The organism is Magnetospirillum sp. SS-4, assembly GCF_902729425.1.
In the GTDB taxonomy this organism is placed as follows: Bacteria; Pseudomonadota; Alphaproteobacteria; order Rhodospirillales; family Magnetospirillaceae; genus Phaeospirillum.
The window spans coordinates 1-56,860 of sequence record NZ_CACVCH010000042.1 but is presented as its reverse complement, the minus strand read 5'-3'; the positions used below and the strand labels follow the sequence as shown (position 1 = coordinate 56,860).

Genomic DNA, 56,860 nt, shown 5'->3' with positions numbered 1-56,860 from the left:
GCGGCAGCACCAGCCCGCGCGTCAGTTCGCGCAGGCGGGCACGGCCGGCGTCGTCGTTGTCGTCACCGGCATCCACGACGATCAGGCCACCCCGCGCCATGTAGGCGTTGAGCCGCTCGACGGCGGCGGCCGGAAGGGGCGGCTGAAGCGGCCCGACCCGCCAGTACAGCAGAGGAAAGAACACGACCGGATCGCGCTCGGCATCCACCGTCACCGGCTCGGCCAGTTGGGCGGTGGAGCGGCGGCCGACGGCGGCCGACAGCCCCCTCAGCCCGGCGAGGCAATCGCGGTCCAGCGCCGGCTGGCCGGTGCGGATGCAGGCCAGCCGGGTGGACAACCCGGCGTCCAGGGCGAAGCTGTCCGCCGCGCCGGCCCCGGCGGGGGAGACCGGCAGCGCCAGCAGCAACGCCGCCACCGTTCCCGCCCGCCGGAACAGCGCGCCACGCAGCCACAGGCTGGCCAGGGCGTCGGCCACGGCCAGCAGCAGCGCCGCCGCCAGCAGTCCCGGTCCGAGGTCGAGCCCGGCCCGCCGCCCCTCCAGTCCGGAGAGGATGGCGCCGGGCGGCGGGTCCAGCGGCCGGGGCGGCGCCAGCGCCGGCCCCAGGTTGAAGGCAAGCCTCGCCTCGCCGGTTCCGTAAAGGCCGGGGGGATGACGAGGGCCCGGCCGGGGAGATTCGGCCACCGTCAGGGCGGCGATCCCGCCGGCGGCCGGGTGCGCCTGGCCAAAACCGTCCAGAACCTCCAGCGGCGCCAGCGGCCCGGCGGCGGCCCCGCCCCGCCCGCCCCGGGCCAGACCCGCCAGCCGCCGCAGCATGTCGACGAACAGCCCGGACAGCGCCAGATTGCTCCATTCGGCGTTGCCGGTGGTGTGAACCAGAACGATCCAGCCCTTGCCGTGACGCCGGGCGGTGATCAGCGGCGTGCCGTCGCTCAGCGTCGCCCAGCTGTGGGCGGCGAGGTCGAGGCCGGGCTCGGCCAGCAATTGCGAACGCACCGCCACGTCGGCGGGTATGGCAAGACCGGACAGCGGACCGTGATCGGGAAACGGTGCCAGCGCCATCGGAGCGGTCCACGACATGGCGCCGCCCAGGGCGCGGCCGCCGCCGCGCAGGGGAACCGGCAACAGCGCGTCGCCGGCGCCGTCCCGTCCGGCGGCGGCCTCGGCCAGCAGCGGCCCGGCAAAGCGGATCAGCACCCGGCCCTGATGGATGCCGGCGGCCAGACGCTCGGCCAGGGGGCCGGGCGGCAGCGGCCGGTCGGCGAGGATCAGCACTTCGGGGCCATCCTCGGCCAGCAACCCGTCCAGGTCCCCCCGCCGCAGATCGGCATGGGGGGCCAGCGCCCGCTCCACGTAATGCAGCGGATCGAGCAGGGCGGCGGCGGCGCTTCGGCCGCCATCGGCCAGCCCCACCGCGCGGCGGCGCCAGCGTTCGTCCAGCAGAACCACGGCGGCGGCCGAGCGTTCGCCCTCGATATCCAGGCGGACCAGCCGGTTGCGCAGGTCGGAGGGCAGGGCGAGGACCACCGTCGCCTCGGCCGCGCCGGCCTCCAGGGTGACCTCCTCGCGGACCAGCACGGTTCCCGAGGCATCCAGCCCACGCACCGCCAGGGTTTCCGGCAAGGCGGCGATCAGACGCCGGACCTGGACCGCCAGCCGCTCGGAGGGCGAATCCTCCGCCGGCGGCAACAACTGGCGGCCGGTCCGGCCGGTCATCAGTTCCAGCCCGCCGCCCAGGCCTTGCAGGGTCCGCGCCAGTTCGGCGGCCCCCTCGTCGTGCAGGCCGTCGCTCAGCCACACCGTCCGCCCCACCCGCTCTCCGGACAGCCGCGCCAGCGCCGCCGCCGCGGCCTTGCGGTCGACGGCCCACGGCCTGGGGCTCAATCCGGCCAGGACGGAGCGGAGTCCGGCGGACGGGCCCAGCCGCGACACGGCCACGGGAGAACCATCGGAAGGGGGGGCGGTGGTCAGCAGCAGCACCGGCCGGGCGGCGCGCTGGGCCTCGGTCAGCAGGATGTCCAGGGCGGCGATGCGCTCCGGCCAGTCGCGGGCGGCGGCCCAGCCGTCGTCGACCACCACCAGCATGGCCCCGTCGGCATGGCCGGCGACGGGAGTGGAATTGACGACCGGCCCCGCCGCCGCCAGAATCAGGCAGGCGGCCAGGGCCAGACGCAAGGCCAGCAGCCAGGGGGGCGTCGCCTCGGCCTGCTGTTCGCGCCCGCTTAGCCCCAGCAGCAGGCGGATGGCGGGAAAGCGCAGCCGGCGCGGCGCCGGCGGCGTCACCCGCAGCAGCCGCCACAGCAGCGGCAGCAGCGGCAGCAGGCCCAGCGCCCACGGCGCCGCGAAGACCAGGCCCGGCAGGAACGGAGTCATCGGCCGCCTCCGGCCAGGCGGGCGTGCAGGGCCAGCAGGGCGTGCAGCGGCGGCTGGTCGGTGCGGTGATGGGCAAGGCTCCAGCCGGCGTTGCGCGCCAGGGCGGCGAGGCCGTCACGATGAGCCGCCAGCCGCCGCCGATAGGCAGGGCGCAGGTCCTGGGCGCGGCGCGCCAGCATGTCGCCTTCGCCCTCCATTCCCTCGAAGCGGATACGTCCGTCATAGGGCAGGGCTTCCTCGGCCGGATCGAGAACCTGGATCAGATGGCCGGCGGCGCCGCCGGACGCCAGGGCGCGGATGCGGGCGGCGGTCTCGTCCAGCGGATCCAGGAAGTCGCCGACCAGCACCAAGGTGGCGTGACGGGGCGGAACCGGCGGCGGGACGGCGGCGGCGTCCCCGTCCCGGGCCATGACCGCCGCCAGCCGCCCCAGGGCGCCGGCGCCCGAGACCGGGGCCTGGGCGCCGGACAGCAGCGCCACCCGCTCGCCGCCGCGCAGCAGCAGCGCCGCCAGGGCCAGAATCAGCAATTCGGCGCGGTCGCGCTTGGTGGGCAGGCGTTCGTCCGAACGCCAGTCCATGGAGGCGGACGCATCGCGCCACAGCCAGACCGTCCGTGCCGCCGCCCATTCGGTCTCGCGCACGAACAGGTGGTCCGAACGCGCCGATTGCCGCCAGTCGATGACGGAGGCGGCATCGCCCGGCATCGAGCGGCGGAATTGCCAGAACGTTTCGCCCGGCCCGGTCCGCCGGCGGCCGTGGCTGCCCGGCGCCACCGTGGCGGCGACCCGGCCGGCGGCCACCAGCAGCGGCGGCAGCAGCGCCGCCAGCGCCCGGGCGCGATGCAAGGTGGCGGAGGTCATGGGGCCGGTCGTCTCTCCCTGGGGCCGGGGATGTTTCCATCCCGGCCGGATTTGCACTATGGTGAGGGCGGGGAAGAAAAAGGACAAGGGCACAGCATTACATGCGTCATCCCACCGGCGGCAATCCGGATACCGACTGGAAGCCCGTCCGGCTTCTGGTGTTCGGTCTGGACGATCAGTTCCGTTTCCTGGCCCGCCAGACCTTCCGCAAGCTCAACGTCAAGGATGTCACGCCGTTCAGCGATCCCGGCGAAACCACCGGACTGATGGCGCGCGGCGTCGATCTGGTGCTGGTCGACCTGGGCGCCGGCCCGGAAAGCGGCCTGGCGGTGATCGAGGCGCTGCGCCGGCCCGCCGGCACCCCCCACGATCGGGTGCCGGTTCTGGTGGTGGCGCCGCCGCCGCAAGCCGATGCCGTCAGCCGCGCCAAGGATATCGGCATCGAGGGCGTGATTCCCAAGCCGGTTTCAGGCCATGAACTGGCCCACCGGGTGGCCGAGACCCTGGCCGCCCCGTGCCGGATGCCAAAGCCAAGCCAAGCCCAGGCCAGACCCAGGGTCAGCTACATCAAGGACCCCGATCCGCTGCCCGACCTGCCGCCGGTGGAGACGCCGTCCCCCACCGCGGCCACCGTCATCCCCGAGATCGCCGCCCTGACCGCCCGGCTGGAGGCGAAGGGAATCGTTCCGTCCGCCGCCCGGCCCGGCCCGGCTCTGGCTTCCATGACCGGCTCCCCTCCGGCGTCCGCCCCCTCTTCCTCGGCACCCGCCGGACGTCTCGCCCACGGCGACCTGACGCCGGCCAGACGGCCGGGCGGCGGCAAGCTCGACCTGGACGACATGGCCCCGGCCAGACGGCCGAGTGGCGGCAAGCTGGACGCCGCCGACCTGGCCCCCCTGAAACCCGATCCCGAGGCCGAAGCCGCCCGCAAGCGGGCCGAGAAGCGGCGCCTGCAATGGAAGGAGGCGCTGGAAAAGACCGGCCGCAAGCCCCGCAAGGGCGGCGATGTCGCCGGCCTGGACCTGTCGGCGGTGGTGGCCGAGCATCTTCAATGGCTGCAAACCAAGGGGGCTGAGGGCAAGCGCGCCACCTTCCAGGGCATGGATCTGGCCGGTGCCGATCTGTCGGGCGCCATTCTCGCCAACGCCACCTTCCGCGAGGTCGACCTGTCCGACGCCTGTCTGGCCGACGCCCGCCTGGACGGTTCGGATTTCCGCTACGCCACCCTGTCGGCCGCCGATCTGGCCGGCGCCAACCTGGGGGTGGCGGCATTGCGCCACGCCAAGCTGGATCTCAGCAACCTCGAAGGCGCCATCCTCCGGGGCTCGGACCTGTCGGGCGCCCGGCTGTCGGGGGCGAGGATGGCCGGCGCCGACCTCAAGGGCGCCATCCTGATCGGTTCCGACCTGCGCGAGGCCGATCTGTCCAAGGTCGACGGCCTGACCCAGGCCCAGATCGAGAAGTCGCTGTGCGACATGACCACCCGCCTGCCGCCCGGCGTCTTTCGCCCGCGCAAGGCCGGCGAATAGCATTGCCCCCCGGAGCATCGCGGCTCCGGGGGGCTTCACCCGCCAAGGGCGGTGGGACGGGTCAGCGCGTGAGGTCGAACGAGATGTCGCTGGCCGCGTCGGTGCTCTCGAACACCCGGTCCAGGATTTCCACCAGCACCCTGAGCGCCCCCTGATAGCCCATGGTGGGGAAGCGGTGGTGGTGGTGGCGGTCGAAGATGGGGAAGGTCAGGCGGATCAGCGGAATGCCGGTGTCCTTCTCCAGATACTTGCCGTAGGAACTGCCGATCAGGAGATCGGTGGGCTCGGTGAACAGCAGCGAGCGCAGGTGCCACAGATCCTTGGCCGGCCAGGCCTTGCAGCCGGCCCCGAACGGCGAGGTGGCGAACAGGGCCTCCATCTGCTCGGCCCAATCCTTGCCGCCATTGGTGGCAAGGCAATGGGTCGGCTCGCAGCCCATCTCCAGCAGGAAGGCGGCCATGGCGTAGACGAAATCGGGATCGCCGAACACCGCCACCTTCTTGCCGTGCAGCCAGGCCTGGCTGTCGGCCATGGCGTCGATCAGGCGGCCACGCTCCTTCTCGATGCTGTCGGGAATGGGCTTGCCCGATAGTTCCGAGATCTTCATCAGCAGCGCGTCGGTGGCCCCCACGCCCATGGGATAGTGGAACGACGCGGTCGGCTGGCCCTTGGCGGCGACGTATTCCAGGGTCTTGTCGGAACAGTATTGCTGCAAGCCGATGGTGGCCCTGGCGTTGATGGCGTCGCGCACCGCCTCCAGTGGCGTGCCGCCGTCATACATGCGGTAGGTGCCGTCGGAAGGGGTGTCGTAGACGTCGGAGACGTCGCCGAGCAGGGTGTAGTCCACGCCCATCTCGTCCATGTACCGCTTCAGTTCGCGGTTGTTGGCGACCGCGTAGCCGTCGAAGCCGGGGATGATGTTGATCTTGCCGTTTGACGCGCCGGGCTTCAGTTCGCCCTTCTCGCGATCCCAGAAATAGCTCAGCACGCCCTTGACCATGTTGTCGTAGCCGGTGGTGTGGCTGCCGACGAAGGACGGCGTGTGGGCGAAGGAGACCGGGAAATCGGCGGGGACCGATTCCTTTTCCTTCGACGTGGCGATGAAGGCCGACAGGTCGTCGCCGATGACTTCGGCCATGCAGGTGGTCGAGACCGCGATCATCTTGGGCTTGTAGAGGGTATAGGTGTTCTGGAGCCCCTCCACCAGATTGTTCAGGCCGCCGAACACCGCCGCGTCCTCGGTCATGGAATCCGACACGCAGGGCACCGCCTCCTTGAAGTGGCGGGCGAGGTGCGAGCGGAAATAGGCGACGCAGCCCTGCGAGCCGTGGACATAGGGCATGGTGCCCTCGAACCCGGCGGCGGCGAACACGGCGCCCAGCGGCTGGCAGGCCTTGGCGGGATTGATCACCGCCTTGGTGCGGGCGAAGTTCTTCTCGCGGTATTCCCAGGTCTTGGTGTACTCGGCCTGGGCGGCGACGGCTTCATCGCTGGGGCGGCACTCGAAGGCCGCCTTCTTGGCCGCGAACATCCCGACATATTCCGGCTCCTGGAACAGCGAGACGTGGTCCTTGGTCTTTTCGGCGCTCTGAGGCATGACAACTCTCCTTGTCGCCTCCCCGCGCCCCCGGATGGTGGGCGGCGCGCGGGGAGGAGTTAATTCCGGCTGACGGGAACTCTCAGGCCGCCTTCCAGGGCGCCTTGAACTTGCTCCAGACGGGACTGTTGATGGCCATGTCCATGTCGCGGGCGAAGATGGCGAAGCCGTCATAGCCGTGATACGGACCCGAATAATCCCAGGAATGCATCTGGCGGAAGGGCACCCCCATCTTCTGGGTGGCGTACTTCTCCTTGATGCCGGAGCCGACCAGATCGGGGCGGATCTTCTCGATGAACGCCTCAAGCTCGTAGCCGGTGACGTCGTCGTAGATCAGCGTGCCTTCCTTCACGTAATGGCCGGTGCGCTGGTAATCGTCGTTGTGGCCGAATTCATAGCCGGTGCCGACGATCTTCATGCCCAGATCCTCGTAGGCGTTGGTGACGTGGCGCGGACGAAGGCCGCCGACATAGAGCATCACCGTCTTGTCGGTGAGCCGGGGCTTGTAGCGGGCGGTCACCGCGTCGACCAGCGGCTGGTATCTGGCGATGACCTTTTCGGCGTTGGCCTGGATGGTCTCGTCGAACTGGGCCGCGATCTTGCGCAAGGAGGCGGCGATCTGGGTCGGGCCGAAGAAGTTGTATTCGACCCAGCCGATGCCGTACTTCTCTTCCATGTGCCGGCAGATATAGTTCATGGACCGGTAGCAGTGGATCAGGTTCAGCCGGGCCTTGGGGGCGCGGGCCATCTCGGCCAGGGTGGCGTCGCCCGACCACATGCCGATGACGCGCAGGCCCATCTCTTCGAGCAGCTTGCGGGACGGCCAGGCGTCGCCGCCGATGTTGTAATCGGCGATCAGGTTGACGTCATAGGGGCCGGTCTCGAATTCGGGCGTGCCCTTCTCGAACACCCAGTCGCGGATGGCGTCGTTGGCGATGTGGTGGCCCAGCGACTGCGACACGCCGCGAAACCCCTCGCACCGCACCGGCACGATGGTCTTGCCGGTTTCCTTGTGCTTCTTCTTGGCCACCGCCTCGATGTCGTCGCCGATCAGGCCGATGGGACATTCCGACTGGATCGAGATGCCCTTGTTCAGCGGAAACATCTCGTCCAGTTCGTCGATCATCACGTCCAGGTTCTTGTCGCCGCCGAACACGATGTCGCGTTCCTGGAAATCAGACGTGACCTGCATGGTGACGAAGCTGTCGATGCCGACGGTGCCGTTGAAGTAGTTGCGGCGCTGGGACCAGGAATACTGGCCGCAGCCCACCGGGCCGTGGCTGATGTGGACCATGTCCTTGACCGGTCCCCACACCACGCCCTTGGACCCGGCATAGGCGCAGCCGCGAATGGTCATCACGCCGGGGATCGACTTGATGTTGGACTTGACGCCGCAGGAGGTGGCGCCCTCCTCCTCGGCCGGCTTGGCGACCGACAGGTGGCGGGCGCGCTTCTTGGCCGCCTTTTCCGGATACTGGTCGAGGACATCCCTGATCAGCGCCTCGGCGGAGGCGGTGTCGTTGGTGTAATCGAGGCTCATGGCCGTGCTCCTTGTCGTGGAAGGCGAAAGCCCCGGATCAGGCGACGCCGCACAGGGTCTTTTCCTTGGCTTCCAGTTCCGCCAGGGCCTGCTCGTCCGATTTCATGATGCCGAACTCGACCAGCATGTCCTCCAACTCCTCCATGGAGATCGGAGTCGGAATGGTGCCCTTGCCGCCATTGGCGTGAATCTTCCTGGCCAGTTGGCGGTATTCCTCGGCCTGGGCCGAATCGGGGGCGTATTCGATCACCGTCTGGCGGCGCAGCTCGGCGTGCTGGACGATGTTGGCGCGGGGCACGAAGTGGATCAGCTGGGTGTTGAGCCGCTTGGCCAGGGCCTCGGCCAGATCCAGCTCGCGGTCGGTCTGGCGCTCGTTGCAGATCAGGCCGCCGAGACGGACGCCGCCCGAGCCGGCGTATTTCAGAATGCCCTTGGAGATGTTGTTGGCGGCGAACAGCGCCATCATCTCGCCCGACATGACGATGTAGATTTCCTGGGCCTTGTTCTCGCGGATCGGCATGGCGAAGCCGCCGCACACCACGTCGCCCAGCACGTCGTAGGACACATAGTCCACGTCGTCGTAGGCGCCATTCTCCTCCAGGAAGTTGATGGCGGTGATGACGCCGCGCCCGGCGCAGCCGACCCCCGGCTCGGGACCGCCCGATTCGGTGCACTTGATGCCCTTGAAGCCGATCTTCATCACGTCGGCCAGTTCCAGGTCCTCGACCGAGCCGGCCTTGGCAGCCAGATGCAGCACGGTGTCCTGAAGCTTGGTGTTGAGGATCAGGCGGGTGGAATCGGCCTTGGGATCGCAGCCGACGATCAGAATCTTTTGCCCCATCTCGACCAGGGCCGCGAGGGTGTTCTGGGAGGTCGTCGACTTGCCGATGCCGCCCTTGCCGTAGAAAGCGATCTGTCGAACCCTGGGAATGTCCTTTCGGATGTTGGCCTCTGGAAACTCTCGGCGAGGGCAGAACCGCCGCCACATCCAGGCCATCGCAACCGGCGTGCCAAACCATGTCGCGTCGCAGCAATTCGGAAAAGTACCATTATTTCAATTGAATGCCAGAATTGATGTCGAGGGATGCACCCTGGCGGGCCTCTGTCCGGAACCCGACAACGGGCCGACAGAATGTTGCATGAGCAACAGGCGCGATGCCGGCTTCGCCGCGCCGCCGTCAGGCATGGCTCTTGCTTGGGGTGACCGGGCAAGGAGGACGCCATGATCGACGAGCGCAGCCGGAATCTCGGCCACAGCACCAATCTGATGGGACTGTCCACCGCCCTGCTGGGCAGCGTGGCGTTCAACGACCATCCCCGCGACCTGCACATCGCCGGCGTGCGCGAGATGAACGCCCAGATGTTCGAGATGCTGGAACAGTCCGAAGGGCTGGCCGACGCCGGCGAGGCCTTCCATGCCTATATGATGGCCATGTTCGGCATCGATCCCGAGCAGCAGGAGCCGGTCCGGGGATCGCGGCGGCGCTATCGCGCCAGCTTCCTGCGGCTGCTGAAGGGATGGGGCTTCGATTCCAACGGCCCCGAGGGCGCGGTGCTGAAGGGCTGGGTCGAAAGCCGGTTCGGATTGTTTCCCACCTACCACAAGGAGATGATCGCCCGTTTCTCGACCGCCGGATGGGCCGGCTACGTCGAAGAGAAGATGTCGAGCCGGTTCCACAACAACTCCATCCACTGCCAGCTCGACATGGTCTACGAGTTCTGCCAGTGGGCGCTGGCCCGGCATGCCGCCCCGGGCCAGAGCCATCTCACGCTTTATCGCGGCATCAATTCCTTCGACGAGCATCAGGTGGTCGAGCGCCTGGACCGCAAGACCGTGGTCATGCGCCTCAACAACCTGGCGTCGTTCTCCAGCGATCGCGGCGTCGCCGACTGTTTCGGCGACACCATCCTGACCGTCAGGGTGCCGGCGGTGAAGATCGCCTTCTTCAACACCTTGCTGCCGGTCCATCCCCTCAAGGGCGAGGGCGAGTATCTGGTGATCGGCGGGGATTATCGCGTCCAGGCGGACTATTACTGATCGGAGCCCCCATGAAAATCCCGTTCATCGAACGCCCCGCCGCCCCCAGCGCCCCGACCCTGCTTGACCGGGCGCTGGGGGCCTATGTGGGTTTCGCGGTCGGCGACGCCCTGGGGGCCACCGTCGAATTCATGACCAAGGGCGAAATCCGCGAGAAATACGGCCTGCACCGCAAGATGATCGGCGGCGGCTGGTTGCACCTGGCCCCCGGACAGGTCACCGACGACACCGAGATGGCGCTGTGCCTGGGACGGTCCCTCATCCGCCGGGGCGGCTTCGACGCCGCCGACGTCTGCGACGAATTCGTCGGCTGGCTGAAGAGCGGACCGGTGGATATCGGCAACACCTGCCGGCGCGGCATCCGTCGCTACATCACCAACGGCACGGTCGAGGGCGCCTATTGCGACGGCGACGCCGGCAACGGCGCCGCCATGCGCAACCTGCCGGTGGCCCTGGCCACCCTGGGATTTCCCCGGCGGCTGGAGGACTGGACCCTGGCGCAATGCCACATCACCCATCACCACCCCCTGTCCGACGCCGCCACCCTGGCATTGGGCCGCATGGCGCAGGCGCTGGTGAGCGGGCTGGGAATGAAGGTGGCCCGCGACGAGGCCCGCGCCCTGGTCGAGGCCCACAAATGCTTCAGGTTCGAGACCTTTCGCGGCCAGTCCACCGCCTATGTGGTCGACACCATGCAGACGGTGCTGCACTTCTATTTCCTGACGGATTCGTTCAAGAGCTGCCTGATCGAGGTGGTCAACCAGGGCGGCGACGCCGACACCACCGGCGCCATCGCCGGCATGCTGGCCGGCGCGACCTACGGCATCCAGGACATTCCCGGCGCCTGGCTGGGCAAGCTGGACCGGACGGTGCTGGATGAGATCCGCGCCCAGGTCCCGGCCCTGCTGGCGCTGGAACCGCAATGAAAAAGGGGGGCGCTCCCGGCTGGCGGGAACGCCCCCCCCTTTCGCGTGAAGGCGGCTATTTCAGGCTTTCGCAGAAGCGCTTGATACGCTCGCAGGCCTTGGTCAGCGCCGTCTCGGAGGTGGCGTAGGAGATGCGGAAATAGGGTTCCAGGCCAAAGGCTGCGCCCTGGACCACCGCGACGCCCTCGGCTTCCAGCAGGGCGCCGACGAAATCGGTGTCGGTCTCGATCACCTTGCCGTCGGGCGTGGTCTTGCCGATGGTACCGGCGCAGGACGGATAGACGTAGAAGGCGCCTTCCGGAGTCTTGCAGGTGATGCCGGGGCATTCGTTCAGCATGCGGACCACCAGGTCGCGGCGTCCCTGGAAGACCTTGGCGTTCTTCGGGATGAAATCCTGGGTGCCGTTCAGCGCCTCGACCGCCGCCGCCTGACTGACCGAGGCGGTGTGGGTCACCGACTGCGACTGGATCATGTTGATGGCCTTGATCAGCGGCAGCGGCCCGGCGGCATAGCCGACGCGCCAGCCGGTCATGGCGTAGGCCTTCGACACGCCGTTCATGGTCAGGGTGCGGTCGTACAGCTTGGGCTCGACCTGGGCCGGGGTGGTGAACTCGAAATCGCCGTAGACCAGATGCTCGTACATGTCGTCGGACATGATCCAGACGTGCGGGTGCCGCAGCAGCACGTCGGTCAGCGCCTTCAGCTCGGCGCGGGTATAGGCGGCGCCGGTGGGATTGGACGGCGAGTTCAGCACCAGCCACTTGGTCTTGGGCGTGATCGCCTTTTCCAGGGCGGCGGCCTGAAGCTTGAAGCCGGTTTCCTCCGGGCAGGGCACGAACACCGGCTGGCCTCCGAACATCATGGCGATGTCGGGATAGCTGACCCAGTAGGGGGCGGGAACGATGACCTCGTCGCCGGGATTGATGGTGGCCATGAAGGCGTTGAAGATCACGCCCTTGCCGCCGACGCCGACGGTGACCTGATCCGGGGTGTAGTCCAGCCCGTTCTCGCGCTTGAACTTGGCGGCGATGGCCTTGCGCAGTTCCGGAGTGCCGGCGGGAGCAACATACTTGGTCTGGCCGGAATCGATGGCGGCCTTGGCGACGGCCTTGATGTTGTCGGGCGTGTCGAAATCGGGCTCGCCGGCTCCCAGGCCGATGACGTCGCGACCGGCGGCCTTCAGCTCGGCGGCCTTCTGGGTCACCGCGATGGTCGGGGACGGCTTGATGGCGGAAAGCCTGTCGGCGATGAACGGCATGGATCGATCCTCGGGTTCGGGAAGACAAGGGGTTCAGGGAAAAACGGGGCGTTATAGCCCGGATTTCACGGCCTGTCACGAAGCCAGAACGGCTTTGCTTGTCCGGGGCGGTGAACGGAGGTAAGAGCATGGCCGCATGCGCATCCTGTTCATCACCGCCAGCCGCATCGGCGACGCCGTCCTGTCCACCGGAGTGCTGAGCCATCTGGCCGAGCGCCATCCCTCCGCCCGCTTCACCGTGGCCTGCGGCCAGGCGGCCGCCGGCCTGTTCCGGGCGGCGCCATTCGTCGAGGCGGTGATTCCCATGGTCAAGCGCAAGCGCGCCGGCCATTGGATCGACCTGTGGCGGCGAACCGTCACCCGGCCCTGGAGCATGGTGGTCGACCTGCGCGGCTCGGCCATTGGCTGGCTGCTGCCCACCTTGCGCCGGCGAATCGTCACCTCGTCGTGGGAACCCAGGCACCGGCTGCTCCACCTCGCCTCGGTGCTGGGGCTGGGCGAGGCCATGCCGCCCCGGCTGTGGGCGGGCGAGGCCGAGCGCGAGCGGGCCGGGCACCTGATTCCCGACGGCGGTCCGGTGCTGGCGGTGGGGCCGACCGCCAACTGGGGGGCCAAGCAATGGCCGGGCGGGCGCTTCGCCGAGGTCATCGCCCGCCTGACCGCGCCCGACGGCATCCTGCCCGGCGCCCGCGTCGCCGTGTTCGCCTCCGCCGACGAGCGTGCCAAGGCCCAGCCGGTGCTGGATGCCGTTCCCTCCGGCCGGCTCATCGATCTGGCCGGCGGAATCGACCTCGCCACCGCCTATGCCTGCCTGGAACGCAGCGCCTTCTATCTCGGCAACGATTCCGGCCTGATGCACATGGCCGCCGCCGCCGGCATTCCGACCCTGGGCCTGTTCGGTCCGTCGTCGGAAGTCTTCTACGGACCGTTCGGCCCCCATGCCGCCAGCGTGCGCGGGCCGCGCTCATTCGAAGACATCTGCCACGCCCCCGATTTCGACCACCGCAGCCAGAATTGCATGATGCTGGACCTGGAGGCCGGCCGGGTGGTCGAGGCGGCGCGAAGCCTGTGGACCCGCCGCGCCGGCTGCGCTACATCTGCCCTTCCCCGCGAACCGGTCCCGGAACGGAAAGCCCCATGAAGGACACCACCATCGCCGTCATCGGCCTGGGCTATGTCGGCCTGCCGCTCGCCGTGGCCCTGGCCCGTCATTTTCCCACCATCGGCTTCGACATTTCGCGCCCGCGCATCGAGGAGCTTCACAAGGGCCTCGACCGCACCGACGAGGTCGAGCCCGCCCGCCTGCGCGCCAGCACGCTACGCCTGACCACCGAGATCGAGGACATCGAGGGCGCCGGCCTGTTCGTCGTCACCGTGCCGACCCCGGTGGACGCGGCCAACGAGCCCGACCTGCGGCCGGTGCTGGGCGCCTGCGCCACCGTCGCCCGGGCCATGAAGCCGGGCGCGGTGGTGGTGTTCGAAAGCACCGTCTATCCCGGCGTCACCGAGGATATCTGCGGCCCCGAGCTGGAACGGCTGTCCGGCCTCGTCTGCGGCCGCGACTTCTTCCTGGGCTATTCGCCGGAACGCATCAATCCCGGCGACCGCGAACACACCGTCGAGCGCATCGCCAAGGTCATCGCCGGACAGACCCCCGAGGTCACCGCCCTGCTGGCTCGCGTCTATGGGCGCGTGACGTCGGGCGGCGTGTTTCCGGCCGCCTCCATCAAGGTAGCCGAGGCCGCCAAGGTGATCGAGAACGCCCAGCGCGACATCAACATCGCCTTCATCAACGAGATCACCATCATCTTCCAGAAGCTGGGAATCTCCATCTACGACGTGCTGGAGGCCTCGGCCACCAAGTGGAATTTCCTCAACTTCAAGCCGGGACTGGTGGGCGGTCACTGCATCGGCGTCGATCCGTTCTACCTGGCCCGCTGCGCCCAGGACAACGGCCTCAACCCCGAGATCATCCTGGCCGGGCGGCGGATCAACGACGGCATGGGAGGCTGGATCGCCCGGCAGATTTCCGCCCGCCTGCCCGCCGGGTCGCGGGTGCTGGTGCTGGGGCTCACCTTCAAGGAGAACGTGCCCGACCTGCGCAACAGCAAGGTGGTCGACGTCATCTCCGGCCTCAGGGCCGAGGGACACCACGTCTCGGTGCACGATCCCCTCGCCGACCCGGCCGAGGCGGCCCACGAATATTCCGAAACGCTGATGCCCAGTCTGGACGCCGCCGCCGGCTATGATTGCGTGGTCGGGGCGGTGCCGCATTCCCCCTATCTCGCCTTCTCCCGCGAGACCTTCGAGACCCTGCTGCGCCCCGGCGGCCTGGTGGCCGACGTCAAGGGAATGTGGCGCGGCATGGACATTCCCGACGGCATGGGGCTGTGGCGGCTGTAGCCGCATGTGATTCTTGACGCCGGTCTGCGGCAGGGTATACCTGAGCCCCCTGATTCCCCGCGGAGCGACCGTCAGCCATGAAGCGCATCTTTTCCGGCGTCCAGCCGACCGGAAACCTCCATCTCGGCAATTACCTGGGCGCCATCCGCAACTGGGTCCGCCTGCAATCCGAGTTCGAGTGCATCTTCTGCATCGTCGACATGCACGCCATCACTTTGTGGCAGGACCCCAAGGAGCTGACCCGCAACACCCGCGAAGTGACCGCCGGCATGCTCGCCGCCGGCGTCGACGCCTCGAAGCACATCGTCTTCAACCAGTCGACGGTGCCGGCCCATGCCCAGTTGGCCTGGATCTTCAATTGCGTCGCCCGCATGGGCTGGCTGAACCGCATGACCCAGTTCAAGGACAAGGCGGGCAAGCACAAGGAGAACGCCTCGGTCGGCCTGTTCGCCTATCCCAACCTGATGAGCGCCGACATCCTGGCCTACCGCGCCACCCATGTGCCGGTGGGCGAGGACCAGAAGCAGCATCTGGAACTGGCCCGCGACACCGCCCAGAAGTTCAACAACGATTTCGGGGTCGAGTTCTTCCCGCAGCCCGAGCCGCTGATCTTCGGCGCCGCCGCCCGCATCATGAGCCTGCGCGACGGCACCAAGAAAATGAGCAAGTCCGACGAATCCGACTATTCGCGCATCAACATGACCGACGATGCCGACACCATCGCGCTGAAGATCCGCAAGGCCAAGACCGACCTGGAGCCGCTGCCCGCCACCCTGGACGGGCTGGAGGGCCGCCCCGAGGCCTCCAACCTGCTGGGCATCTACGCCGCCCTGTCGGACATGGAGAAGGCGGACGTGGCCGCCCGCTTCGCCGGCCGGCAGTTCTCGGAGTTCAAGAAGGATCTGGTCGATCTGGCGGTGTCGGTGCTGGGGCCGATCAACGCCGAGATGAAGCGGCTGATGGACGACCCCGCCCATATCGATTCCGTACTGCGCTCGGGCGCCGAACGGGCCGATGCCATCGCCCGCCCCATCATCGCCGAGGTCTACGACATCGTCGGGTTCCTGAAGCCGTGATCGGACGGCTTGCCACCACCGCCCGTATCGCCGTCGTCGGCCTGTTCAAGGTGGCGATGGGAATGCTGCGCCACCCGTCGCGGCGCGCCGTGCTGTGGGCGGCCGCGGTGGCGGTGGCACTGGGCTTTCCGGTCGCCATGACGGTGATCAGCCGCATCGACGACACCCCTGATTTCGCCCCCGCCCAGGTGGCCGCCGGCCGGTCACGGGCGGTGGCGGTCTCCGCCGCCCTGATCGGCCGCGAACTGGACGTCAGCCGCTGGCGGGCCAACGACCCCTTTTTCCTGCCCGGCGGCTGGCTGCGCGACATGCCGGCCTTCCAACTGGGACTGGTGGGAACCCTGGCCCGCGTCACCGCCGCCATGGCCGGCGAGAGGGGATTGGGATTCGGCCCCAACGGCCCCGATGTCGACCTGCACAACGCCGCCGGCCTGCTGAAATATCCCGGCACGGTGTGGAAGTTCGACACCCGAACCTCGTGGCTGCCGACCGCCTCGGCGGAAAAGCAGTACCGCAACGCCCAGCGGTCGCTGGATCGCTACAGCGACCGCCTGGTCTCCGGCGGCGCCACCATCGACCTGCGCGCCGAAACGCTGGCGGCGGTGCTGGAAACCATGCTGCGCGACATCGACGACGCCACCGCCGCCATCGACCACCACCTGGCGGCGGCCGGGCCGGCGATGCTGCCCGATTTCGCCGCGGGAACGGTGTTTTACGGCAACAAGGGCCGGCTTTACGCCCAATCCATCGTGGCGCGTGAACTGGGCCGCGATTTCGAGGCGGTCCTGGCCGAACGCCGCCTGACGGAATCCTGGACCCGCATGGTCGGGCATCTGGCCGTCGCCGCCAGCCTGCGCCCCCGCGTCGTCTGGGCCGGCGCCCCCGATTCCAGCCTGATTCCCAGCCCGTTGACCGCCCAGGGCTACATGGCGCTCAAGGCGAGGATGCAGGGCGCCGAGGTGCTGGCGGCCTTAAATATTAGAAAACCATAAGATTGCTATTGCCTTCCGTCCCGGTTGGAGCGAAAACCGGGAGTGTTCACCGGCGCACGGTCAGAATGCCGGGAACCAGGGGAGAACGGAAGGCATGCAGATTTACCTTCCCATCGCCGAGATGTCGGTCAACGTCTTTCTGATCCTGGGATTGGGCGGCGGCGTCGGCTTCATGTCCGGCCTGTTCGGCGTCGGCGGCGGCTTTCTGATGACGCCGCTGCTGATATTCCTGGGCATTCCCCCCACCGTGGCGGTGGGAACCGAGGCCAACCAGATCGTCGCCTCGTCGGTATCGGGCGTACTGGCCCATTGGCGGCGCGGCAACGTCGACATCAAGATGGGGCTGATCCTGACGGCAGGCGGCTTCGTCGGCTCGACCCTGGGCGTCTATCTGTTCCGCATACTGCGCAATCTGGGCCAGATCGACCTGGTGATCTCGCTCTGCTACATCGTGTTTCTCGGCATCATCGGCGCGCTGATGCTGGTGGAAAGCCTCCAAGCGCTGCGCAGCAGCCGCAAGCACGCCGCCGGCGGCACCACCGCCCCCCGGCGCAAGCTGCACCAACATTCCTGGCTGCACGGCCTGCCGTTCAAGATGCGGTTCCGTCGCTCCAAGCTCTATATCAGCGCCTTGCTGCCCGCCCTGATCGGCCTGTTCGTCGGCATCCTGGCCGCCATCATGGGCGTCGGCGGCGGCTTCGTCATGGTGCCGGCCATGATCTACCTGCTGGGCATGCCGACCGCCGTGGTGGTGGGAACCTCGCTGTTCCAGATCATCTTCGTGACCGCCAACGCCACCTTCCTGCAATCGACCATGAACCACACCGTCGACGTGGTGCTGGCGCTGCTGCTGCTGGCCGGGGGCGTGATCGGCGCCCAGATCGGCGCCCGCTTCGGGGTCAAGCTGAAGGGCGAGCAGCTGCGTTCGCTGCTGGCGCTGATGGTGCTCGGCGTCTGCGCCAAGCTGCTGTTCGACATGGTCATGGTCCCGAACGAGCTGTTCGCCATCGGCGCGGGAGGGAAGCACTGATGCGTCGCCGCTTCGCCCTTGCCCTGCTCCTCGTCCTGCTGGCCGTCCTGCCGGCGGCGGCACCTTCCCGCGCCGCCGAGCCGCTGGTGGCCGACCTATCCAAGCATCTGGTGGCCATCACCACCGGTTTCGCCGGCACCGACGTCCTGCTGTTCGGCGCCATCGAGGAGACCGGCGGCGTCAATGCCGGCGACGTGGTGGTGGTGGTGCGCGGTCCCAACCGGGCCGAGGTTCTGCGGCGCAAGGCGCGGACCGGCGGCATCTGGATCAATTCCGGCATCGCCAAGGTGGATTCGGCCCCGTCGTTCTACCGGGTGGCCTCGACCCGGCCGCTGGATCAGGTGGCGCCGAAATCGGTGCTGGACCGCCACCAGATCGGCCTCGACCATCTGAAGCTCGACATCCGGGTCAAGGATGCCGACGCCGACCTGGCCGAATACCGCAAGGCGTTGTTCCGCCTCAACCAGAAGCGCGGCCTGTACGGGACCGAGACCCTCAGGATCGGCATGCTGAGCCAGCGCCTGTTCCGCACCGACGTCCATTTTCCCGCCAACGTGCCGGTGGGGACCTACATGGTCGAGGTCTACCTGCTGGTGGACGGCCAGGTGGTCAGCGCCCAGACCACGCCGCTGGTGGTCAGCAAGATCGGCGTCGGCGCCGACTTATACGATTTCGCCCACCAGCAGGCCGCAGCTTACGGTATCATCGCCATCCTGTTGGCCGCGGCCGCCGGTTGGCTGGCCGCCGTCGCGTTCAAGAAGGCCTGAGGAGGTTTTCCATGCCGTCCAGCCGCGTCTTCCTGGTCGTGGTCGACAATTCCCCGGAATTACGGGCCGCGTTGCGTTTCGCCTGCCGCAGGGCCAGGGCCTCCGACGGTCAGGTGGCGCTGCTGCGCGTCATCGAGCCGGCCGAGTACCAGCACTTCGCCTCCATCGGCAACCTGATGCGCGAAGAGGCGCGTCAGGAGGCCGAGACCCTGCTGAACCGCCTGGCCGGCGACGTCAACGCGGTGTCCGGCCACCTGCCGGTCCTGCATGTGCGCGAAGGCGAACCCCGCGAGGAGTTGCTGGCGGTGATCGCCGAGGAACCGTCGATCTCGGTGCTGGTGCTGGCCGCCGATCCCGGTTCGAAGGGACCGGGGCCGCTGGTCACCGCGCTGACCGGCAAGTACATGGGCAAGCTCCGCATTCCCGTCACCATCGTGCCGGGCAACCTGACCGACGAGCAGATCGACCAGATCACCTGAGATGTCAGGTCCGCCCCATTGTGCGGCGTGCTCGTCCCTCCTCCTTGACTCGCGGGGGGGGGAACGCCATTTAATCAAGGCAGTTCAGCGCCGAGCATAAGGACCACCATGTTCATCCAGACCGAACCCACGCCCAACCCCGCCACCCTCAAGTTCCTGCCGGGAACCGTGGTCATGGGACAGGGCACCGCCGATTTCGCCGATTCCTCCCGCGCCGACCGGTCGCCCCTGGCCACCCGGCTGTTTGCGGTCGACGGCGTGTCCAGCGTGTTCCTGGGAACCGACTTCATCACCGTCGCCAAGGCCGATTCCGCCGACTGGCAGGTGGTCAAGCCCCAGATCCTGGCCGCCATCATGGAACATTTCTCGTCGGGCCAGCCCGTGATCAACGAGGGCGCCGAGGATGCCGCCAGCGGCGTCGACGACGACGGCATCGTCATGCAGATCAAGGAATTGCTGGACACCCGCGTCCGCCCCGCCGTCGCCCAGGACGGCGGCGACATCATCTTCCGCGCCTTCGAGGACGGCATCGTCTACCTCCACCTCCAGGGCGCCTGTTCCGGCTGCCCCAGTTCCAGCGCCACGCTGAAGCACGGCATCGAGAACATGCTGAAATACTACGTTCCCGAAGTGATGGCGGTTCAGGCCGTCGACTGACCGGCACCCCCTCGTTTCGTCCCGAACGCCCTTCCGGCCGTCTCCGGAAGGGCGTTTCTCGTCGTGCCCCGGTACGGCGTGATGCCCCCCTACGCCATAAACGGCATGCGTGCCGCCAGCCGGAACTTGCCCTGGACTGGCAAGTCTGTGATTGTTCATCCGGCGATAATGGGAACCCCAACGCCCTGGACCACAAATCAAGTTGCGAACTTCCGAATCGGGACACTAGACTGACTCCAGAATCGAGGCGGGGCGGGAACTCATGGAACGCATCGGAAAATACGTCGTTCACAAGGCGGTCCTGACATCGGGCTATGCCCGGATATTTCTCTGCCACGACCCCGACTTGCAGGTGCCGGTCGCCATCAAGCTGTTCGACCCCAAACCCGGCGACGACGGCGCCCTCAGCCCGGCGCAGCAACTGACCCGCTTCGTCACCGAGGCCCGCACCCTGGCCGGCTTCGACCATCCCTACATCGTCGGCATCAAGGTGATGGAGCAACTGGGCGACGGCCGCCCCTATTTCGTCATGCCCTACATGGCCGCCCATCTGCCGTTCGAGATCGGCAAGGACGACCCCGCCGCCGCCGACGAACGCGACCGGCCGCGCCGCATGCCGGCGCCCCGCGCCATGGTGGCGCTGAAGCAGATCAGCTCGGCGACTCTGGCACTGCACCGGCGCAACCTGGTTCACCGCTTCATCAAGCCATCCAACATCCTGCTGTCCGCCCCCCAGAACGGGGCGCTGAAGCTGTGCGACTTCAGCATGGTCAAGCTGCCGGAACGCAACCTGCCCATGCCCGACCACTGGATGGGCGGCATCGAATACACCGCGCCCGAACAACGCGACAACGCCACCGCCGTCACCCCCCGCGCCGACGTGTTCTCGCTGGGGGTGCTGGCCTACCGCGTCCTGACCGGGACGCTGCCCGATCTTGCCGCCGGCGCGGCGGAATTGAGCGGTGAGGCGCCGCCCATCCTGATCGACCTGGTCCGCGCCTGCACCGATCCCGATCCGGCCCGGCGCCCGGCCCATGCCGGCGAGGTGCTGAACGCCCTGGAAAAGGTGCCGCCGCCCCGTCCGGTGACGCCAAAGCCGGTGGTTCGCATCATTCAGCCGCGTCGCCGGGTTTCCGCCCCCCCCACCCCTGTCGAGTCCTGATGCCGCTGGCCGCCCTGGTCACCGGCGCCGCCCGGCGCATCGGCCGCGCCGTGGCGCTCGACCTGGCCGAGGCCGGCTACCCCGTCGCGATTCATTACTCCCGCTCGGCCAACGCCGCCCGCCAGGTGGTGGACGAGATCACCGCCCGGGGCGGCCGGGCGGTGGCGTTGCGGGCCGACCTTACCCGCGAGGACGAGGTCGCCGCCCTGGTTCCCGCCGCCACCATGGCCCTGGGGCCGCTGGGGGTGCTGGTCAACAACGCCTCGACCTTCGAGCGGGACGACGCGCTGGGCGCCACCCGGGCGTCGTGGGACCTGCACATGGAGGTCAATCTTCGCGCCCCCTTCGTCCTGATCCAGGCCTTCGCCCGCCAGTTGCCCGAAGCCGCCGAGGGGGTGGCGATCAACCTGCTGGACCAGCGGGTGTGGAACCTGACCCCCCATTTCACCACCTACACCCTATCCAAGGCGGGGCTGTGGACCCTGACCCAGACCCTGGCGCTGGCGCTGGCGCCGCGCATCCGCGTCGTCGCCATCGGCCCGGGTCCGGCCCTGCCCAGCGCCCGTCAGAGCGAAGGGCAGTTCGCCGCCCAGGCGGCCAGCCTGCCATTGACCCGAGGCACCTCGCCCGACGAGATCTGCCGGACCATCCGGTTCCTGCTGGCGACGCCCTCGCTGACCGGCCAGATGATCGCCCTGGACGGCGGACAGCATCTTTGCTGGGCAACCGGAGATCGTCCCCCGGACGAGTAGGTCCCGCCGATGGCGACAATCGGCCGGACGCTTTCGAAACGATTCCGCAACGGCCTTTGCTGCGCCTGGGATGGCCCCGGAAATTCACCGCATACGCAAGTTTTACACAGGCCGCCGAGGCAGGCGAGCTACACTTCAAGATGTCCGCTTGTCCAGACAAAATTGGCCGCGGTTACCAATCGTTTACACTTGACATAAGCTAATGCACTGATATTCAATGATATTACATTGATGCTCAAAATATGGGCAATCCGCTCAAATCCACGGAGAGCCTTGGGGAAACCCCGACTCCCCCAATCTTGCCAACAGACTTATCCACAGGAATCGTGGATATCCCGCGACGCAAGAGGAATTCCTATTCACCGAACGATAATATAACTAGGTCGCCCGTCGTCCCCGCCACCCCCCGATATCGCCGCCATGCCCGAGAATACGGAACAACTACCGGAGCGGGAAAACCCATCCCCCCTCTCCGCCGGCCTGGCCGCCATCGAGGCCATGCTGGCCACCCTGCCCGGAACCCCCGGCGTCTATCGCATGCTGAGCAGCGGCGGCGACGTGCTTTACGTGGGCAAGGCCAAGAACCTGAAGAAGCGGGTGGTCGCCTACACCCGTCCCGACCGCATGCCGCTTCGCATCCAGCGCATGATCGCCGAGACCCGATCCATGGAGGTGGTCACCACCCGCACCGAGGTCGAGGCGCTGCTGCTGGAAGCCGACCTGATCAAGACGCTGGGGCCGCGCTACAACATCTTGCTGAAGGACGACAAGAGCTTTCCCCACATCCTGGTCACCGCCGACCATGACTGGCCGCAAGTACTCAAGCACAGGGGCGCCCGCACCCGCAAGGGCGAGTATTTCGGCCCCTTCGCCTCGGCCGGGGCGGTCAACCAGACCCTGGCGGCGCTGCAACGGGTCTTTCTGCTGCGGTCCTGCTCGGATTCGGTGTTCGCCGCCCGCACCCGCCCCTGCCTGCTGTTCCAGATCAAGCGCTGTTCGGCGCCCTGCGTCGACCGGATCGGCCATGCCGAGTATCTGGCCCTGGTCGAGGGGGCGCGATCGTTCCTGTCGGGGCGCAGCCAGCGCATCCAGCGCGACCTGGCCGCCGCCATGGAAGCCGCCAGCGAAGCCATGGAATACGAGCAGGCGGCGGTATTGCGCGACCGCATCCGGGCGCTGGCCCGCATCCAGGCCCATCAGGACATCAGCGCGGCCGACCTGGAGGAGGCCGACGTGGTGGCGTTGCATCAGGCCGGCGGCGGCGTCTGCGTCCAGGTGTTCTTCTTCCGCGCCGGCGTCAATTACGGCAACCGGGCCTATTTTCCGGTTCACGCCCAGGATGTGGAACCGGCCGAGGTCATGGCCGCCTTCCTGGGGCAGTTCTACGCCGACAAGCGCCCCCCCGCCGAAATCCTGGTCAACGTCGAACCGGCGGAAGCCGCCATCATCGCCCGCGCCCTTTCCGAAAAGGCCGGCCGCAAGGTGACGATCCTGACGCCGAAGCGCGGCGACCGCGCCGGGCTGGTGGAGCATGCCGCCGACAACGCCCGCGAGGCCCTGGGCCGCCGCATGGCGGAAAGCGGCGCCCAGCGCAGGCTGCTGGAGGGGGTGGCGGCCGCCTTCGGCCTGGACGCGCCGCCCGAGCGGATCGAGGTCTACGACAACAGCCATATCCAGGGATCGGACGCGGTGGGCGCCATGATCGTCGCCGGACCGGACGGCCTGATGAAGTCGGCCTACCGCAAGTTCACCATCAAGTCCGGCGATATCGCCCCCGGCGACGATTTCGCCATGATGCGCGAGGTGCTGACCCGGCGCTTCAAGCGCGCCCAGAAGGAAGACCCCGACCAGGACCGGGGCCTATGGCCCGACCTGGCGCTGGTCGACGGCGGCCAGGGCCAGCTCAACGCCGCCCTGGCGGTCCTGGCCGATCTCGGCATCGACGACGTCATGCTGGTGGGGATCGCCAAGGGGCCGGATCGCGATGCCGGCCGCGAGCGTTTCTTCCTGCCGGGGCGGCCGCCCCTGTCGCTGCCGCCCCGCGATCCGGTGCTCTATTTTCTCCAGCGATTGCGCGACGAGGCCCACCGCTTCGCCATCGGAACCCACCGGGCCAAACGCTCCAAGGGGCTGACCCAATCCCTGCTGGACGAGGTTCCCGGCATCGGCGCCCGAAGAAAGAAGGCGCTGCTGCATCATTTCGGCTCGGCCCGCGCCGTCGCCGACGCCGGAATCGCCGATCTGGAAACCGTGGACGGCATCAGCCGCGCCATGGCGCGGAAAATCTTCGACCATTTCCATCCAGAGGGGTAGCCCGGGCACGGAAAGCATGGCGATCAACCCCACCCTTGAGAGCCGCGCCGGGATGTGTATGATGTCGCGCCACACCCCGTTCCCCGTTGGAGGTGGCATGGTCATCAAGGAAGCCCTCACGTTCGACGACGTTCTGCTGGTTCCGGCGGAATCGAGCGTCCTGCCCGCCCAGGCGAGCACCCGCACCCGCCTCACCCGGTCGATCGAACTCGGCATCCCGCTGCTGTCGGCCGCCATGGACACCGTAACCGAAAGCCGCTTGGCCATCGCCCTGGCCCAGCATGGCGGCATCGGCGTGATCCACAAGAATCTGGACATCGCCGCCCAGGCCGCCGAGGTCCGCAAGGTCAAGAAATTCGAATCCGGCATGGTGGTCAATCCGCTGACCATCCACCCCGACCAGCCGCTGGCCGACGCCCTGGCCCTGATGGCCGATTACAAGATTTCCGGCATTCCGGTGGTCGAGCGCGGTTCGGGCAAGCTGGTGGGCATCCTGACCAACCGCGACGTCCGTTTCGCCTCCGACGCCAGCCAGCCGGTCTACCAGCTGATGACCAAGGATCAGTTGGTCACCGTGCGCGAAGGCGTCAGCAAGGACGAGGCCAAGCGGCTTTTGCACCAGCACCGCATCGAGAAATTGCTGGTGGTTGATTCGGAATACCGCTGCATCGGCCTGGTGACGGTGAAGGATATCGAGAAGGCCCAGGCCCACCCCACCGCCGCCAAGGACGAGAAGGGCCGCCTGCGCGTCGCCGCCGCCACCGGAGTCGGCCCCGACGGCTTCGCCCGGGCCATGGCGCTGATCGAGGCCGAGGTCGACGTCATCGTCGTCGACACCGCCCACGGCCATTCCCGCGGCGTCGTCGACGCCATCGCCGAGATCAAGACGGCCTCGCCCGCCGTCCAGGTGGTGGGCGGCAACATCGCCACCCCCGAAGCCGCCAAGGCGCTGATCGGCGCTGGCGCCGACGCGGTCAAGGTCGGCATCGGTCCCGGCACCATCTGCACCACCCGCATGGTGGCCGGCGTCGGGGTGCCGCAGCTTTCCGCCATCATGGAAGTGGCCGAGGTGGCCCACAAGCATGGCGTCATGGTCATCGCCGACGGCGGCATCAAGTATTCCGGCGACCTGTCCAAGGCCATCGCCGCCGGCGCCGATTGCGTGATGATCGGGTCGCTGTTCGCCGGCACCGAGGAAAGCCCCGGCGAGGTGTTCCTGTTCCAGGGCCGTTCGTACAAGTCCTATCGCGGCATGGGCTCCATCGGCGCCATGGCGCGCGGCTCGGCCGACCGCTACTTCCAGTCCGAGGTCAACGACAAGCTGAAGCTGGTGCCGGAAGGCGTCGAGGGCCGGGTTCCCTACAAGGGGCCGGTCAGCACCGTCATCCACCAGCTGATCGGCGGCCTGCGCGCCGGCATGGGCTATACCGGCAACGCCACCATCGAGGAAATGCAGAGCCGCTGCACCTTCCGCCGCATCACCTCGGCCGGCCTGCGCGAAAGCCATGTCCACGACGTGGCCATCACCAAGGAAGCGCCGAACTACAAGACCGATTGATTCCGGCGTCTTGGCGGCTACGGCGTCCCTCCCGGCGGAGACGGGCGGGAAAGGGGTCGGAACGCCAGCAAGGTCATGTCGTCGCGTTGCGGTTCGTCGCCCCGCCATTGCTCCAGGCGGTCTTCCAGACACCGGATCTGCTCCGGCAGGGAAAGGGCGCGACTCCGTTCCAGCTCCGCCGCCAGCCGCCGCCAGCCGAACAGCTGCCGCCGGACGCCGTCGCCGCCCATGTTGTCGGTGACGCCGTCGGTATAGAGATAGAACGCCCCACCCGGCCGCAGCGGAATGGTTCGGGTCGACAGGCCGACCTGGACCGGCGAATCGCCGTATCCCAATCCGATGCGGTCGCCGCGCACCAACTCCACCCCGCCGTCGCCGCCGACCAGGACATGCATGTTGGCGCCGGCGAAGCTCAGCGTCCCCGCCGCCGTGTCGACGACGCAGACGGCGGCGTCGAAGCCGTCGTCGCACGCCTGCGAACGGGGTTCCTGCCGCAAGAGGTCGCGAAAGGCGCGGTTGAGTTCCGCCAGGATCGCCGCCGGTCCGGCATGGCGATGGTCGCGCAGCACCTGCGACAGGCTGGCGGCGGCCACCACCGCCATGAAGGCGCCGGGAACGCCGTGCCCGGTGCAGTCGATCAAGGCGAAAACGCTGGTCCGGCCATCGCTGTCCGCCCAATAGAAATCGCCGCCGACCACGTCGAACGGCCGCCATAGCGCCACGACCTCGGCCATGTGGGCGCGCACCCGCTCCATGTCCGGCAACAGCGCGCCCTGGATGCGGCTGGCGTAGCGGATGCCGGAAGCCACCATGCGGCTGGCTTCCTCCAGGTCCTGGTTGATGCGGCGCAGGCGGGTGCGGGCACGCACCACCTCCAGATGATTGCGGACCCGCACCCGCACCACCGGCGGATTGAACGGCTTTGGGATGTAGTCCACCGCCCCGCATTCCAGGCCGCGAACCTCGGATTCCTTGTCCTCCAGGCTGGTGATGAAGATGACGGGAATATCCGCGGTCAGCGGGTCCGCCTTCAGGCGCCGGCACACTTCGTAGCCGTCCATGCCGGGCATCATGACATCGAGCAGGATAAGGTGCGGCAGGGACGCCGCGGCAAGGTCGAGGGCCTTGGCGGCGTCGGTGGCGAAGGTCACGTCGTGTTCGGGCCGCAGCGTCCCGGACAGAATCAGGATGTTGGCGGGATCGTCGTCCACCACCAGGATCAGCGCCTTGTCGTTGTCCCTCGCCGTTTCCATGAAGCCGCCCTATTCCCGCCGCCGCCACGCCAGTTCCGCCAGCAGCCGGACACGCTGCCGCACCAGGGCCGGCGGAGCCGGCTTGGCAAGAAAATCGTCTGCGCCGCATTCCAGGCCGCGGTCGACGTCGGCGTCGCCGCAGGTGGCCGAAACCAGCATCACCATCACCTTGGCGGTCAGCGGATCGCTCCGCAGCGCCCGGGTGACCTGGAATCCGTCCTGTTCCGGCATCACCACGTCCAGCAGGACGACATCCGGCGGGGCATCCCGGGCCAGTTTCAGCGCCTGCTCTCCCGAACGGGCGAAGCGAACCGGACCCAGGCCGCCGACGGCCGCATGCAGGATCTGGATATTGGCCGGTTCGTCGTCGACGATCAGCATTTGAATCGGATCAGTCATTGTCGCCCTCCCCCACCCGCCGGCAGGTCGTTGTCGGCCGGCATTCCGGACGACTCCGGACAATCCCCCCCCGGCCAATCGAACGCATCGCCCATGCCGGAATATTCCTGGAACGAGGAAGAAGTCATTTGGCTTTATATCGTTGAGGGCTATCCTGCGGAACAGATGTTTTCGAACATGCGGCCAAGGCGGGGATGACGCGGCGAACCGGCATGCTGATCGTTGACGGCTCGGCCAGCGATATCCGGACGCTGGCGGAACCGCTGTCGGACCTGGAGTCTCCGTTCTTCGCCATGTCCGGTTCCGAGGTCTGCCGGGAAATGGCCGCGACCGTGTCGAAATCCAATGCGGAACAGAGGAGCCGGACGAATGCTGAGGGGAAATCGGTGGATATGGGCGCTTGCCGTCGTCGGCTTGATCCTGGGGCTGACCGCCGCCCCGGACCGGGCCGCCGCCGGAACCCTGGACGAGATCAAGGCGCGGGGGGTGGTCCGTTGCGGCGTCAATGAATACGGCCCGGCGTTGACCGCCATGAACGAGAACGGCCAATGGGCCGGATTCTACACCGATTTCTGCCGCGCCTTCGCCGCCGCCACCCTGGGCAACGCCCGCGCGGTCGATTTCATCTCGGTTTCAAGCGTCGACCGTTTCGACGCCCTGCGCCAGAAGGCGGTGGACCTCCTGTCCGAGGCGTCGACCTGGACCCTGGAGCGCGACCTGGGCGGGCTGGCCTTTCCCGCCACCGTCCTGATGGACGGCCAGGGCTTCCTGGTGCAGCGCAACAGCGGCATCGGCGGCCTGGACCAGTTGAAGGGCCGCCGGGTGTGCGTGGTCAACCACGCCACCTCGGTGGGAGGGTTGAAGCGGGTCGACAAGGCAAGGAATCTCGGGCTCAAGATCCAGGAATATTCCTCGATCCAGGGATCGTTCGCCGCCTTCTTCGACCGCCAGTGCGAGGCGGTCAGCACCGACGGAATCATCCTGGCCTCGCTGCGCCAGCAACTGGCCCCCAACCCGGCCGAATACGTCTTCCTGCCCGAGCGCGTCACCCGCGAGCCGCTGTCGCCGGTGGTCCTGAAGGATGACCGCCAGTGGGAGGACGTGGTCCGCTGGACCGTGCTCGCCACCATCGCCGCCGAGGAACTGGGGATCACCTCGGTCAACGTGCGCGGCCACCTCAACAGCTCCGATCCCGAGGTCCGCCGGTTGCTGGGGCTGGAGGGCGACACGGGGGCGCGACTGGGCCTGGAGAAGGACTGGGCGGTGCGCGTCATCGAACAGGTGGGCAATTACGGCGAGATTTACGCCCGCAACCTGACCAAGGTCCTGGGAATCGAGCGCGGCCAGAACGCCCTGTCCGGCAATGGCGGCGTCCTGTGGTCGCCGCCGTTCCGCTGACGCCGTCCGGGGGGAACAATCACCATGCGGTTCGGTTTCGCCTCTCGCCTGACCCTGGGACTGCTGACGGTCGTCGCCATGACGGTCGCCGCCGCCCTGGTGGCCCTGGTCGGCGCCCAGCGCTTCGAACAGGGGTTCAGCCACATCGCCGATACCCAGATGGGCCGGCTGGTCGTCGTCGCCCGTCTGGTCCAGCGCAGCGAGGCCCTGTCGGAAAGCGGCCTCAGCCTGTCCACCGCCGCCGGCCAGTTCGAACTCCGCCGCAAGCGCGAGGTCATCAACGACCAGTTGGCGGTGCTGGGGCGCGCCTTCGACGATCTGGACGAACAAGATGTCAGCGAGACCGCGCGCCGGGAACTGGCCCAGCATCGAGACGCCATGTCGGCCAATCTGGATCAGCTGGTGACGGTGGTCGGCCAGCGCATCGAGATTGAAGAGGCCATGGCCGGGGCCACCCGCCGGCTCGACGTGTTTTCCCAGACCATCGGCCGGATGGGCGGCGAAACCGGCGACGGCGTCCCGTGGGCGCTGGAGCGCGGCATCACCCTGATGAGCCGGGCGCTGAGCATCACCCGCGAGCACGAACTGGACCTCGTCGAGCAGGAAGCGGTCAAGGTGCTGGAATCGGCCGCCGGAACCGCCTTGCCTCCCCGGATCAGGCAGGCGGCCGCCGACCTGCGCCGCATGGCCGAGGGCGAGGGCAGCATCTTCGACCTCCGCCGCCGCTGGCTGGGGGTGGACGGCAGGGTCAAGGGGTTGCTGCGGCGCAACGACAACCTGATGTCGCGCTTTTCGCTGTCGGCCGCCAATCTGTTCGCCGAGTTGGAGCGCGAGACAAGCGCCGACCGGGAATCGTTCTCCCGCTTCATCGCCCGCGACACCGCCCTGCTCTACGCGGTGATGGGCGCGGCCATCCTCGTCGGCCTGCTGGTGGTGCTCTACGTCAACCGCCGCGTCGTCCGCCGCCTGCTGCGGCTGCAAGAGGCCATGGGCAGCCACGCCCGCGGCATCGCCGTACCGATTCCCGCCGAGGGCCGGGACGAAATCACCGACATGGCCCACAGCCTGGGCTATTTCGTCGAGGCCATCCGCCAGCGCGAGGAGGCGCTGTCCCTGGCGCGCGACGAGGCGGACCGGGCCAATCAGGCCAAAAGCGCCTTCCTCGCCAACATGAGCCACGAAATCCGCACGCCGATGAACGCCATCATCGGCCTGTCCGGGCTGGTCCTGCGCACCGGGCTCGACGCCCGCCAGCGCGACTATCTCGTCAAGATCCAGAATGCCTCGCAGACCCTGCTGGGCATCATCAACGACATCCTCGACTTTTCCAAGATCGAGGCCGGGCGCCTGGAATTCGAGGAAATCGAATTCTCGATCACCGACGTGCTCGATGACGTCGCCGCCCTGATCACCCGCCGGGCCGAGGAGAAGGGGCTGGAAATCGTCTTCGCCACCTCGGGCGATCTGCCCCAGCGGGTGATCGGCGACCCCCTGCGACTGTCCCAGGTGATGACCAACCTGTGCACCAACGCCATCAAGTTCACCCATGTGGGCGAGGTGGTGGTCCGGGTCGCCCTGGAGGCCATCGTCGACGGCAAGGCCCGGCTGCTGTTCTCCGTCCGCGACACCGGCATCGGCCTGACCGGGGAACAGGCGGCCCGCCTGTTCGAACCGTTCAGCCAGGCCGACGCCTCGACCACGCGGCAGTTCGGCGGCACCGGCCTGGGTCTCAGCATCTGCCGCCGCTTGGTCGAACTGATGGGCGGACGCATCTGGGTGACCAGCGAGCACGGCAAGGGCAGCACCTTCAGCTTCACCGCCCTTCTCGACATTCCGGCCGGCAGCGCCGCCGCCCCGCCCCGCTGGCAGGACCTGCGCGGAGCCAGGGTCATGGTCGCCGACGACAACGCCACCACCCGCGCCGTCCTGGGGGAAATGCTGCGCAGCCTGGAATGCCAGGTCAGCGAGGCGGAGGACGGTCAGGCCGCCATCGCCGAGATCATGCGGGCCGACGCCGCCGGCGAACCTCCCTACAAGGTGGTGCTGATGGATTGGCGCATGCCGGTGATGGACGGCCTGGAAGCGTCGAAACGCATCAAGGACAGCGATTCCCTCCAGGTCACGCCGGTCATCATCATGGTCACCGCCAGCGACCGCGAGGAGGTGATGGAGCAAGGCGGGGCCGTCTCGGCCATCGACAGCCTGCTGGTCAAGCCGGTCAACCCATCGCTGCTGTTCGACACCATGATGACCCTGGCCGCCGGCGGTCACATCCCTGACCTTTACGCCGAATCGTCGGCCGTCGGCCACGGCCCCGACGATGCCGACCTGGATGCGGTCAACGGCCGCCATGTCCTGCTGGTCGAGGATCACGAGATCAACCAGCAGGTTGCCGCCGAAATTCTCGGCTACTGGAAGGTCGGAGTCGAGGTGGCCAATAACGGCGAGGAAGCGCTGATGGCCCTGGACGCCGCCGGCCCCGACGGCTACGACGCCGTACTGATGGACATCCAGATGCCGGTGATGGACGGTATCGAGGCCACCCGCCGCATCCGCGCCGATGACCGCTTCACCGGCCTGCCCATCGTGGCCATGACCGCCCACGCCCTGGCCGAGGAGCGCGAGCGCTGCCTTGCCGCCGGCATGAACGACCATGTCGCCAAGCCGATCGAACCGGAAACCCTGCTGCGGGTCCTGTCGGCCTGCCTGCGCGACCGCCCGCCAGCCCGGCGAAACGCCGCCCCGGCCGAACCGGCCGCCGCCGCTCCCCTGGCCGAGGCGCTGCCCGCCGCGCTTCCGGGGATCGACACCCAGGCCGGACTGGCGCGGGTGATGGGCAATGCCGGCCTGTACCGCAAGCTGCTGCTGGACTTCCGCCAGCGCTACGGCGGCGGCGCCCTTCGCATGGACGAAGCCATGCGGGCCGGACGCTGGGACGAAGCCGCCGCGCTGGCCCATACCGTCAAGGGCGTGGCGGGGAATATCGGCGCCCAGGCGCTCTACGAGTGCAGCCGGGTCCTGGAAATGGCGCTGAAGATGGAAAAGCGGGACGAGGCGATCCAGGCCAAGGAAGGATTCCTGGCCGAACTGTCCCGCGTCGTCGACGGCCTCGGCGAGTTGGAAACCGCCTCGGCGGCTTCATCCCCGGCCCCCGCGTCCGCCGCCACCGATGCCGGCCTGATCGCCGACGGCCTGCGCCAACTGGCCGAATTGCTGTCGCGCAACGACCTTGGCGCCATGGACAAGGGGCAGGAGGTGGCGGCCATGTTGGCCGGCGACGATGCCGCCGCCTTCGCCGGCGTGAAGGCCGACATCGACGGCCTGAACTTCGACGCCGCCGCCAGAGCACTGCGCGACTTGCCGCTGTTCAAGGCGGCGGCGGGCGGCGGCGGTGATCAGGACGGGGAATCGTCGTCGGCCGGAGTGGCCGACGCCATGTGATCCGGCGAGGTCTTCGCCACCGTCTTCATGGACGAAATCAACCGGCTGATCTCGTCGATGGTGCGCGAACGCCGCCCGGCGGGCAGGTGCACCACCACGGCGCTGACCGTCATCAGGGGAAAGGTGGCGGGATTGCCCAGGCGGTCCTTGCCCGCGATATGGCCGCGCTGGCGGGTCTCGTCGTCGTAGAAGCTCTCGACGTCGCGGCCGAATCCCTCCACCAGATCGCGGCAGATCGTCATGACCGCCTCGGTGTCGGTGGTCCGGAAGCCGGCGAAGAAATCATCGCCGCCGATATGGCCGGCAAAGCCGCCGACGCGGTTGGTGGCGCGCGACAGCGACTCGGCGAACAGCAAGATGGCGCGATCGCCCAGCCGGAATCCGTATTTGTCGTTGAACGGCTTGAAGTTGTCGAAGTCGAAATAGACCATTGAATATGCCTGTTCCGCCGCCTCCAGGGCCCGCGACACCCATTCCAGGATGACGGTGTTGCCGGGCAGCCTGGACAGCGGGTTCTGGTCGCGGGCGGCGGCCAGATTCTTCTCGTTGATCACTCTCAGCAGCGAATGGGCCGACAGGAACCCCACATAGCGGGTGGCGTCGACGATCAGGATGCCCTCGGACCCCTGCACCGCCGAATAGGCCTCCAGGACCTGTTCCGCCTTGCTGTTGATGTCGGCCATGGGACAGCGGACGACGAAATCCTTGAGCGAGCGGCCGAACGCCTTGTTGGCGATCAGTTCCTTGCCGTAGGGAGAGTAGGTGTAATCCTTCAGTTCCTTCTCGCGCACGATGCCGACCGGTTGGCCGGCCTGATCCACCACCGGAAAGAAGGTGGCCGACTTGTCGGCGCGGAAGCGCTCGAACACCGCCTCCATGGTGGAGCCGAGGGGAACCGGCTCCGGCCGGGCGATCTGGTCGGCGATGATGTGATGATCCGACGTCGGCGAGCGCCGCTCGCGACGCGCCAGGTCGGCGATGGCCTCGCTGTACGGCGTCAGTAGCGACACGTCGGTGGCCGGCAACTGCACCAGCCAGCCCTGGACCAGATCGCAGCCGATTTCCTTGCAGGTGAAGAACTCCCGCTCGGTCTCGACGCCCTCGGCCACCACCACCACCCCCAGCAGGTGGGCGATGTTGACGATATGGGCCAGAAACACCTTCTTCTTGGCGTCCTCGGCGATGTCGGCGATGAAGAACCGGTCGATCTTCAGGACGTCGGGCTCGGAAAAGTACAGCAGTTGCAGCCCGGAGAATCCGGTGCCGAAATCGTCGATGGCCAGACGGAAACCCTGGCGCTTGTACTGGCGGAAGATGGCGACGGCGTCGTCGGGCTGGCCCAGGGGATGGCGTTCCGAGATTTCGAAGGTCACCGCCGATTCGGCGATGCCGGCCCGCTCGGCCATGGCCCGCGACAGCCGGGGCAGGGCGCCGCCGGCGTCCAGGGTGCGGTTGTCGATATTGATGAACAGCTTGACCTGGGAATGGTGCGGCAAGGTGGCGAACTTGGCCAGGGCCAGTTCCTGAAGGGCCAGTTCGACCTCGGCCAGGATGCCCATGGCGTGGCAGCCGTCGAGAAAATCGGCGATGGAGGCGAAGCCCAGCCGCTCGGTGCCGCGCAGCAGCGCCTCGTAGCCGTAGCAGGCGCCGGAGTGAATGTTGACGATGGGCTGGAACGCCATGTCGAGTCCCGCCAGGGACTCGCGCCAGCCCCCCACCGTCAGGTCCGCCCCCTGGTGGGGACGCGACATCTCGCCATTCCGGTAGGGTCTCATCACGCCACTCCGTTGCGCCGCACACTCCCCCTTCTTCCCCGGCGGAATTGAGCGTCGGAGCGGGGCGCGGAGTCAACGAGCCCGCGGCCGCGAGGACGTAAATTCACCCGCCTGTAATAATCGCCGCCGACGCCTTATGGATTTGGCAGGGGCTCCGCTTCGGGTCATGATGGGGCCATGACGCAACCGCCGGTCCAGACCTCCGCCTCCGGCCATCTCGACCTGATCATCGAGATGACCAGCGATTTCGCCCAATCGCACGATATCGAGGCCATCTTGCATCTCGGCCTGAAGCGGGTGTGCGAACGGCTGGGGGCCGAGGCCGCCTCGCTGTTCCTGCTGGAACAAGACAGTGGTGACCTGGTCTGCCACGCCTGCATCGGCCCCACCGAGGTCCTGGGGCTGCGGCTGGCGCCGGGGCGCGGCATCGTCTGGCGCTCCATCGACCTCGACACTCCGCAACTGGTGCGCGACGCCCGCTTCGACCCCGATTTCGCGGTGACGGTGGACGAGGCCACCGGCTTCGTCACCCGCTCCATCCTGTGCGCCCCCATGTCGTTCCGCGGCCAGAAGCTGGGCGCCATCGAACTGTTCAACAAGACCGACGGGCAAAGCTTCACCAGCGCCGACGGCCAGTTGCTGCGCGCGCTGGCCATGTCGTCGGCGCTGGCGCTGATCAATACCCGGCTGGTGGCCGGCATGGCCGAACAGGAAGCGTTCCGGCGCGAGATCGCCCTGGCTTCCGAGATTCAGCGGGCGATGCTGCCGCCGCCGCAGCCGGCCGCATCTCCCATTCACGGCGTCAATCTGCCGGCCCGGGGCGTGTCGGGGGACTTCTACGAGATTTTGCCGCTGAGGGACGGCCGCATCGCCTTCGCCATCGGCGACGTGTCCGGCAAGGGCATGAACGCCTCGTTGCTGATGACCAAGACCGCCAGCCTGTTCCGCTGCCTCGCCAAGCGCGAGGACGGGCCGGGCCGGATGCTGGCCGCCATCGATTCCGAACTGCACGAGACCGGGCTGGCCGGCATGTTCGTCACCATGGTGGCCGGCATCCTCGATCCCGCCGCCGGCCGGGTGATCCTGGCCAATGCCGGGCACGAGCCGCCGCTGCTGCGCACCCGGAACGGCGAATACCTGCCGGTCGACGACGGCATGCCGCCCTTGGGAATCGCCCCCGACCTGTTCGCCGACGGCTGTCCCGAAAGCGTGGTCGACCTGGATGGCGGCGCCCTTTACCTGTTCACCGACGGCCTGACCGAGGCCCGCGCCGGCGGCGGCGCCATGGTGGGCGGCGATGGCGCCCGCCGCCTGCTGGACGCCTTCGCCGGCATGCCGGCCGACGAGCGGCTTCAGGCGGTGGTCCGCTCGCTGGACGGCATCGGCAGCCTGCGCGACGACGTCACCTTGATGGTGGTGGAGGATCGCCGCCTCGCCGCCGCCGGCGTGTTCGAGCGCCGCTATTCCGCCCGCCCGGAAAACCTGGCGACCATCCGCGCCGAGGTGACCGAGGTGGCCCGCGAACTGGGCTGTTCCGCCGGACTGGTCCAGGACGTGGTGCTGGCGGTGGACGAGGCCTGCCAGAACGTCATCCGCCACGCCTATCGGGGCGGCGACGGCGACATCGTCGTCCATGTGGGGCGCGAGGACGATCTGCTGGTGATCCGACTTATGGACTTCGCGCCTCCGGTGGAAGTGTCTAAGATCAGGCCGAGGCCGCTGGACGAGGTGCGGCCGGGCGGCCTCGGCATCCACCTGATGCGCTCGGTCATGGATCAGGTGGACTTCCTGCCGCCGCCGGCCGGCATCGGCAACCTGCTGCAAATGGTGAAACGGATCGACACGCCATGAACATCGAGACCCGCGACAGTGACGGAATCATCCTGGTAAGCCTGTCGGGCGAGGTGGATCTCAGCCACAGCGCCGGTCTGCGCAAGCGGCTGATGGAACTGATGTTCGAACGCCGCGACGTGGTGGTCGACCTGTCGGCCGTCACCTACGTGGATTCCTCCGGCATCGCCGGACTGGTCGAGGCCTATCAGATGGCCCGCAAGAACAACACCCGCTTCGTCCTGGCGGCGCTCAGCGATCCGGTGCGCCGGGTGCTGCAACTGGCGCGCCTGGACCGGGTGTTCACCATCACCGATTCGGCCGAGGCCGCGTTGAAAGGCTAGGAACGTGTCCGGGGGGACTGGCGGCAACGGTCTGGCGACGTTTCTCGACCACCTGGGACGCCGGGTGACGGCCGGCGTGGCCGAATTCGGCTTCGCCGCCATGCTGGTGGGCGAAAGCCTGTTCTGGCTGGTGGCCGGACGTCGCCGCCGCCAGCCGGTGCGGCTGCGCCCCATCGTCGCGCAGGCCATGGAGACCGGCATCGGCGCCCTGCCCATCGTCACCGTGCTGTCGGCCACCATCGGCATCATGCTGGCCATCCAGGGCATCTATTCGCTGAAGCTGTTCGGCGCGGAATCCCGGGTCACCCTGGGGGTCGCCATGTCGACCGTGCGCGAGTTCGCGCCGCTGATCACCGGCATCCTGGTGGCCGGGCGCTCGGGCTCGGCCCTGGCGGCGCGGCTGGGAACCATGCGCATCAACCAGGAGATCGACGCGCTGACCGTCATGGGAATCTCGCCGGTGCGGTTCCTGGTGGCGCCGCCCCTGGTGTCCATGATGGTGATGCTGCCGTGCCTGACCCTGTGGGCCGATCTGGTGGGCCTGTTCGCCGCCGGTCTCTACATCGCGCCGCAACTGGGCAGCACCATGACCGCCTACGCCGACGAGGTGGTGTCGCTGCTAAAGATGAACGACGTGCTGCACGGGCTGGCCAAAAGCGCCATCTTCGCCGTGCTGATCACCATCGTCGGCGTGGTCAACGGCGCCTCGGTCACCGGCGGGGCCGAGGGCGTCGGCCGCATGACCACCCGCTCGGTGGTCCAGGCCATCTCGGCCATCGTCATCACCGACATGATCTTCGTCTTCATGGTGACGCGCTGATGGCCGGCCGTTCGTCGCAATCGGGGGAATTCAGCATCGAGGTGACCGACCTCGACACCCATTACGGCGACCGTCAGATTCTTCACCGGGTGAACCTTCAGGTGAGGAAAGGCGAGATCATGGTGATCATGGGCGGTTCGGGGTCGGGCAAGACCACGCTGCTCAACCACCTTCTCGGCCTGCTGTCGCCCAGTTCGGGAAACGTGCGCATCCTGGGCGAGGACCTGGGGCGTCTCACGCCCATGCAGCGGCAGATGCTGCGCACCCGCACCGGCGTCGCCTTCCAGTCCGGCGCCCTGTTCAGCTCCATGAGCATCGGCGACAACATCGCCCTGCCGCTGCGCGAGCACACCGACCTGGACGAGACCACCATCGGCATCATGACCCGCCTGAAACTGGAGGTGGTCAGCCTGGCCGGCTTCGAGAACCTGATGCCGGCCGAGCTGTCGGGCGGCATGATCAAGCGCGCCGCCCTGGCGCGGGCCATCGTCATGGACCCGGAACTGCTGTTCTGCGACGAACCGTCCGCCGGTCTCGACCCGGTGGTGGCGTCGTCCATCGACGACCTGATCCTGCGGCTGCGCGACGCCATGGGCATGAGCATCGTGGTGGTGACCCACGACCTGGATTCCACCTTCAAGATCGCCGACCGCATCTGCGTGCTGGACCGGGGCAAGGTTCTGGCGCTCGACACCGTCGAGGCCATCCGCGCCAGCACCGACCTCCGCATCCAGAACCTTCTCAATCGCCGCACCGAGGACGCCGAGCTGGACCCCGACGCTTATCTGCGCCGGCTGCTGGGCGACGCCTCCAAACCGCAGGACGGGGCCCGCCGCACATGAAGGACGCCAGGATCAACTACGTCATGGTCGGCGGCTTCGTGCTCGCCATGCTGGTCGCCCTGCTGGTGGTGGTGGCGCTGCTGACCGGGCGGACCGGGGCCACCGCCTCCTACTTCACCCGCATGGACAACGTCGCCGGCATCAAGTACGGCACCAAGGTCACCTACGAAGGCTTCCCCATCGGACAGGTGGAGACCATCGAACCGCTGCGGGTGGACGGCAGGACCGCCTTCCGCCTGGAACTGGCGGTCAGCCGGGACTGGAAGATCCCCAGGGATTCGGTGGCCCGCGTCGCCGCCTCGGGCATCCTGGCGGCGGTGACGGTGGACATCAGGGGTGGAAGCTCGGCCGACATGCTGAGCCCGGGCGCCGACATCGCCGCCGGCCCCGCCGCCAACATCTTCGCGGTGATGAACGACGTCGCCGGGCAAATCGCCGACCTCAACCAGAACGCCCTGAAGCCCCTGCTGTTCAGCCTGACCCAGCAGGTGGGAACCCTGGGGACCATCGTCGAGCGCCACGCCCCCGAACTGATGGGCCACCTGATCGCTGTGGCCAGCGACCTGGCGGCCAAGACGCCGCGCATCACCGCCGATGTTGAACGCATGACCGGCACCTTGTCCGGCAAGGTGATCACCGACGCCAATGCCGAGCAGATCAGGGCATCCCTGGCCAACGTGGCGCAATTGTCGGCCGGATTGCAGGAAAGCCGGCACAAGATCGATTCCATGCTGGCCTCGCTGGACAAGACGGTGACCGGCAACAAGGACACTATCGACCAGAGCCTGAAGGACCTGCGTCATACCCTTCAGGCGGTATCGCGCAACATCGATTCGGTGACCTACAATCTGGACGGCACCACCCGCAACCTGCATGAATTCAGCCGCCAGATCCGCGATAATCCCGGCGTGCTGATCGGCGGCACCAAGCGGGGCGACGAAGGCCCGGCACGGAAGTAGGCAATTGGAAGCGCGTAATCAATCAGTGGGATTGCAGTGATGAATGTTCGCCGTCTTCTCGCCATCCTCGCTCTCGCCGCCCTCACCGCCTGTGCCGGACAGGCGCCGCCGCCCGATGCTTTCCACCGGCTTCGGCCCGCCGCCTCGGCCCGCCTGCCGGCCCCATTGCTGCCCGGCGTGGTGGAGGTGGAACGCCTCGCCACCGATGGCGTGCTGGCCGAGCGGGCCATCACCCTTCAGCCCGGGGAAGACGGCGCGCTGATCCACTACAACTACGATTACTGGAGCGAGCCCCCCGGCGTGCTGGTCCAGGAGCGGCTGGCGGCCCATCTCGCCACCACCGGCGCCGCCGGCCGGGTGGTGACGCCGGATTTGCGGGTTCTGGCCGACTGGACCGTTCGCGGCAAGCTGCGCCGCTTCGAGCACCGGCCGGCGACGGGCGATGTGGCGGTCGATCTGCAACTGGCGGTGATCTCGGCCCGCGACGGCTCGTTGCTGCTGCTGGAGACCTACGAAGCGCGCCCTCCCGCCCCATCGGGGAATATCGAGGCGGTGGTGACCGCCATGGAGAAAGGGGTCTCCGACATCTTCTCCCGCTTCGTCTCCGACCTTGCCCGCATCCGGGGAGACCGTCCGTGAGAAAGCCGTCGCGCCGTGCCAGGCATCCGCTTCGCAAGGCCCGCACCCCGGCCCCGCCGGCCCTGACGGTCGAACTGGACATCGAATCCATCGGCGCCCGTGGCGACGGGATCGGCCATCTGGACGGCGAGGCGGTGTTCGTCCCGTTCACGGTGGCCGGCGACCGGGTGCTGGCCCGGGTCGAAAGCCGGCGCGGCGACGGCCTCGCCGCCAGCCTGATCGAGGTGCTGGACCCCGGCGCCGACCGGGTCGAGGCTCCCTGCCCCCACTACCGCCGCTGCGGCGGCTGTTCGTTGCAGCACCTGGACGACGGCGCTTATGCCGACTGGAAGCGCGACCTGCTGCTGACCCAGTTGGCCCGCCACGGCTTCGATGAGGTGGCGGTCGCGCCGCTGGTGCGGGTGCCGCCGGCCAGCCGTCGCCGCGTCTCGTTCACCTTCGCCCGCGTCCGGGCGGGAGCGGTCGCGGGCTTCAACGGCCGCGCCAGCCACACGGTGATCGACGTGGAACGCTGCCTGCTTCTGGAACCGGCCCTGATGACCCTGCTGCCGCCGCTGCGGACGATGCTGGCCGAGGTGGCAGCCGAGGGATCGGGCGGAGACGTGATCGCCACCCTGACCGAAGGCGGCATCGACCTGCTGGTGGAGGCCGACGCCCGGCTGAACCTGTTCGATCGGGAACGGCTGGCCGCCTTCGCCGAATCCACCGATCTGGCGCGGCTACACTGGCGCAAGCCGGGAGGCGGCTTCGCCGAGCCCATCGCCCGGCGCCGGCCGGCCGAGGTGATGTTCGCCGGAATGGCGGTGGAACCGCCGCCGGGAGGATTTCTCCAGCCGACCCGGGGCGGCGAGATGGCCATCGTCGAACGGGTGCTCGCCGCCGTCGGCGAGGGCCGCGCCGCCGCCGACCTCTACGCCGGTTGCGGCAGCTTCTCGGTGCCGCTGTCGCTGCGGGGACCGGTCCATGCCGTCGAAGGGGAACAGGGGCCGCTGGCGGCGCTGGACACCGCCGCCCGTCGCTTCGGCCTGCCCGTCGTCACCGAGCTTCGCGACCTGGCCCGCCGGCCGCTGGCCCCGCATGAATTGCGCCCCTTCCACGCCGTGGTGCTGGACCCGCCCCGGGCCGGCGCCAGCGCCCAGGCGGCCGAACTGGCCAAGCCGGCCGAGGCCAGGGGCGGACCGGATACCATCGTGATGGTGTCGTGCAACCCCGCCACCCTGGCCCGCGACCTGCGCCTGCTGGCCGATGGCGGCTGGCGGGTGGAACAGGCGACCCCCATCGACCAGTTCCCCTGGTCGTCCCATCTGGAAACCGTGGTGGTGCTGCGCCGATGACTCCCTTGGACGACATGATCCTGGCCGAAATGCTGTGCGCCCGCCTGTGCCACGACATGGCCGGGGCGGTGGGCGCCACCGCCGCCGGCGCCGAATTGCTGGAAGACGGCCTCGACGCCGAGACGGCCCGGATGGTGGCCGACAGCGCGGCGGCGGCGGTGGCGCGGCTGAAATTTTTCCGCGCCGCCCTGGGACCGTCCGGGCCGGGCCAGCCGGCCGGAACGGTCCGCGATCTGATATCCGCCTACCTGAAGGCGTCGGCGCCGGGAGCACGAACCGGCCATGCCCTGCGCTGGCAATGCGAACGGAGCAGCCTGGATGGCGACCTCGGGCGGCTGCTGCTGAACCTGGTGCTGCTGGCCCGCGATTGCCTGCCGCGCGGCGGCGCCATCTCGGTCACGGTCAGCGCCCTCCCCCCCCCGGAATCCGCCGGCCTCTCGGTGACGTTCGAGGGCGAGGGAGCCGGCCTGGGGACCGAGATCGCCCCCAGCCTGATCGAGGGGCGCCGCCCCGAAGGCCCCCGCGGCGCCCAGGCGTGGCTGACCCGACGGCTGGCCGAGGCGATGTCCGCGCGCCTTCGCTATCACCCGGCCATCGGAGGCGGCAGAATCGACGCCTGACTTTTTTCGTTTCGGAAGCGGATTTATCCGGCTTTGGGTTCTTCTAAAGCCATCCTGGCCGTGCTATTAGTCGATGCTGCCTTGACGAATATGCCTAGGCGGGAAGTTTGCGGGCCATCCTTGGATGGTGATTGAAGGGTCCTACTGGAGTCGACCATGGATGATCTCCTCAGCGAATTTCTGACCGAGACGTCGGAGAGTCTTTCCACGCTAGACGTGGCTCTGGTGAATCTGGAGCAAAATCCGAACGATCCCCAGATTCTCGGCAACATCTTCCGTCTGGTCCACACCATCAAGGGCACCTGCGGCTTCCTCGGCCTGCCCCGCCTCGAACATGTGGCCCACGCCGGCGAGAACGTGCTGGGCAAGTTCCGCGATGGCGAGTTGGAGGTCACCCCCGCCGCGGTGACCCTGATCCTCCAGTCCATCGACCGCATCAAGCTGATCCTCGGCCATCTCGAACAGAACGAGTGCGAGCCCGAGGGCAGCGACGAGGACCTGATCGCCCAACTGAACGCCATGGCCGAGGGCCGGGCCGGCGGCCCGCCGCCGCCGCCGCCGCCGCCCATGCCCACCTTCGAATCGGTCGCCCGCCAACCGGAACCCGAGCCGGTCGCCGCCGCCGCGCCGCCGCCGCCCGAACCCGAACCCGACGACGAGCCCGCGCCGTCCGCCAGCGTGCCGGTCCCTGCCGCGCAGCCGCCCGCGGTCGCGGCCCCCGCCGCCGTGGTCACCGGCGCCCCGGTCGAGGCCAAGGAATCGGCGGTCGCCGCCCAGACCATCCGCGTCAACGTCGAACTGCTCGAAAACCTGATGACCCTGGTGTCCGAGCTGGTCCTGACCCGCAACCAGCTCTTGCAGATGGTGCGCGGCAAGGACGACAGCGAGTTCGCCACGCCGCTGCAACGCCTGTCCCACATCACCACCGACCTTCAGGAAGGCGTGATGAAGACCCGCATGCAGCCCATCGGCAACGCCTGGGCCAAGCTGCCGCGCATCGTCCGCGACCTCTCGGTCGAAATGAACAAGAAGATCGACCTCCAGATGCTGGGCGCCGACACCGAACTCGACCGCCAGGTTCTGGAACTGATCAAGGACCCGCTGACCCACATGGTCCGCAACTCCGCCGACCACGGCCTGGAGCCCACCGAGGAGCGCAAGCGCATCGGCAAGCCCGAAATCGGCAAGGTGGTGCTGAACGCCTATCACGAGGGCGGCCATATCATCATCGAGATTTCCGACGACGGCCGCGGCCTCAACCTGGATCGCATCAAGCAGAAGGCCATCCAGAACGGACTCGCCACCGAGTCCGAGTTGGAAGCCCTGACGCCGCAGCAGATCTACCAGTTCATCTTCAAGGCCGGGTTCTCCACCGCCGAGAAGGTCACCAGCGTGTCGGGCCGCGGCGTCGGCATGGACGTGGTCCGCACCAATATCGAGAAGATCGGCGGCACCGTCGAACTGAAGAGCGTTCCCGGCAAGGGATCGAGCTTCGTGATCAAGATTCCGCTGACGCTGGCCATCGTCTCGGCCCTGATCGTCGAATGCGCCTCCGAACGCTTCGCCATCCCGCAGATCAGCGTGCTGGAACTGGTTCGGGTCACCGGCAATTCCGAACACGGCATCGAGATGATCAACAACGCGCCGGTGCTGCGCCTGCGCGATCGCCTGCTGCCGCTGGTGTCGCTGAAGCGGCTGCTGCTGCTGGCCGAGGACACCGAGGAGCGGCAGGAGACCTTCATCGTCGTCACCCAGGTCGGCACCTACACCTTCGGCATCATCGTCGACCGCGTGTTCGACACCGAGGAAATCGTGGTCAAGCCGGTGGCCCCCATCCTGCGCCACATCAGCATGTTCTCGGGCAACACCATCCTGGGCGACGGCTCGGTGATCATGATCCTCGACCCCAACGGCATCGCCGGCGTCACCGGTGAGTCCGGCCTGCTGGGCAACGCCCAGGCGGCCGAGGCCCAGGTGGCGCGCGAGAGCCATGCCGACGCCAAGACCTCGCTGCTGGTGTTCCGCGCCGGCGGCGAGGATCTCAAGGCGGTGCCGCTGGCCCTGGTCGCCCGCCTGGAAGAGATCGACCTCCAGGAGATCGAGCACAGCCACGGCAAGCCCATGGTCCAGTATCGCGGCCATCTGATGCCGCTGATCGCCATCGACGGCGTCATGAACTTCCGCGACGAGGGCCGCCAGCCGGTGCTGGTGTTCTCGGACCAGGATCACACCATGGGACTGGTGGTGGACGAGATCGTCGATATCGTCGAGGACCGCCTGCGGGTCGAACTGTCGGCCGGCAGCCCCGGCATCATCGGCACCGCCGTCATCGCCGGCAAGGCGACCACCATCATCGACGCCGGCTATTACCTGCCGCAGGCGTTCGGCGACTGGTTCGGCCGCAACGACAAGGAATTCGGCAATCCCGACTTCCACGCGCCGCGCATCCTGCTGGTGGACGATTCGCCGTTCTTCCGCAACCTGCTGACGCCGCTGCTGTCGGTGGCCGGCTACGAGGTGATCTCGGTGGAAAGCGCCGACCGGGCGCTGCTGCTGCGCGAACGGGGCGACGAGTTCGACGCCATCATCTCCGACATCGAGATGCCGGGCATGAGCGGCTTCGAGTTCGCCCAGGCGGTCCGCTCCGACTTCCGCTGGAGCCAGATTCCCATGGTGGCGCTGTCGTCGCACGCCACTGAAAAGGATTTCGAGCGCGGCAGGCAGGTCGGCTTCAACGACTACATCGCCAAGTTCGACCGCGATGCCCTGCTCTCGACCCTGGCGTCGACCATCGCAGCCTCCAAAGGTGCCGCATGACCACACTCCGCACAGCCGATGCCGAGATGACTCAATCCGCGATCAGGGGGGCCACGAAGTGAATCAGATCGTCCCCGCCGGCAAGCGCCAGTCGACGGAGCTGGCCGCTCCCGAGACCCAGGACTTCGTCACCATGTTCATCGAAGGCCAGCTGTTCGGCATTCCGGTGCTGACCGTTCAGGACGTCCTGGGGCCGCAGAAGATCACCCGCATTCCGCTTGCCCCCCGCGAGGTGGCCGGCAGCCTGAACCTGCGCGGGCGCATCGTCACCGCCATCGACGTCCGCCTTCGCCTCGGCCTCAAGAAACGGGCCGAGGAAAAGAAGGGCATGAGCGTCGTGGTCGACATGGGCGGCGAGCTCTACTCCCTCATGGTCGATTCGGTTGGCGAGGTGCTGTCGCTGCCCGCCGCCAAGTTCGAACGCAATCCTCCGACGCTGGACCCGCATTGGCGCGAATTCTCCATCGGTATCTACCGGCTTGATGATAAGCTGCTGGTGGTTCTGGACGTGGGGAAGCTGCTGGATTTCACGCGGAACGAATAGTATAGGCTTTAGTTACGTGACCATCGAAGGGGGCGGCCACCGTTGGGCGCGGCCACACCCTCTCCACCGGAGGCAAGCTTGGGCATGAAGTCCTGTCTGATCGTCGACGATTCCAAGGTCATCCGGATGGTGGCCAAGAAAATTCTGCATGAATTGACCTTCAAGACCGAGGAGGCCGAGGACGGCGCCCAGGCCCTTGAAGCGTGCAAGCGATCCATGCCCGATGCGGTTCTGCTCGACTGGAACATGCCGGTCATGAACGGTATCGATTTCCTGCGCGAGATGCGCAAGCTTCCGGGGGGGGACCACCCGGTCGTCGTGTTCTGCACCACGGAAAACGATATCGAGCACATCCAGGAGGCGATCACCGCCGGGGCCAACGAATACATCATGAAGCCGTTCGACAGCGAAATCCTGCAGGCGAAGTTCTCGCAAGTGGGCCTGCTCTAGGCGGCTTGCGGAAAAGCGCACAGAATGGCTTCAGATCCCTCATCGACGGCTGTCGGCAGCCCCGCAAGCGACCCGATTCGGGTGATGCTGGTCGACGATTCCGCCGTGGTCCGCGGCCTCGTCACCCGCATCCTCGAAGCCGAGCCCGGCATTCAGATCGCCGCCTCCGTCGGTAACGGCCAGATGGCCATCTCGGCGCTGGAACGCAGCGATATCGACGTCATCATCCTCGACATCGAAATGCCGGTGATGGATGGCATGACGGCGCTGCCCAAGCTGTTGCAGGTTGATCCGGGCGTCAAGATCATCATGCAGTCGACCCTGACCCTCAAGGGGGCCGACATCTCGATGCGCGCCATGCAGATGGGCGCCGCCGATTATATCCCCAAGCCGACCGCCACCAGGGATCTGGCCGGCGGCATCGAGTTCAAGGCGGAACTGGTGGGCAAGATCAAGGCGCTGGGCCAGGCGCGGCGCCGCGACCCCAAGCGCCCCATCCGCCCCGGCGGTGCTCCGCCCGCCAGCCGCCCCATCGCCAATCCGGTCCCCAAGGTCCAGATTCACCCGGCCGGGCCGCTGCAATTGCGGACCCACGCCGCAGAGGCGCCCGACATCATCGCCATCGGATCGAGCACCGGCGGGCCGCAGGCCCTGTTCGCCGTGCTGGGCATCATGCGGGCCGGCACCGTCTCGCAGCCCATCGTCATCACCCAGCACATGCCGGCCACCTTCACCACCATCCTGGCCGAGCATATCAGCCGCGTTTCCGGCTGGGAGGCCCGCGAGGGCCAGGACGGCGAGGTCGTCCGCAATGGGCGCGTTTATATTGCCCCGGGCGATTTTCATATGGTGATAGAAACCAAGGGTCCTGATAAGGTGCTGAGACTGAACAAGAACCCGCCGGAAAATTTCTGCCGGCCGTCCGTCGATCCCATGTTGCGCAGCGTCGCCGCCGCCTACGGCAAGCGGGTGCTGACCTGCATCCTGACCGGGATGGGATCGGACGGACTGAAGGGAGGACAGGCGGTGGTGGCATCGGGGGGAACGGTGATCGCTCAGGACGAGGCCACATCGGTTGTGTGGGGCATGCCGGGAGCAGTGGCGACGGCGGGCATTTGCTCGGCGGTTCTGCCCCTGCCCGAAATCGCTCCGTGGATCATCAAGCTGGCGGCGAGGCGCTAAACCCATGCGGCCCGAAGACTTCGATTTCGTCGCCAAACTGCTCAAGGACCGGTCCGGTCTGATCATCACCCGCGACAAGTCCTACCTGCTGGAAAGCCGTCTCACCCCGGTGGCGCGCAAGCGCGGCATGAAGGGACTGGACGATCTGGTCGGGGGCCTGCGCGGTGCCGGCGAGGATCTGCTGCGCGAGGTCACGGAGGCCATGACGACCAACGAGTCGTTCTTCTTCCGCGACATCAAGCCGTTCGAGCAGTTCAAGACCGTGGTGCTGCCCTACCTGCTGAAGGCGCGGGCCGCCAGCAAGACCATCCGCATCTGGTCGGCCGCCAGTTCGTCCGGCCAGGAAGCCTATACCCTGGCCATGGTCCTGAAGGAAGAAGGCGCCAAGCTGGCCGGATGGAAGATCGACATCCTCGGCACCGACATTTCCACCGAAATGCTGGAAAAGGCCAAGGCCGGTCTCTACTCCCAGTTCGAGGTCCAGCGCGGCCTGCCCATCCAGCTGCTGGTCAAGTACTTCAAGAAGACCGCCGAGATGTGGCAGATCGATCCCGCCATCCGCGGCATGGTCCAGTACCGGGAATACAACCTGCTGCACGACCTGAAGCCGCTGGGCCAGTTCGACGTGGTGTTCTGCCGCAACGTGCTGATCTATTTCGACCAGCCCACCAAGACCCGCGTGCTGGACAACATGAGCCGGATCGTGCCCGACGACGCCTTCCTCTATCTCGGCGGCGCCGAGACAGTCCTGGGCATTTCCGACAAGTTCAAGCCGATTCCCGACCAGCGCGGCGTCTACGCCACATCGCGGGCGAAGTAGGCCACGCTATAGCAGGCTGCCCTGGCGTCCGTCGGATGCCGGGGTTTTTCGCGCCTTGACCGCCGGGGCGGGCGGTTGTCCCTGCGCCACGGCATGGATGGTGCCGTCGGCGAATTCCAGCGCCAGGGCCGAGCCGGACCGGATTGCCGACGCCGAAACCACCGGATGCCCGGCATCGTCACGGATGACGGCGTAGCCACGCTCCAGCACGTTCCGGTAGGAATAGCTCTCCAGCAGCTTGCCGGCATGCTCCACCCGGCCGCTCCGCTCGCCCAGCAGGCGCGGCATCGCCGCCGCCAGACGCTGATCCAACTGTTCCAGCCGCAACGCCGAACGTTCCGTCGCCGCCATCTCGGAAACCCGCACGGCGCGGATCGAGGTGTCGAGACGACCGCCAAGCCGGTCCAGTTCGGCCCGCCGGCGTTCCACCAGATTAGGCAGGGCGTTGTCCAGCCGCTCGGCCCGGTCATCCAGCCGCCGGGCGCAATCCTCCATCACCCGGCGGGGATGGGGCAGCGCCCGGAAGGCATGGTCGAGATGACGCCGCCGCTCCTCCATCCCCCGCACGATCGCCCCCGCCAGCCGGGCGCCCTGCTCGGCCAGGCCGGCCACCAGTTCGGCCCGCACCGGCACCGCCTTCTCGGCGGCGGCGGTGGGGGTGGGGGCGCGCAGGTCGGCGGCGAAGTCGATCAGGGTGGTGTCGGTCTCGTGCCCCACCGCCGAGATCAGCGGAATCAGCGAGCGGGCGGCGGCGCGGACCACGATCTCCTCGTTGAAGGCCATCAGGTCCTCCAGCGAGCCGCCGCCCCGCGCCACGATCAGCACGTCGGGCCGGGGAACCGCCCCCCCGGGGGATAGGGCGTTGAAGCCGTCGATGGCGGCGGCGACCTGGGCGGCGGCGCCATCGCCCTGGACGGCCACCGGCCACAGCAGCACCCGGCGGGGAAAACGCTCGGCCAGCCGATGGAGAATGTCGCGGATCACCGCGCCGGTGGGCGAGGTGACGACGCCGATGACCTCGGGCAGGAAGGGAATCGGCCGCTTGCGCTCGGTGGCGAACAATCCCTCGGCCATCAGACGCTTCTTGCGGTCCTCCAGCATCTTCAGCAGGGCGCCCTGCCCGGCCAGTTCCATGCGCTCGACCACCATCTGGTACTTGGAGCGGCCGGGATAGGTGGTCAGCCGGCCGGTGGCGACCACCTCCATGCCGTCCTCGGGGCCGATGCCCAGCCGGGCGGCCTGGCCCTTCCAGCACACCGCGTCCAGAACCGCCTCGGCATCCTTCATCGCGAAGTAGAGATGGCCGGAGGAATGGCGCTTGAACCCCGAGATCTCGCCCCGCACCCGCACGAAGGAAAAGGTCTCCTCCACGGTCTTGCGCAAGGACCCCGACAGCTCGCTGACGGAATATTCGGGGATATTGGACGGGGGGCGGGGCTCTTCGGTCATGGCCGGGGCATGGTGGCGCAAAGCCCGCCGATTTGCAAACCTCCACCGCCATGCTAAAACCCCGCCGAACGGTTCGATGGAGAGTGCCATGAAGGTTCTGGTGGTGGGCTCGGGCGGGCGCGAACACGCCCTGTGCTGGAAGCTGGGGCAATCGCCGCTGCTGACCGGCCTTTATTGCGCGCCCGGCAATGCCGGCATCGCCCAGGTGGCCGAGTGCGTCGCCATCAACGCCGAGGCGGTGGACGACCTGGTGGCCTTCGCCACCGCGAAATCCATCGATCTGGTGGTGGTGGGGCCGGAAGCGCCGCTGGTGGCCGGTCTGGCCGACAAGTGCCGCGCCGCCGGAATCAAGGTGTTCGGCCCCTCGGCCGCCGCCGCCGAACTGGAGGGCTCCAAGGGGTTCATGAAGGACATGGCGGCCAAGGCCGGCATTCCCACCGCCTGGTACGGCCGCTTCACCGATATGGAAGCCGCGCGGGCCTTCGTCCGCGCCAAGGGCGCCCCCATCGTGGTCAAGACCGACGGGCTGGCCGCCGGCAAGGGGGTGGTGGTCGCCATGACCCTGGACGAGGCCCTGGCCGCCATCGACATGATGATGGGCGACAAGGTGTTCGGGGCCGCCGGCGATGAACTGGTGATCGAGGAATTCCTCGACGGCGAGGAATGCAGCTTCTTCGCGCTGTGCGACGGCACCAACGCCGTGGCCCTGGCCGCCGCCCAGGACCACAAGCGGGTGGGCGACGGCGACACCGGCCCCAATACCGGCGGCATGGGGGCCTATTCCCCTACCCCGGTGGTGACGCCCGAGCTTCAGACCCGGATCATGGACACCTGCATCCTGCCGCTGGTCCGCACCATGGCGGCGGAGGGCAAGCCCTATGCCGGCGTGCTGTTCGCCGGCATCATGGTGACGGCGGATGGCCCCAAGCTGCTGGAATACAACGTCCGCTTCGGCGATCCGGAATGCCAGGTGCTGATGGCGCGGCTGAAGTCGGACCTGGCTCCGGTGCTGATGGCCGGCGCCGAGGGCCGCCTGGGCGGCGTCACCCTGGACTGGCGCGACGACGTCGCCCTGGTGGTGGTGATGGCCGCCAAGGGCTATCCCGGCCCGTACGAGAAGAACACCGTCATCGGCGGCCTGGACCAAGCCGGCCGGGTCGAGGGCGTCACCGTGTTGCACGCCGGCACGGCGGCCAGGGACGGCAAGGTCGTGGCGACCGGCGGCCGGGTGCTGGGCATCACCGCCATCGGCCCCACGGTCAGCGAGGCGCGCCGGCGGGCCTACGAGGCGGTGGACCGGCTGGACTGGCCGGAGGGCTTCTGCCGCCGCGACATCGCGTGGCGGGCGGTGGCGCGAGGGCTATAGCGCCTATTTCGGCGCGTATTCGGCCATGCAGTTGGGGGTTTCCCACACCCGGACGGCCACCAGGCGGGCGCATCCGTCGGAACGTAGCGCCACCGGCTCGGCCAGCAGCCCGAACCAGTGGCGGGCCAGGCATTCGGCGGTGGGCTGGAACGGCACCACGTAGAGCTTGGTCATCATCCGGGTGTCGGAAGTGAGGGCGGCCCCCCGCAGGGCCACCTCGGCCCGCAGGCTATCCAGCCAGCCGGCGGCGCCATCGGCGGGGGCAAACAGCGCCAGCAACTCGGAATCGGCGTCGGCGGCGATGAAGCCGTGATCGCAGGGCGCGTCGATCAGGCGCATCATCTCGTCCTTCAGGAAGCCGAAATCCACCACCATGTCGGTCTGCTCGCCGCTGCCGTGCAGATGGCGGGCCTCGCATTCCACCTCGATGACATAGCGGTGGCCATGCAGGTTCCGGCACTTGGAACCGTGGGTCATGATGCGGTGGCCGGCATCGATCTCGATGCGGCGGCTGACGCGGAACGAGGGCATCCGGGCTATCCTAGGGTATTCCGACGATCTTGTGGGTTTGCAGGCTGAGCCGCCAGCGCGGGTGAGTCAAGCAATGGGCGATGGCGGCGCGGGTATTGGCATCCCGCTCCGGCCCATCCATGGGCTGAAGGAAGAAATGGGCGAAGTCGAGGGATTCGAAGGCTTCCGGCCGAGCGTCCGCCTGGGGGAAGATCAGCTTCAGTTCGTTGCCCCGGGTCACCGCCAGGGTGGTGCCGGCCTTGGGGCTGACGCAGACCCAGTCCAGTCCCGGCGGCAGCGGCAAGGTGCCGTTGGTCTCGATGGCGACCTCGAAGCCCCGGTCGTGCAGAGCGGCCACCAGGACGGCGTCCAGTTGCAGGGCCGGCTCGCCGCCGGTGAAGATCACCAGACGGGGGCCGCCCGCCGCCGCCGGCCACATCCCCGCCACGGTCTCGGCCAGCATCTCGGCGTCGGGATACTTGGTCCCGCCGACGAAGTCGGTATCGCAGAACCCGCAGGCGGAATCGGCGCGATCCTCCTCGCGGCCGCTCCACAGATTGCAGCCGGCGAAGCGGACGAACAAAGCGGCCCGGCCGGATTGCGCCCCCTCGCCCTGGAGGCTGTGGAAAATCTCCTTGACGGTGTAGGGCATGGCTACGCCGCCCCGATCCGCGCGCCGAGGCCGTTCATCAGATCGGCGAAGCCGGGAAACGAGGTGTCGATGGCCTCGGCGTCGTCCACCCGCACCGGCTGCTCCGAGGCCATGCCCATCACCAGGAACGACATGGCGATGCGATGATCGAAATGGGTGGCGACGGCGCCGCCGCCCGCGGGCGGACGGCCGGTGCCGTGGACGATCAGGGCGTCCTTCTCCTCCTCCACCGCGACGCCGCAAGCGGCCAGGCCTTTCGCCATGGCGGCCAGCCGGTCGCTTTCCTTGACCCGCAGTTCGCCCAGGCCGTTCATGCGGGTGGTGCCCTCGGCGAAGGCGGCGGCGACGGCCAGGATGGGATATTCGTCGATCATGGACGGGGCGCGTTCGGCCGGCACGGCGATGCCCTTCAGCCGCGACGAGCGCACCACCAGATCGGCCACCGGCTCGCCGGCCTGATCGCGGCGGTTCTCGAAGGCGATGTCGGCGCCCATCTCCAGCAGGGTCTGGTAGAGCCCCGCCCGCAGCGGATTGACGCCGATGCCGGGCAGCCGGATCTCCGAGCCCTCCACCAGCAGCGCCGCCACCGCCGGAAAGGCGGCCGACGACGGATCGGCCGGCACCGCCACCAAGCGGCCGGTCAGTTCGGGAAAGCCGGTGACGGTGATGGCCAGTCCACCGCCCTCGGCCGCCTCGGTCCGGATTGCCGCACCGAAATTGCGCAGCATCAGTTCGGTATGGTCGCGGGTGGCTTCCCGCTCGATCACCGTGGTCTCGCCCGGCGTGTTGAGGCCGGCCAGCAGGATGGCCGACTTCACCTGGGCCGAGGCCACCGGAAGCTCGTAGACGATGGGAACCGGCCGGTCGGTGCCGATCACCGCCATCGGCAGCCGGCCGCCGTCGCGGCCGTGGAAACGGGCCCCCATGCGGCTCAGCGGGTCGGAGATCCGGCGCATGGGGCGCGAGCGCAACGAGGAATCGCCGGTGAAGACGGAGGTGAAGGGATGGGTGGCCACCAGCCCCATCAGCAGGCGGGCACCGGTCCCGGAATTGCCCATGTCGAGCACGTCGGCCGGTTCCACCAGACCGCCGATTCCACGGCCGAACAGCCGCCACGAGCCGTCGGGAAGCCGGGTGACCTCGGCGCCAAGCGCCCGCATGCAGGCGGCGGTGCGCAGCACGTCGTCGCCTTCCAGCAGGCCGGTCACCACACTTTCGCCCACCGCCAGGGCGCCCAGCATCAGGGCGCGGTGCGAAATGGATTTGTCGCCGGGAACCCGCGCCGATCCGGCAAGGGCGGGGGCGCGCTCCGAAATCAGGGGTTTCGCCATGACCTCTCCAACTGGCATTTTCCGGCCACGGCCGGCATTGGCCGAAGCTCTACCACAGGCGGCATCCGCGTCATAGAGCCGCGTTCCATGCTGCACCGCAGGGGATTTTTCATTTTGACACGCGGAGGGGAACATGGCACATGCCCCCTTCAGGGATGAAGACGACCTCGTCCCGCGACTGACAGGAGGACCGAACGTGGCCAAGCCGGAATGGGGACAGAAGCGCACATGCCAAAGCTGCGGATGCCGCTTCTACGACCTGACGCGCACTCCCATCGTCTGCCCCAAATGCGGGGCCAACGTGGAGCCGGAGGTGACGTTCAAGGTCCGCCGCGGCAGCGCCGCCCAGGCCGAGGCCAAGGCGGCCGCCCCCGTGGCGGCGGTGATGGCGCCGGTGGCGGACCTGGAGGTCGATGACCTGGTGGCGGTCGACGACGATGGCGAGGTCCTGGCCGGCGACGATGGCGCCGAGGACGACGAGAGCGGCCTGATCGAGGACGCTTCCGACCTGGGCGAGGATGACGACGACATGGCCGAGGTCATGGAGCACATGGACGAGGAGATCGAGGACGAGGTCTGAACGCCTCTCCTCGCGGGGCCACTCCGGGCGGGCGGAGCCGCACCCGGGTGGCGCGCCCGCGCCCCCTGGCAGAGAATCCGCCCATGTCCTTCCTGGATCATATCCGCGCCTGCAACCGCCACGCTCCCGACAGGTTCCTGCCCTTTGTCGTCGACGGGCATCCGGTCGGCCGAGTGCGGCACGACGTCGCCCGACGGCTGGAGGCGTTTCCCGACGTCTTCCGCCTGGATGGCGGCCGCGTCATCCTGCATCCGGCGCTGGCGACCCCGGCCCTGCGGGACGAGGCGATCGACCGGGTAGCGGCCGAGCTTCATCGCGACTGGGGAACGCCGCGCCTGCGCGGCGAGCGCTACCGGGTGGTCCAAAGCTTCTCGGAACCGGCCTTGATGACGGTGGATCGCGGCGTGGTCAGCCTGTTCGGCATCCGCGCCTTCGGCATCCACGTCAACGGCATCGTCCGGCGGCCCGACGGCCCGCACCTGTGGATCGGACGCCGCGCCCCTGACAAGTCGGTGGCCCCGGGCAAACTGGACAACATGGTGGCCGGCGGCCAGCCCGCCGGGCTGTCGCTGCGCGAGAACCTGCTGAAGGAAGCGGCCGAGGAGGCCGACATTCCCGCCGCCCTGGCCGCCACCGCCCGGCCGGTGGGCGCCATCGCCTATTGCATGGAGGACCAGTGGGGCCTGAAGCCCGACGTGATGTTCTGCTATGACCTGGAGGTGCCGGCGGATTTCACGCCGCGCAACACCGACGGCGAGATTTCCGGATTCGAACTGATGCCGGTGGCCGAGGTGGCGGAACGGGTGCGCCATTCCGACGACTTCAAGTTCAACGTCAACCTGGTGATCACCGACTTCCTGATCCGCCACGGGCTGCTGTCGCCCGACGACGAACCCGATTACCTGGACATCGTCGCCGGCCTGCGGCGGGGCGGCTGATTTCCGCCGCAGGCCGGAACGATCAGCCCACCTCGCGGCGATAGATGTCGGCCAGTTCCTGATCCGCCTCGGGATCGATCAACGCGGAAATGGCTGCGATCAGACCCATCTCTTCCTTCTGGATGTGAAAGATCTCGCGCTCGATCAGTTCCGAGCCGGCATCCTTGAATTCGGTCCAGGCGGACTCGCTGAAGCTGCCGCCTTCGGCGGCGGCCAGGGCCAGATCGGCCACCTGGATGGCCAGCGGCAGGATCGAACGGTGCTCGTGGGTCAGCATGGTGACGATGCCGGTCTCCCCCTGCTCGACGAAGGCCTTGAACAGGTGGTTCTCCTCGAAGCCGAAATGACTTTCGACCTCGGAACGCAGCGTGCGCGACAGCTGCTTCATCCTGCGCGCCACCAGATCGTCCACCTGCGGCGGCTTGCGGTTCGCGCCAAGGAATTCCTCCAGCGATTGCAGGGCCTCGATGGTGGTCATGTGAGCCTGATGCAACAGGGCGCCGGTCTGAGTGTTCATGGAACGACTAATCTCCTTGGTTGGCGGCGGCTGCCGCCGCCTTCATGTGGGAACGGTAGCGGCGGAACACCAGATAGGCGAAGACGCCGAAGGCGATGGAGCCGGCCAGCCCGGCATAAAGGCCGAGACGGACCGGCCAGGCCCAACCGCCGACGATGCCCAGCCCGATCAGAACCAGAGCGGCGGAATGGCAGGCGAGATGAATGTCGACCGGCAGCTTCGGCGCCAGATGCGACAGCAGCGCCGGCTTGCCTCCCAGCGACGAGGAATGCATCGACGCCAGGAACGGCATGATCCGCTGCAACAGCGCGGTGACGAACGACAGCAGCCAGCCGAACACCAGCAGGAAGCCCCACAGGGTGCCCCACGGATCGGCGGGTGCTCCCAGGGTCAGGGCCAGTGCCACCAGCAAGCCGAGCGGCAGCAGGACCAGCGCCACCCAGACCAGCCGGAAGAACGGCTCCAGCCGCTTCTTCATGCGGTTCTTCATGCAGGGTTGCATGGCGCGCAGATAAAGCCCCAGACCGACCAGTCCCAGCGCGATTCCCGCCGCCGCCACAAGCGGCAGCGCGAAAGCGGCGCCAAGAGTTCCGGCGGCCAGACCGAGGCCGCTGAACAGGGCCGAGCGACGGATGGGCGCGTCGGCCACCGCCGGCCCCAGGATGAACATGGGAATCAGCACGGTGGCGAACCCCAGCGCCAGCATCCCCATGAAGCCATAGCCGGCCAGCACCGCGTGGGCGGCGGCGATGGCGCCGTGATCGGGCAGGATGCCGCTGGTGAAGTCGATGACGAGAAGCAGGCCGAGACCGGCCAGCAGCACCAGCGACGCCACCGCCATCCAGGCATGGCGGGTGACGCCCGGCAGATCGTCGACCTTGCGCAGGTTGCCGGCCACCAGCCCGCCGAATACCGCCATGCCGGCGATGCTGAGGGTGGCGCCGGCGTGCTGGAGCCCGGCCATGGGCAGGCCAAGGCCGACGGCGAACAGCGCCACCCCGGGAGCGAACAGCCAATAGACCAGGCGGCAGGCCCAGACCGGCCCCAGCTGGCGGCGGGTGGAGACCGGCAGCAACTGGATGCCGGCGCCCATGGCGGTCATGGCCAGGGTGCCAAGCGTCACCAGATGCAGCCCGGCCAGGACCCAGCCCTGGCCGCCGCGAAATCCCATGGACAGGTCGGGACCGGCCAGCGCCAGCACCAGCCACGCGGCGATGTGGAACACCACGGCGGTGGCGAAGAAGCGGTAGGGAACCGAGAGGGGCAACAGGCGATCCTTCGCCCCCATCATCAGGCTTCCGGGAAACATCAGCGGGCGCGCTCCAGCCACAGGCGGACATTGACCACCTCGGTGGAGGTGCGGGCAATGCGCCAGCCGCGCTCGGCCAGTTCCGGGGCCAGGAAATGCGGCTCGCGCTCGTGATGCACCACCACGGTCTCGTCGCCCTCGATCCCCTCGATCAGGCGGATGATGGACAGCATCGGATTGGGGGGCGTCAGCTTGCGCACGTCGATATGGATGCCGTCCTCCTCGCGCCAGGTCATGGCGCCTTCCGGCATCACCTCGACATCGGCGCCCTTTTCCCAGTCGGCGCCACCGTCCAGGTGGAAGAACACCCGCCAATGGCCTTCCGACAGCTTGCGGCCATAGGAGGAGAAGCCGCGCCCGGCCAGGATTCTGCGTAACGGCGATGGATTGAACGGAGCGTCGATGACCAGCGAGCCGCCGAACTCGATCGGCGCGGCCGCCTCCATGACGGCGGCGAACGGATCGATCCCCTCGGCCAGCAGGCCGCGCACGTCCAGGGGTTGGCATTCCAGGGCCAAGGTCAGCCATTCCGGCGGACCGCCCGTTTCCCTGTTCACATTCACCGGCTCGTTTTCGGCCATGACACGCCCTTCGCTAAGCTGGGGTAACCGTGCCGATGTCGCGCCGTCCTCACCTTGACGTTCGTTAAGTTGCCGACACATCCGGCGGCGTCAACCGGCCCCGTCGACGGGACGGAACATCAGATAGCGGTTGGATTGCATGATCTCCTCGCGGATACCGTAGGTCTCCCACAGAGTCTTCTTGCCGACAAGGTCAAGACCGGCCCTGGCGATCAGGCGGACCACCACTTCCGGATCGAGAATCCGGATGGGGTTGTCGGGGTGGAACACGCCGTCGATCCTTTTCCACTCGCCCCACCGGACCGGCTCGACCGAGGCGGCATCCTCGACCGTCCGCCGGTAATTCCCCTCGATGAACTGAACGACCAGCACGCCGCCGGGCGCCAGCGCGGCGCGGCAGTGACGGGCGAACGCCGCGATCTCCCCGTCGGTGAAATAATAGATGGTGTCGCGGCAATAGATCGCGTCGAACGTCCTGGAAAAGGAGATGGGGTCCCTGGACGGGTCACCCTGGCGGAAAGTGTCCAGCCCGGTCCTGGCGATCATGGATTCGACCGCCTGGGAACTGATGTCGACGCCATGAATGTCGGCGCCGCGCCGCCCCGCCTCCAGCAGGTCGGCGCCGAAGCCGAAGCCGACCTCCAGCACCGCCTTGCCGGTGAAGTCGAACCCGCCATGGCCGAAAAAACGGAACAGGCTGGCGTTCGACGAGGTCCGGCCAAACGGTTCGGTGCGTTCGGACCAGAAGGCCTTGGCCGGATGAGTCATGCGCCGCCCCTTGTTCTCGCCATATCCTCCCGGCAGGGTGGAAGGATCGCATGGCGCCGTCAAGACATCGTCGGACCGGGATGC

At 67.9% G+C, this 56,860-nt stretch carries 50 protein-coding genes (1 of these 50 cut by a window edge); 33 read left to right on the top strand and 17 right to left on the bottom strand.

Annotation, left to right across the window (positions count from 1 at the left end; translation table 11 throughout):
- Both MTBSS4_RS05465 and MTBSS4_RS05460 read right to left on the bottom strand, forming a co-directional pair.
- Window positions 1-2,371, bottom strand: partial view of a DUF4159 domain-containing protein gene (locus MTBSS4_RS05465; RefSeq protein ID WP_173982387.1) — the 5' portion only. It extends 341 nt beyond the left edge of the window; 2,371 of the gene's 2,712 nt are visible here — the first part of the coding sequence; the start codon lies at window positions 2,369-2,371; its stop codon lies off the left edge, out of view.
- Window positions 2,368-3,231, bottom strand: a complete 864-nt coding sequence (locus MTBSS4_RS05460; RefSeq protein WP_173982386.1) for a DUF58 domain-containing protein — start codon at window positions 3,229-3,231, stop codon at window positions 2,368-2,370. Before MTBSS4_RS05460 ends, MTBSS4_RS05465 begins: the two co-directional genes overlap by 4 nt.
- Window positions 3,232-3,332: 101 nt before the next feature.
- Here MTBSS4_RS05460 and MTBSS4_RS05455 point away from each other — a divergent pair, with 101 nt between their 5' ends.
- A complete protein-coding gene (locus tag MTBSS4_RS05455; protein WP_173982385.1) occupies window positions 3,333-4,760 on the top strand; it encodes a pentapeptide repeat-containing protein in 1,428 nt (475 codons plus the stop codon).
- A gap of 61 nt (window positions 4,761-4,821) precedes the next feature.
- On the opposite strand, the gene nifK is transcribed toward MTBSS4_RS05455, so the two are convergent.
- The 3 genes from nifK to nifH all read right to left on the bottom strand — a co-directional run bounded on the left by nifK (window position 4,822) and on the right by nifH (window position 8,828).
- Window positions 4,822-6,357 (bottom strand): nitrogenase molybdenum-iron protein subunit beta, encoded by a 1,536-nt coding sequence (gene nifK / locus MTBSS4_RS05450; protein ID WP_173982384.1) that lies wholly within the window; start codon window positions 6,355-6,357, stop codon window positions 4,822-4,824.
- An 82-nt stretch (window positions 6,358-6,439) separates the two neighbouring features.
- Complete coding sequence (gene nifD, locus MTBSS4_RS05445) at window positions 6,440-7,897, bottom strand: nitrogenase molybdenum-iron protein alpha chain (RefSeq protein ID WP_173982383.1); 1,458 nt, start codon at window positions 7,895-7,897, stop codon at window positions 6,440-6,442.
- A gap of 37 nt (window positions 7,898-7,934) precedes the next feature.
- Window positions 7,935-8,828 carry a nitrogenase iron protein gene (gene nifH, locus MTBSS4_RS05440; protein ID WP_173982435.1) on the bottom strand — a complete coding sequence of 298 codons (894 nt, stop codon included), beginning with the start codon at window positions 8,826-8,828 and terminating at the stop codon, window positions 7,935-7,937.
- Window positions 8,829-9,119: 291 nt separating this feature from the next.
- Between nifH and MTBSS4_RS05435 the strand changes: the two genes are divergently transcribed.
- Together MTBSS4_RS05435 and draG are read left to right on the top strand one after the other, a co-directional pair.
- Window positions 9,120-9,935 carry an NAD(+)--dinitrogen-reductase ADP-D-ribosyltransferase gene (locus tag MTBSS4_RS05435; RefSeq protein ID WP_173982382.1) on the top strand — a complete coding sequence of 272 codons (816 nt, stop codon included), beginning with the start codon at window positions 9,120-9,122 and terminating at the stop codon, window positions 9,933-9,935.
- Between the two features lie 11 nt (window positions 9,936-9,946).
- A complete protein-coding gene (gene draG, locus MTBSS4_RS05430) occupies window positions 9,947-10,861 on the top strand; it encodes an ADP-ribosyl-[dinitrogen reductase] hydrolase (RefSeq protein ID WP_173982381.1) in 915 nt (304 codons plus the stop codon).
- A gap of 55 nt (window positions 10,862-10,916) precedes the next feature.
- Here draG and MTBSS4_RS05425 read toward each other — a convergent pair whose 3' ends face one another.
- On the bottom strand, window positions 10,917-12,119 hold the full coding sequence (locus tag MTBSS4_RS05425) for a pyridoxal phosphate-dependent aminotransferase (protein WP_173982380.1): 1,203 nt from the start codon (window positions 12,117-12,119) through the stop codon (window positions 10,917-10,919).
- Window positions 12,120-12,255: 136 nt separating this feature from the next.
- Here MTBSS4_RS05425 and MTBSS4_RS05420 point away from each other — a divergent pair, with 136 nt between their 5' ends.
- The 12 genes from MTBSS4_RS05420 to guaB all read left to right on the top strand — a co-directional run bounded on the left by MTBSS4_RS05420 (window position 12,256) and on the right by guaB (window position 25,308).
- On the top strand, window positions 12,256-13,260 hold the full coding sequence (locus MTBSS4_RS05420) for a glycosyltransferase family 9 protein (protein WP_173982379.1): 1,005 nt from the start codon (window positions 12,256-12,258) through the stop codon (window positions 13,258-13,260).
- Window positions 13,257-14,522, top strand: a complete 1,266-nt coding sequence (locus tag MTBSS4_RS05415; protein ID WP_173982378.1) for a nucleotide sugar dehydrogenase — start codon at window positions 13,257-13,259, stop codon at window positions 14,520-14,522. The genes MTBSS4_RS05420 and MTBSS4_RS05415 overlap by 4 nt, the downstream gene beginning before the upstream one ends.
- 77 nt (window positions 14,523-14,599) lie before the next feature.
- Window positions 14,600-15,598: a tryptophan--tRNA ligase gene (gene trpS / locus MTBSS4_RS05410; protein ID WP_173982377.1), complete on the top strand. Its 999-nt coding sequence runs from the start codon at window positions 14,600-14,602 to the stop codon at window positions 15,596-15,598.
- Window positions 15,595-16,590, top strand: a complete 996-nt coding sequence (locus MTBSS4_RS05405; RefSeq protein WP_254432392.1) for a DUF2333 domain-containing protein — start codon at window positions 15,595-15,597, stop codon at window positions 16,588-16,590. Before trpS ends, MTBSS4_RS05405 begins: the two co-directional genes overlap by 4 nt.
- A gap of 94 nt (window positions 16,591-16,684) precedes the next feature.
- Window positions 16,685-17,620, top strand: coding sequence for a sulfite exporter TauE/SafE family protein (locus MTBSS4_RS05400; RefSeq protein ID WP_173982376.1), 936 nt, complete (start codon window positions 16,685-16,687; stop codon window positions 17,618-17,620).
- Entirely contained in the window at window positions 17,620-18,387 is a 768-nt protein-coding gene (locus MTBSS4_RS05395) for a TIGR02186 family protein (RefSeq protein ID WP_173982375.1), read from the top strand. Before MTBSS4_RS05400 ends, MTBSS4_RS05395 begins: the two co-directional genes overlap by 1 nt.
- 11 nt (window positions 18,388-18,398) lie before the next feature.
- A complete protein-coding gene (locus tag MTBSS4_RS05390; RefSeq protein WP_173982374.1) occupies window positions 18,399-18,866 on the top strand; it encodes a universal stress protein in 468 nt (155 codons plus the stop codon).
- Window positions 18,867-18,974: 108 nt separating this feature from the next.
- Window positions 18,975-19,523: a NifU family protein gene (locus MTBSS4_RS05385; RefSeq protein WP_173982373.1), complete on the top strand. Its 549-nt coding sequence runs from the start codon at window positions 18,975-18,977 to the stop codon at window positions 19,521-19,523.
- Between the two features lie 262 nt (window positions 19,524-19,785).
- Window positions 19,786-20,685, top strand: a complete 900-nt coding sequence (locus tag MTBSS4_RS05380; RefSeq protein ID WP_173982372.1) for a serine/threonine-protein kinase — start codon at window positions 19,786-19,788, stop codon at window positions 20,683-20,685.
- Window positions 20,685-21,437, top strand: a complete 753-nt coding sequence (locus tag MTBSS4_RS05375; protein WP_173982371.1) for an SDR family oxidoreductase — start codon at window positions 20,685-20,687, stop codon at window positions 21,435-21,437. Before MTBSS4_RS05380 ends, MTBSS4_RS05375 begins: the two co-directional genes overlap by 1 nt.
- Before the next feature lie 420 nt (window positions 21,438-21,857).
- On the top strand, window positions 21,858-23,750 hold the full coding sequence (gene uvrC / locus MTBSS4_RS05370) for an excinuclease ABC subunit UvrC (RefSeq protein ID WP_173982370.1): 1,893 nt from the start codon (window positions 21,858-21,860) through the stop codon (window positions 23,748-23,750).
- 97 nt (window positions 23,751-23,847) lie between these two features.
- Complete coding sequence (gene guaB, locus MTBSS4_RS05365; RefSeq protein WP_173982369.1) at window positions 23,848-25,308, top strand: IMP dehydrogenase; 1,461 nt, start codon at window positions 23,848-23,850, stop codon at window positions 25,306-25,308.
- A 17-nt stretch (window positions 25,309-25,325) separates the two neighbouring features.
- Here the strand turns inward: guaB and MTBSS4_RS05360 are convergent, their stop codons facing one another.
- Window positions 25,326-26,561, bottom strand: coding sequence for a SpoIIE family protein phosphatase (locus MTBSS4_RS05360; protein ID WP_173982368.1), 1,236 nt, complete (start codon window positions 26,559-26,561; stop codon window positions 25,326-25,328).
- 9 nt (window positions 26,562-26,570) lie between these two features.
- Window positions 26,571-26,960 carry a two-component system response regulator gene (locus MTBSS4_RS05355; protein WP_173982367.1) on the bottom strand — a complete coding sequence of 130 codons (390 nt, stop codon included), beginning with the start codon at window positions 26,958-26,960 and terminating at the stop codon, window positions 26,571-26,573.
- 369 nt (window positions 26,961-27,329) lie between these two features.
- Here MTBSS4_RS05355 and MTBSS4_RS05350 point away from each other — a divergent pair, with 369 nt between their 5' ends.
- Complete coding sequence (locus MTBSS4_RS05350; protein ID WP_173982366.1) at window positions 27,330-28,358, top strand: amino acid ABC transporter substrate-binding protein; 1,029 nt, start codon at window positions 27,330-27,332, stop codon at window positions 28,356-28,358.
- Window positions 28,359-28,382: 24 nt separating this feature from the next.
- On the top strand, window positions 28,383-31,799 hold the full coding sequence (locus tag MTBSS4_RS05345) for a response regulator (RefSeq protein ID WP_173982365.1): 3,417 nt from the start codon (window positions 28,383-28,385) through the stop codon (window positions 31,797-31,799).
- Here MTBSS4_RS05345 and MTBSS4_RS05340 read toward each other — a convergent pair.
- Window positions 31,754-33,574, bottom strand: a complete 1,821-nt coding sequence (locus MTBSS4_RS05340) for a GGDEF domain-containing protein (protein ID WP_254432391.1) — start codon at window positions 33,572-33,574, stop codon at window positions 31,754-31,756. The two genes, MTBSS4_RS05345 and MTBSS4_RS05340, sit on opposite strands and share 46 nt — an antisense overlap.
- Window positions 33,575-33,751: 177 nt before the next feature.
- Here MTBSS4_RS05340 and MTBSS4_RS05335 point away from each other — a divergent pair, with 177 nt between their 5' ends.
- The 13 genes from MTBSS4_RS05335 to MTBSS4_RS05275 all read left to right on the top strand — a co-directional run bounded on the left by MTBSS4_RS05335 (window position 33,752) and on the right by MTBSS4_RS05275 (window position 46,775).
- Entirely contained in the window at window positions 33,752-35,425 is a 1,674-nt protein-coding gene (locus MTBSS4_RS05335) for a SpoIIE family protein phosphatase (protein WP_173982364.1), read from the top strand.
- Window positions 35,422-35,748, top strand: coding sequence for an STAS domain-containing protein (locus MTBSS4_RS05330; protein WP_173982363.1), 327 nt, complete (start codon window positions 35,422-35,424; stop codon window positions 35,746-35,748). The genes MTBSS4_RS05335 and MTBSS4_RS05330 overlap by 4 nt, the downstream gene beginning before the upstream one ends.
- Before the next feature lie 4 nt (window positions 35,749-35,752).
- Window positions 35,753-36,568, top strand: a complete 816-nt coding sequence (locus MTBSS4_RS05325; protein ID WP_254432390.1) for an ABC transporter permease — start codon at window positions 35,753-35,755, stop codon at window positions 36,566-36,568.
- Window positions 36,568-37,410 (top strand): ABC transporter ATP-binding protein, encoded by an 843-nt coding sequence (locus MTBSS4_RS05320; RefSeq protein ID WP_173982362.1) that lies wholly within the window; start codon window positions 36,568-36,570, stop codon window positions 37,408-37,410. The genes MTBSS4_RS05325 and MTBSS4_RS05320 overlap by 1 nt, the downstream gene beginning before the upstream one ends.
- Window positions 37,407-38,369 (top strand): MlaD family protein, encoded by a 963-nt coding sequence (locus tag MTBSS4_RS05315; protein WP_173982361.1) that lies wholly within the window; start codon window positions 37,407-37,409, stop codon window positions 38,367-38,369. The genes MTBSS4_RS05320 and MTBSS4_RS05315 overlap by 4 nt, the downstream gene beginning before the upstream one ends.
- 39 nt (window positions 38,370-38,408) lie before the next feature.
- Complete coding sequence (locus tag MTBSS4_RS05310; protein WP_173982360.1) at window positions 38,409-39,008, top strand: ABC-type transport auxiliary lipoprotein family protein; 600 nt, start codon at window positions 38,409-38,411, stop codon at window positions 39,006-39,008.
- The gene (locus MTBSS4_RS05305; protein WP_173982359.1) at window positions 39,005-40,342 is read left to right on the top strand and encodes a class I SAM-dependent RNA methyltransferase; all 1,338 of its coding nucleotides are present in this window, start codon (window positions 39,005-39,007) and stop codon (window positions 40,340-40,342) included. Before MTBSS4_RS05310 ends, MTBSS4_RS05305 begins: the two co-directional genes overlap by 4 nt.
- Complete coding sequence (locus MTBSS4_RS05300) at window positions 40,339-40,962, top strand: histidine phosphotransferase family protein (RefSeq protein WP_173982358.1); 624 nt, start codon at window positions 40,339-40,341, stop codon at window positions 40,960-40,962. Before MTBSS4_RS05305 ends, MTBSS4_RS05300 begins: the two co-directional genes overlap by 4 nt.
- A 156-nt stretch (window positions 40,963-41,118) precedes the next feature.
- Window positions 41,119-43,779, top strand: coding sequence for a chemotaxis protein CheW (locus tag MTBSS4_RS05295; protein ID WP_173982357.1), 2,661 nt, complete (start codon window positions 41,119-41,121; stop codon window positions 43,777-43,779).
- A gap of 58 nt (window positions 43,780-43,837) precedes the next feature.
- Window positions 43,838-44,323 carry a chemotaxis protein CheW gene (locus MTBSS4_RS05290; RefSeq protein WP_173982356.1) on the top strand — a complete coding sequence of 162 codons (486 nt, stop codon included), beginning with the start codon at window positions 43,838-43,840 and terminating at the stop codon, window positions 44,321-44,323.
- Window positions 44,324-44,407: 84 nt separating this feature from the next.
- Window positions 44,408-44,773, top strand: a complete 366-nt coding sequence (locus tag MTBSS4_RS05285) for a PleD family two-component system response regulator (RefSeq protein ID WP_173982355.1) — start codon at window positions 44,408-44,410, stop codon at window positions 44,771-44,773.
- Window positions 44,774-44,797: 24 nt separating this feature from the next.
- Window positions 44,798-45,955, top strand: coding sequence for a chemotaxis response regulator protein-glutamate methylesterase (locus tag MTBSS4_RS05280; protein ID WP_173982354.1), 1,158 nt, complete (start codon window positions 44,798-44,800; stop codon window positions 45,953-45,955).
- A gap of 4 nt (window positions 45,956-45,959) precedes the next feature.
- Window positions 45,960-46,775: a protein-glutamate O-methyltransferase CheR gene (locus tag MTBSS4_RS05275; RefSeq protein WP_173982353.1), complete on the top strand. Its 816-nt coding sequence runs from the start codon at window positions 45,960-45,962 to the stop codon at window positions 46,773-46,775.
- A 6-nt stretch (window positions 46,776-46,781) separates the two neighbouring features.
- On the opposite strand, the gene xseA is transcribed toward MTBSS4_RS05275, so the two are convergent.
- A complete protein-coding gene (gene xseA / locus MTBSS4_RS05270) occupies window positions 46,782-48,224 on the bottom strand; it encodes an exodeoxyribonuclease VII large subunit (protein ID WP_254432389.1) in 1,443 nt (480 codons plus the stop codon).
- Window positions 48,225-48,312: 88 nt separating this feature from the next.
- Between xseA and purD the strand changes: the two genes are divergently transcribed.
- Window positions 48,313-49,590, top strand: coding sequence for a phosphoribosylamine--glycine ligase (purD, locus tag MTBSS4_RS05265; protein WP_173982351.1), 1,278 nt, complete (start codon window positions 48,313-48,315; stop codon window positions 49,588-49,590).
- Between the two features lie 3 nt (window positions 49,591-49,593).
- On the opposite strand, the gene MTBSS4_RS05260 is transcribed toward purD, so the two are convergent.
- The 3 genes from MTBSS4_RS05260 to aroA are packed head-to-tail and all read right to left on the bottom strand — an operon-like array spanning window position 49,594 to window position 52,083.
- Window positions 49,594-50,121, bottom strand: coding sequence for a 6-carboxytetrahydropterin synthase (locus MTBSS4_RS05260; protein WP_173982350.1), 528 nt, complete (start codon window positions 50,119-50,121; stop codon window positions 49,594-49,596).
- A 10-nt stretch (window positions 50,122-50,131) separates the two neighbouring features.
- Window positions 50,132-50,752 carry a 7-carboxy-7-deazaguanine synthase gene (queE, locus tag MTBSS4_RS05255; RefSeq protein WP_173982349.1) on the bottom strand — a complete coding sequence of 207 codons (621 nt, stop codon included), beginning with the start codon at window positions 50,750-50,752 and terminating at the stop codon, window positions 50,132-50,134.
- 2 nt (window positions 50,753-50,754) lie between these two features.
- Window positions 50,755-52,083 (bottom strand): 3-phosphoshikimate 1-carboxyvinyltransferase, encoded by a 1,329-nt coding sequence (gene aroA, locus MTBSS4_RS05250; RefSeq protein WP_173982348.1) that lies wholly within the window; start codon window positions 52,081-52,083, stop codon window positions 50,755-50,757.
- Between the two features lie 196 nt (window positions 52,084-52,279).
- On the opposite strand from aroA, the gene MTBSS4_RS05245 reads away from it, so the two are divergent.
- On the top strand, window positions 52,280-52,663 hold the full coding sequence (locus MTBSS4_RS05245; protein WP_173982347.1) for a TIGR02300 family protein: 384 nt from the start codon (window positions 52,280-52,282) through the stop codon (window positions 52,661-52,663).
- Window positions 52,664-52,746: 83 nt separating this feature from the next.
- Window positions 52,747-53,601, top strand: a complete 855-nt coding sequence (locus MTBSS4_RS05240) for a DUF4743 domain-containing protein (protein ID WP_173982346.1) — start codon at window positions 52,747-52,749, stop codon at window positions 53,599-53,601.
- Window positions 53,602-53,623: 22 nt separating this feature from the next.
- On the opposite strand, the gene MTBSS4_RS05235 is transcribed toward MTBSS4_RS05240, so the two are convergent.
- The 4 genes from MTBSS4_RS05235 to MTBSS4_RS05220 all read right to left on the bottom strand — a co-directional run.
- A complete protein-coding gene (locus MTBSS4_RS05235) occupies window positions 53,624-54,118 on the bottom strand; it encodes a hemerythrin domain-containing protein (RefSeq protein WP_173982345.1) in 495 nt (164 codons plus the stop codon).
- Window positions 54,119-54,125: 7 nt separating this feature from the next.
- Window positions 54,126-55,427, bottom strand: coding sequence for a hypothetical protein (locus tag MTBSS4_RS05230; protein WP_173982344.1), 1,302 nt, complete (start codon window positions 55,425-55,427; stop codon window positions 54,126-54,128).
- Entirely contained in the window at window positions 55,427-56,008 is a 582-nt protein-coding gene (locus MTBSS4_RS05225; RefSeq protein WP_173982343.1) for a DUF2249 domain-containing protein, read from the bottom strand. The genes MTBSS4_RS05230 and MTBSS4_RS05225 overlap by 1 nt, the downstream gene beginning before the upstream one ends.
- A gap of 90 nt (window positions 56,009-56,098) precedes the next feature.
- Window positions 56,099-56,860 (bottom strand): bifunctional 2-polyprenyl-6-hydroxyphenol methylase/3-demethylubiquinol 3-O-methyltransferase UbiG (locus MTBSS4_RS05220; RefSeq protein WP_217425505.1); only part of this gene is annotated, 762 nt, incomplete at its 5' end.

Coding starts and splice junctions, on each gene's coding strand:
- MTBSS4_RS05460 (WP_173982386.1), bottom strand. CDS start 3,231: ATGACCTCCGCCACCTTGCATCGCGCCCGGGCGCTGGCGGCGCTGCTG.
- MTBSS4_RS05455 (WP_173982385.1), top strand. CDS start 3,333: ATGCGTCATCCCACCGGCGGCAATCCGGATACCGACTGGAAGCCCGTC.
- nifK (WP_173982384.1), bottom strand. CDS start 6,357: ATGCCTCAGAGCGCCGAAAAGACCAAGGACCACGTCTCGCTGTTCCAG.
- nifD (WP_173982383.1), bottom strand. CDS start 7,897: ATGAGCCTCGATTACACCAACGACACCGCCTCCGCCGAGGCGCTGATC.
- MTBSS4_RS05435 (WP_173982382.1), top strand. CDS start 9,120: ATGATCGACGAGCGCAGCCGGAATCTCGGCCACAGCACCAATCTGATG.
- draG (WP_173982381.1), top strand. CDS start 9,947: ATGAAAATCCCGTTCATCGAACGCCCCGCCGCCCCCAGCGCCCCGACC.
- MTBSS4_RS05425 (WP_173982380.1), bottom strand. CDS start 12,119: ATGCCGTTCATCGCCGACAGGCTTTCCGCCATCAAGCCGTCCCCGACC.
- MTBSS4_RS05420 (WP_173982379.1), top strand. CDS start 12,256: ATGCGCATCCTGTTCATCACCGCCAGCCGCATCGGCGACGCCGTCCTG.
- MTBSS4_RS05415 (WP_173982378.1), top strand. CDS start 13,257: ATGAAGGACACCACCATCGCCGTCATCGGCCTGGGCTATGTCGGCCTG.
- trpS (WP_173982377.1), top strand. CDS start 14,600: ATGAAGCGCATCTTTTCCGGCGTCCAGCCGACCGGAAACCTCCATCTC.
- MTBSS4_RS05400 (WP_173982376.1), top strand. CDS start 16,685: ATGCAGATTTACCTTCCCATCGCCGAGATGTCGGTCAACGTCTTTCTG.
- MTBSS4_RS05395 (WP_173982375.1), top strand. CDS start 17,620: ATGCGTCGCCGCTTCGCCCTTGCCCTGCTCCTCGTCCTGCTGGCCGTC.
- MTBSS4_RS05390 (WP_173982374.1), top strand. CDS start 18,399: ATGCCGTCCAGCCGCGTCTTCCTGGTCGTGGTCGACAATTCCCCGGAA.
- MTBSS4_RS05385 (WP_173982373.1), top strand. CDS start 18,975: ATGTTCATCCAGACCGAACCCACGCCCAACCCCGCCACCCTCAAGTTC.
- MTBSS4_RS05380 (WP_173982372.1), top strand. CDS start 19,786: ATGGAACGCATCGGAAAATACGTCGTTCACAAGGCGGTCCTGACATCG.
- MTBSS4_RS05375 (WP_173982371.1), top strand. CDS start 20,685: ATGCCGCTGGCCGCCCTGGTCACCGGCGCCGCCCGGCGCATCGGCCGC.
- uvrC (WP_173982370.1), top strand. CDS start 21,858: ATGCCCGAGAATACGGAACAACTACCGGAGCGGGAAAACCCATCCCCC.
- guaB (WP_173982369.1), top strand. CDS start 23,848: ATGGTCATCAAGGAAGCCCTCACGTTCGACGACGTTCTGCTGGTTCCG.
- MTBSS4_RS05360 (WP_173982368.1), bottom strand. CDS start 26,561: ATGGAAACGGCGAGGGACAACGACAAGGCGCTGATCCTGGTGGTGGAC.
- MTBSS4_RS05355 (WP_173982367.1), bottom strand. CDS start 26,960: ATGACTGATCCGATTCAAATGCTGATCGTCGACGACGAACCGGCCAAT.
- MTBSS4_RS05350 (WP_173982366.1), top strand. CDS start 27,330: ATGCTGAGGGGAAATCGGTGGATATGGGCGCTTGCCGTCGTCGGCTTG.
- MTBSS4_RS05345 (WP_173982365.1), top strand. CDS start 28,383: ATGCGGTTCGGTTTCGCCTCTCGCCTGACCCTGGGACTGCTGACGGTC.
- MTBSS4_RS05340 (WP_254432391.1), bottom strand. CDS start 33,574: ATGAGACCCTACCGGAATGGCGAGATGTCGCGTCCCCACCAGGGGGCG.
- MTBSS4_RS05335 (WP_173982364.1), top strand. CDS start 33,752: ATGACGCAACCGCCGGTCCAGACCTCCGCCTCCGGCCATCTCGACCTG.
- MTBSS4_RS05330 (WP_173982363.1), top strand. CDS start 35,422: ATGAACATCGAGACCCGCGACAGTGACGGAATCATCCTGGTAAGCCTG.
- MTBSS4_RS05320 (WP_173982362.1), top strand. CDS start 36,568: ATGGCCGGCCGTTCGTCGCAATCGGGGGAATTCAGCATCGAGGTGACC.
- MTBSS4_RS05315 (WP_173982361.1), top strand. CDS start 37,407: ATGAAGGACGCCAGGATCAACTACGTCATGGTCGGCGGCTTCGTGCTC.
- MTBSS4_RS05310 (WP_173982360.1), top strand. CDS start 38,409: ATGAATGTTCGCCGTCTTCTCGCCATCCTCGCTCTCGCCGCCCTCACC.
- MTBSS4_RS05300 (WP_173982358.1), top strand. CDS start 40,339: ATGACTCCCTTGGACGACATGATCCTGGCCGAAATGCTGTGCGCCCGC.
- MTBSS4_RS05295 (WP_173982357.1), top strand. CDS start 41,119: ATGGATGATCTCCTCAGCGAATTTCTGACCGAGACGTCGGAGAGTCTT.
- MTBSS4_RS05285 (WP_173982355.1), top strand. CDS start 44,408: ATGAAGTCCTGTCTGATCGTCGACGATTCCAAGGTCATCCGGATGGTG.
- MTBSS4_RS05280 (WP_173982354.1), top strand. CDS start 44,798: ATGGCTTCAGATCCCTCATCGACGGCTGTCGGCAGCCCCGCAAGCGAC.
- MTBSS4_RS05275 (WP_173982353.1), top strand. CDS start 45,960: ATGCGGCCCGAAGACTTCGATTTCGTCGCCAAACTGCTCAAGGACCGG.
- xseA (WP_254432389.1), bottom strand. CDS start 48,224: ATGACCGAAGAGCCCCGCCCCCCGTCCAATATCCCCGAATATTCCGTC.
- purD (WP_173982351.1), top strand. CDS start 48,313: ATGAAGGTTCTGGTGGTGGGCTCGGGCGGGCGCGAACACGCCCTGTGC.
- MTBSS4_RS05260 (WP_173982350.1), bottom strand. CDS start 50,121: ATGCCCTCGTTCCGCGTCAGCCGCCGCATCGAGATCGATGCCGGCCAC.
- queE (WP_173982349.1), bottom strand. CDS start 50,752: ATGCCCTACACCGTCAAGGAGATTTTCCACAGCCTCCAGGGCGAGGGG.
- aroA (WP_173982348.1), bottom strand. CDS start 52,083: ATGGCGAAACCCCTGATTTCGGAGCGCGCCCCCGCCCTTGCCGGATCG.
- MTBSS4_RS05240 (WP_173982346.1), top strand. CDS start 52,747: ATGTCCTTCCTGGATCATATCCGCGCCTGCAACCGCCACGCTCCCGAC.
- MTBSS4_RS05235 (WP_173982345.1), bottom strand. CDS start 54,118: ATGAACACTCAGACCGGCGCCCTGTTGCATCAGGCTCACATGACCACC.
- MTBSS4_RS05230 (WP_173982344.1), bottom strand. CDS start 55,427: ATGTTTCCCGGAAGCCTGATGATGGGGGCGAAGGATCGCCTGTTGCCC.
- MTBSS4_RS05225 (WP_173982343.1), bottom strand. CDS start 56,008: ATGGCCGAAAACGAGCCGGTGAATGTGAACAGGGAAACGGGCGGTCCG.